Origin of the sequence: Burkholderia anthinoferrum (assembly GCF_002925705.1) — a bacterium.
GTDB classification, from domain to species: Bacteria; Pseudomonadota; Gammaproteobacteria; order Burkholderiales; family Burkholderiaceae; genus Burkholderia; species Burkholderia semiarida.
On the sequence record NZ_LFZP01000074.1, the window covers coordinates 1 to 42,827 of the forward strand.

Sequence of the window (42,827 nt, forward strand, 5' to 3'; positions counted from 1 at the left end):
GAACAGGACCGTGAAACGACTCTACGCCGATGATAGTGCGGATTCCCGTGTGAAAGTAGGTAATCGTCAGGCTCCCTCAAGCCAGAAACCCCCGCCCGACAAGGCGGGGGTTTTTGCATTTCGGCATCCCGAGAAGCTTGATGCAGCGAGCCATCTTGCTGCCATCCGTTCATCCATCAGACCGTGATCCGCAAGATCGGAAAAAATCGGCCCGGGATCGCTCTCGATTCTTTTTCGCCGATCTTTTCAGCTCCCAGCGCCAGATAGAACGACGCGGCATTCGGATCCGCTTCGATCACAAAGCTTTGGATGCCTCTCGCAGCGGCTTCGGCCCGAACCGCTTCCCACAGCGCACGGGCGACGCCTCGCCCCATGTAATCAGGATGGACGAACAGCCATCCGGGCGTTGGTCGATCCGATTCCGATGATGCTCGGACCCAGAACCCGATGATTGTCTCGCCCGATTGCGCGAGATAACCGATCGACCCTTCGATCGTCTCCGGCGAAATCGTGAGATCGCTTTGCCACAAGTCGAGCCATTTCTTCGGGTAGCCCCAGTGCGCCTTCGACAGGCGCGCCAGTTGCGTGAGCTTGTCCGAATCCGCGCCACGCGCAGCACGCACGGTAAATAGCATATGCATTTCGTCTCTCGTCATTGCCGGCTGCCGGCATCCCCTCGCGCAGCGCTTTTATCGGTGCATCGTCCGGATCGCAGTGTCTCACCGCTCAACCGACAGCCTGCTCGCTCGCCGCAGTATTGCGCGACACGCGTCAAACGCGTGCGCCGGCGCAGCTACACGACCTGCGAAGCATGTCCGGCGACGACGCGCCAGTTGGCGCCCGATCGACGCCAGAGGCGCGTATAGGCAAACTTGCCGGAGAATGCCGTGCCATCGAAATGGCCGGCGAGGGTCGCTCGCGTCGTGGTCAGGATCATCTCGTCGATCGCGCATGCACGCATGTCGAGGACGTCGAGCGTGTCGAGACGCAGAAGCCTCGCGCGATGTGCGGCCAGGTCGTCCGTTTTCGAGATGATCTGGCCGCTCGGGACCGTGAACACCAGATCATCGTCCAGCAGCGCATCGAGCGCTTCGACATCATTGGCCAACATCGCCGCACGGAGCGCGGCTTCGGCGGGTTCGATGACGGTACGGATTGCATCCATGTCGGGCCTCGCATCGTTTCGGAAGGGAAGCGGCACGGCGGCGACAGACGCAGCCTACCGCGCGTTCGAGAACGACTGACGCCGGACCAGCATCACCATGCAGATACCGGTCGACGCAATGAGGTTGACGGCCGGATAGAACGCGACCGCGGCGCTCCAGGTGCTCAGCGCCAGCAACGCCAGCGTGTACTTGAGCACGCACAGCGCAAAGTAGGCGAGGCTCTCGCTCCACGGATCGCGGATCGCCTTGCGCACGGTCGGGCCGAGGCCGGCGAGTTCGATCAGCGTAACGAGACAGATCGACACCGTCGGATCGTCGGTCAGTAGCCACAGCGGAATGGCCGACAGGGCCGCGCACAGGAACAACCAGTCGAGGCCCGTCCAGCCGCGCTCGCCGCGAAACAGACTGGCGATCAGCGTCAAAAAGCACGTGACGGCAATCGCTGCCGTGCACCATGCGGACGGCCCGGCGTCCGCGACGAACTGGCCAGCGGCCGCGATCGCCGTGACGATCGACCACACGAGCCACGTGAACAGATGCGGGCGAACGATGCGCCGGTAGATCGCGAGCGCGTAAGGAATGGCGGCCAGCAACGACACGGCCGTCCCGATCGCGCCAAAGATCGAAGCGGCTCCCTGATCGACGCTCACCATCGACGCAACCTTGTTCGGATCGGCCGATCAGTATGTGCCGTGACGGATCGGAGTGCAACGTCATGCGTGCGCTGCGGTGCAGTGAGCGTCATGCGGATTCGCACCGGAACGCGGAAGCAACCCGGCCCAAACAAACGGCACGGGAACGCGATGCCGCCGGAAAACCCACCGCGCGTCGATGCCTGGGTGGCGTCAGTACTCGAACGTCCGCAGGCGCGCTGCGTGTGCTTCGAGCCCGTCGAGCCCGAGATAGTGGCTGAGCTTGCCGGCGCGAACCTTGCTAATGTCGTCCTTCAGCTTGTCCAGCAGTTTCCCGCTCGCCGCGCGATAGGCTGTTGCTGCATCGGCGCCATGGGCCGACAGGGCCGCGCCGATCAGCCGAGCGCTATCGGCGCCGCCGCCCGCGACGCAACGCGCCATCGCGTCGGCATCCGGCTGCACGCCGGCGTCGAGCAGCGCACGCATCAATGCGACCGGCACGTCGCCGGACACGGACGCGAGCGAATCGGGTGCAACCGGTGCGCCCGATTCGAGCAACGCGGCGGCTGCGGAAAACTTTCGGCACCGCAGTGCGTAATCCGTCGGGATCGAACTGCCGGCGAGTGCCATGCCGAGATCGGCGACCAGCGGCGCCAGTCGCGCGATGAGTGCCGCATCGTCGTGATCGATCGCATGACGTAATGCGTGACGCGCAAGCACCGGCTGCGAGCCGAGCGTGCCGTCGGCGAGCGGCGTGCGCCAGTCGATCACCGCTTGCCGATAGAACGCGATCAGCTTGTCGGCCAGCGATGCGGACAGGCCATGATCGTCGCGGCGTTCATCGACGTATTCGAGCAGCGTGACGCCGGTGCCGGGTTCGCCGCCGGGCTCCATTGGATCCGCATGAAGCTGCAGCGCGCCGAATGCCGTGTACAGATCGGGGGCGACCGTCGCGAGGCCGTCCTCGTGCATCGCCCCGCGCCACGCAGGCGGCAACCCTTGTTTCCAGGCGAGCACATGACCATAGTCCCGGGCGCCCGGCTCCGTAACGACGTAGATGCGATCGCAATATTCGAAGCCGCCGAACGGCAGCGCGCCGATTTTGCCGTTCCACGTGCGGGCGTTCTCCTCCGCGGCTTCTTCGGCCAGTTCGAGTTCGTGGTCGATCCAGCCTTGCAGGTCGCGATAACCGTCGCTGCCGTTGTAGAACAGTTCGCTCCAGCCGATCGCTTCGACATTGCCGTTCATCTCCAGCGTCAGGTCGTAGTCGAGGCTGCCGCCGGCCGTGATACGCCACAGCTCGAGCAACGGGAGCGGAATGTCGCCGTGACAGCAGGCCTGTACGGCTGCGATCTGGTCGGCCGGCATCGGCGGTTGCGCATCGAAGATCACGCGGCCGGCAAACAGTACGATGCCGTGCGCGCGCAGATCAGCCAGTTCGGTATCGGAAAAGAAGGTGGATTGCATCGAGCGTCAGCGGTAAGGGTTGATCGGATGTGTGCCGCGATTCATCGGCGATGGACGCCCCGCGGATGGTCGCATCGTATCGGCGGCACCTGACGAGACGCTTCGAATCCACCGGTCATTCAAGACTCCGCCTCCGCCGCATGGACGTCGCGCCGAAACGCGCCGGGGCTCGTGCCGGTCCATTTCCGGAACGCGCGATGAAACGCGCTCGGCTCGGTGAAGCCGAGCTCGGCCGCGATCTCCGCGACGCCGAGCGCATGCCCGCGCAACAGCGACTGCGCCAGCGCGCCGCGCAACTCGTCCTTGATCGCGGCGAAGCTTTGCCCTTCGCTGCGCAAACGCCGCCGCAGCGTCGCGGGCGTCGTATCGAGCCGCACGGCCAGCGTGTCGAAGTCGGGCCACTCGGCGGCCGGCAGCGCCTTCAGGTGTGCGCGTGTCTTCGCGACCCAGCCCGTGTCGTGCCGGTAGCGCACGAGCAGGTTACCGGGCGCACCGCGCAGGAAGGTCTTCAGCGCCTGTTCCGAACGGATCGTCGGTAGCGCGAGGTACGCGGCGTTGAATGCGAGCCGGCTGTCGGGCCGGTCGAAATGCACGGGGACGCCGAAGAACTGGTGATAGTCGCTGCGCTGGCCGGGGCTCGGGCACGCGAAGTCGATGCGCTGCAGCGGGATGCGCCGGCCAATCAGCCAGCACGCGACGCCGAGCAGGATCAGCCAGAACGTCCGGTACGCGAATGCCGGGTACGGCGCGCCCGATTGCGTCAGCACGATCTGCGCCTGCCCGTCGGCCACGACGAGTTCGCCGTGCGGCTCGTCGAGCACCACCCGCAGGAACTTCAGCGCGCGCCGCAGCGCCTTGTCGAGCGTGCCGGCATGCAGCACCGCGTGGCACAGCAGCGTGAAGCTGCCGCGCCGCATCGGACGCGCGGCGAGCCCGAAGAATTCGTCGTCGAGCGCGCCGGCGATCGCGAGCCACAGCCGGCCGTACTGCTGCGGCGTGACGGGCTCGCGCACGGCGGCCGGCAACCCGGCGGCGCGCAGCACGGGCGCGGTCGGCAGGTCGCGCCGGCGCAGGCACGCGAGCGCATCGTCGACGAAATCCGGCGAAATCATCTGCGGCCCCATTTTCCTGCGTCCTCCGACATGGCAAAAGCGATCACGATTCTAGATTCGGTTTGTCATTGATTGCAATGTAGCGGCTGTCTACTATCGATGTATCCCCGTCGCGCCCTGGCTCGCCGGCGGCCATAACGTACAGGAGACACGCATGCCTGAAGGAGCTATCGCCCGGGCGGTGCCGGCCTACGCCGACGCCGTGGCCCGGTTCAGTATCGAGACCGCCGCCGCGCAATTGGCCGGCGACCTGGAGCGTGGCCTGAACGCGTGCGTCGAGTGCTGCGACCGGCACGCGAAGGCCGACGCGATCGCGCTCGACTGGATCGATGTCGGCGGCCGGCACCACAGCTTCACGTTCGCGCAGATGCAGGCGCTCTCGGCCCGGGTCGCGAACCTGCTCGTCGCGCAGGGCGTGAAGCCGGGCGACGTGGTGGCCGGGCTGCTTCCGCGTACGCCCGAGCTCGTCGCGACGATCCTCGGCACGTGGCGTGCAGGCGCCGTGTACCAGCCGCTGTTCACCGCATTCGGCCCGAAGGCGATCGAGCACCGGCTGCGCATGAGCGACGCGCGGCTCGTCGTGACGAACGTCGCGAATCGCGCGAAGCTCGACGAAATCGCCGATTGTCCGCCGGTGGCGACGGTGCGCGAAGCAGGCGAGACGCTGTCGGCGCACGACATCGATTTCCGCGCGGCGCTCGACGCGCAGTCCGATACGTTCGAGCCCGTGCTGCGCAAGGGGTGGGACCTGTTCATGATGATGTCGACGTCGGGCACGACGGGCTTGCCGAAGGGGGTGCCGGTGCCGCTGTACGCGCTGCTCGCGTTCGGCGCATACATGCGCGAGGCAGTCGACCTGCGCGAAGGCGACCGGTTCTGGAACATCGCCGATCCGGGTTGGGCGTACGGGCTCTATTACGCGATCACCGGCCCGCTGCTGCTCGGCCATGCGACGACGCTGTACGAGGGCGGCTTCACGGTCGACAGCACGTATGACGTGATCGAACGGCTCGGCATCACGAGCCTCGCCGGCTCGCCGACCGCGTTCCGGATGCTGATGGCGGCCGGGCCGGAAGCGGCCGCGCGCGCGAAGGGCCGGCTGCGCGTGGTAAGCAGCGCGGGCGAACCGCTGAACCCGGAAGTGGTGCGCTGGTTCCACGCGGCGCTCGGCGCGCCGATCCACGATCACTACGGCCAGACCGAACTCGGGATGGTCGTGAACAACCATCACGGCCTCGCGCACGTGGTGCACATCGGTTCCGCCGGCTTCGCGATGCCGGGCTACCGTGTCGCGGTGCTCGACGAAGCGGGCCGCGAGCTCGGCCCCGGCGAGCCCGGCAACCTCGCGATCGACATCGCGCGCTCGCCGCTGCTGTGGTTCCGCGGCTACTGGCAGCAGGACACGCCGGCGATCGCAGGCGGCTATTACCGGACCGGCGACAACGTCGAGCTGGAGCCGGACGGCGCCGTGAGCTTCATCGGCCGCGCGGACGACGTGATCACGTCGTCCGGCTACCGGATCGGCCCGTTCGACGTGGAGAGCGCGCTGATCGAGCATCCGGCCGTCAGCGAGGCCGCCGTGATCGGCGTGCCCGATCCGGAGCGCACGGAGATCGTGAAGGCGTTCGTCGTGTTGTCGAAAGGGTTCGACGGCACACCGGAACTGGCCGAGGAATTGAGTCTGCACGTGAAGCGGCGGCTGTCCGCTCACGCCTATCCGCGCGCGATCGATTTCGTCGACGCGCTGCCGAAAACCCCGAGCGGCAAGATCCAGCGCTTCGTGTTGCGCAAGATGGAAGCCGAGAAGGCCGTTCAACCCTGAATATGGACTGCGAATGAATATCGAGGATCGCGTTTTTCTGATTACGGGCGCAGGTTCCGGCCTGGGTGCCGCGGTGGCGCGCATGGTCGTCGCGCAAGGCGGCAAGGCCGTGCTGCTGGACGTCAACGAGGAGGCGGGTGCGAGTCTCGCCAACGAACTCGGCGCGGCCGCGCGCTTCGTGAAGACCGACGTGACGAGCGAGGCCGACGGCCAGGCGGCCGTCGCCGCCGCGCGCGATGCGTTCGGTCGCGTCGACGCGCTCGTGAACTGCGCGGGCGTCGCGCCGGGCGAGAAGGTCGTCGGCCGCGACGGCCCGCATTCGCTCGACCGCTTCGCGCGCGCGGTGTCGATCAACCTCGTCGGCACGTTCAACATGATCCGGCTGGCCGCCGAAGCGATGTCGAAGCAGGACGCGAACGCGGAAGGCGAGCGCGGCGTGATCGTCAACACCGCGTCGGTCGCGGCGTTCGACGGGCAGATCGGCCAGGCCGCGTATGCGGCGTCGAAAAGCGGCGTGGTGGGCATGACGCTGCCGATCGCGCGCGAGCTCGCGCGCTTCGGCATTCGCGTCGTGACGGTCGCGCCCGGCATCTTCGCGACGCCGATGATGGCCGGCATGCCGCAGGACGTGCAGGACGCGCTCGGCAAGAGCGTGCCGTTCCCGCCGCGGCTCGGCCGCCCGGAAGAATTTGCGGCGCTGGTGCGCCACATCGCCGAGAACACGATGCTGAACGGCGAAGTCATCCGTCTCGATGGCGCGTTGCGCATGGCACCGCGCTGACACTGGAGGAAGCGAATCATGACGACTCAGGATCCGATCGTAATCGTGGGTGCGGCCCGTACGCCGATGGGCGGTTTTCAGGGAGACCTGGCGGCGGCCAGCGCGAGCGACCTTGGCGCGGTGGCGATTCGTGCGGCGCTCGAGCGCGCGAACGTGCCGGCCGAACGTATCGACGAAATCGTGTTCGGCTGCGTGCTGCCGGCCGGCCAGGGGCAGGCGCCCGCGCGGCAGGCCGCGCTGAAGGCCGGGCTGCCGCTCGCGGCGGGCGCGACCACGGTCAACAAGATGTGCGGTTCGGGGATGAAGGCGGCGATGTTCGCGCACGACCTGCTGCTGGCGGGGTCCGCGGGCGTGGCCGTCGCGGGCGGGATGGAGAGCATGACGAATGCGCCGTACCTGCTGCCGAAGGCGCGCGCGGGCATGCGCATGGGGCACGGGCAGGTGCTCGACCACATGTTCCTCGACGGGCTCGAGGACGCATATGAAAAAGGCCGCCTGATGGGCACGTTCGCGGAGGATTGCGCGCAGGCCTACCAGTTCACGCGCGAAGCGCAGGATGCGTTCGCGATTGCGTCGCTGACGCGGGCGCAGCGCGCGATCGCGGATGGGCGTTTCGCATCGGAGATCGCGCCGGTGACCGTGAAGGCCGGCAAGACGGAAAGCGTCGTGTCGATCGACGAGCAGCCGGGCAAGGCGAAACTCGACAAGATTCCGACGCTGAAGCCGGCGTTTCGCGACGGCGGCACGGTGACGGCTGCGAACGCATCGTCGATCTCGGACGGCGCGGCCGCGCTCGTGATGATGCGCCGCTCGGAAGCCGAGCGCCTCGGCGTCACGCCGAAGGCCGTGATCGTCGGGCATTCGACTTATGCGGACAAGCCCGGCCTGTTCGCGACCGCGCCGATCGGCGCACTGCGCAAGCTGTCGGAGAAAACCGGCTGGAACCTGCGCGACGTCGACCTGTTCGAGATCAACGAAGCGTTCGCGGTGGTGCCGATGGCCGCGATGCGCGACCTCGACCTGCCGCACGAGAAGGTGAACGTGCACGGCGGCGCGTGCGCACTCGGGCATCCGATCGGCGCATCGGGTGCGCGCGTGATGGTGACGCTGCTGGCCGCGCTCGAGACGTACGGGTTGACGCGCGGTATCGCCTCGCTGTGCATCGGCGGCGGCGAAGCGACGGCGGTTGCAATCGAGCGGATCGCTTGACACGACGCATGACGCGTCGCGTCGTACCCGCGCACGCAAGTGGCAACACGGGCGGCGCGTATCGCACGGGACATGCCCGGGTGATGCGCGCCGCCCGTTTTTTATTCGGCGGCTCGCCGTGTCGTGCTACGGCTTCGCGTTCGGCGACACCGCGCCGCACGCACGAATCACGAGCTGCACGACCTGCTCGGTCTTTTCGTCGAACGCCTTCTTCGTGAACGCGCGCTTGCCGCTCAGCGCACGAATCTGCGCATCGAAATCCGCATAGTGTTGCGTGGTCGACCAGATCAGGTACATCAGCGCATGCGGGTCGATCGGCGCGAGCAGCCCGCGCGCGATCCATCCTTCGATCACTTCGACGCGCGTGTCGAACCACGGCTTCACACGTTGCGACAGGATGTCCTGCATGTGCTCCGCGCCGTGGATGATCTCGTTGGCCCAGACCTTCGAGCCGAGCGGGCGCCGCCGCGACAGCGCCATCTTCGCGCGCACGTAGCTGCCGATCGCGTCCACCGGATCGTCGCCGGCCTCGAACGAACCGGCCGCGCGATGCCAATCTTCGAACAGGTCGTCGAGCACGCGTCGGTACAACGCGAGCTTGGTCGGGAAGTAGTAGTGCACGTTCGCCTTCGGCAGGCCGGCGCGCTCCGCGATCATCGCGGTGCTGGCGCCGGCGAGCCCGCGTTCCGCGAATACGGCTTCCGCGCACGCGAGCAGATGTGCTTCGTTGGACTCGCGTATGTGCGCCTTGCGTCGCCGCAAAGGCGCCGGCGTTTCGTCCCGGTCGGTGGCTTCGATCGTCGCCTCGTCATGTCTCATCGTTACCCTCGCGCGGCGGTCATGCCGCGTTGGGCTTCATTCTAGCCGCTGATTCGCGTCGCACGCACAGACAGGAATGTCGTGATGCCACGGCGATGCTGCGTTGCGGTGGCACGGTTCTCGCTCTGCCGCGTCACGCAAGAAAGACGTTGCGCTGGTCATTTTGATCGTCTAAAACCTGTCCAATCGGACAGGATTTGACGTGTTTCGCGAACCGGCGGGCACCTGCACCGCATCCGTGCGGCGTGCCCCGAAAGAGGTCTCGCACGCACCGGCACAGGCCGGGCCGACGACATCACCGACCCCACAGGAGCGATACGAATGAACGCGGTATCGGAAACAGTGAAGCGGGCAGCTTTCGACACGTCGATCAAGGTCGACGGCAAGCGGTTGTGGGACAGCCTGATGGAAGTCGCGAAAATCGGCGCGACGCCGAAAGGCGGCGTGTGTCGGCTCGCGCTGACCGATCTCGACAAGGCCGGCCGCGACCTGATCGTCGGCTGGGCGAAGGCCGCCGGCTGTACGGTGACGGTCGATACGATGGGCAACGTGTTCATGCGCCGTGCGGGCCGCGTGGCCGACGCGGCGCCGGTCGTCACCGGCTCGCATGCGGATTCGCAGCCCACCGGCGGGCGCTTCGACGGCATCTACGGCGTGCTCGGCGGTCTCGAAGTGATTCGCAGTCTGAACGATCACGGCATCGAGACCGAGCATCCGGTCGAGGTCGTGATCTGGACCAACGAGGAGGGCTCGCGCTTCGCGCCGGCGATGGTCGCGTCGGGCGTATTCGCGGGCGTGTTCACGCTCGACTACGGGCTGTCGCGCAAGGATGTGGACGGCAAGACGATCGGCGAGGAACTCGCGCGCATCGGCTACGCGGGCGACGTACCGTGCGGCGGGCGCAAGCTGCACGCGGCGTTCGAACTGCATATCGAGCAGGGGCCGATTCTCGAAGCGGAATGCAAGACGATCGGCGTCGTGACCGACGCGCAGGGGCAGCGCTGGTACGAGATCACGTTCACCGGCCAGGAAGCGCACGCGGGGCCGACGCCGATGCCGCGCCGCCGCGACGCGCTGCTCGGCGCGGCGCGCGTGGTCGATCTCGTCAACCGGATCGGCCTCGATCATGCGCCGTTCGGCTGCGCGACGGTGGGCATGATGCAGGTCCACCCGAACTCGCGCAACGTGATTCCCGGCCGCGTGTTCTTTACCGTCGATTTCCGTCATCCGGACGACGCCGTGCTCGCGAAGATGGACGCGGCGCTGCGCGACGGCGTCGCGCGCATCGCGGCCGACATCGGGCTCGATACCGAACTCGAGCAGATTTTCTATTACAAGCCGGTCGCGTTCGACCCGGCATGCGTGGCGGCCGTGCGCGACGCGGCCGATCGCTTCGGCTACTCGCATCGCGACATCGTGTCGGGCGCGGGCCACGATGCGTGCTATCTGGCGCAGGTCGCGCCGACGTCGATGGTGTTCGTGCCCTGCGTCGACGGCATCAGCCACAACGAGATCGAGGACGCGACGCCCGCATGGATCGAGGCCGGCGCGAACGTATTGCTGCACGCGATGCTGTCGCGTGCGTGCGAGCCGGCTTCATGACCGACCGGACATAGCGCGACAGGCAGGCCGCGCACCGTTGACCGTAGCATGCCTAAGCATGACCGCCCCGACTGAGCATTCGCAGCCGGCGGGGACGGCTTTGTCTCCACCCAGTCGAAGGAACGCGTATGACCACTCAGCCAACCGGCGATATCGCCGCGCATCGCCTGTCGTCCACGCAACTCTCGTGCGAATTCGCCGATATCGCGCCGCTGCTCGATCCGACCGCGGCGGCCGCCGCCGCAAGTCGCTGCCACTACTGCTACGACGCGCCGTGCGTGCACGCGTGTCCGACGCAGATCGACATCCCGAGCTTCATCCGCAAGATCGGCAACGGCAACCTGAAAGGCGCCGCGACCGACATCCTGTCCGCGAATCCGCTCGGCGGGATGTGCGCACGCGTGTGCCCGACCGAGATCCTGTGCGAAGGCGCGTGCGTGCGCAACCATCAGGATGCGCAACCGGTCGCGATCGGCGCGCTGCAGCGGCATGCAACCGACTGGGCGATGCAGACCGGTGCGGTGCAGTTCCGGCGCGCGCCCGACACGGGCCGCCATGTCGCGGTGGTGGGCGCGGGGCCGGCCGGGCTCGCATGCGCGCACCGGCTCGCGCTCGCGGGGCATCGCGTCACGCTGTTCGACGCGCGCCCGAAGGCCGGCGGCCTCAACGAATACGGGATCGCCGCGTACAAGACCGTCGACGATTTCGCGCAGCGTGAAGTCGAGTGGCTGCTGTCGGTGGGCGGCATCACGCTGGAAACGGGCGTGGCGCTCGGGCGCGACGTGACGCTCGACGCATTGCGCGAGCAGCACGACGCGGTATTTCTCGCGATGGGGCTCGGCGGCGTGCGTGCGCTCGAGATCGACGGCGAGCAACTGGGCGGCGTGATGAATGCAGTCGACTTCATCGAGCAGGTGCGGCAGGCAGACACACTGGAGAACGTGCCGGTCGGGCGGCGCGTGATCGTGATCGGCGGCGGCAATACGGCGATCGATGCGGCCGTGCAGAGCCGCAAGCTCGGCGCCGAGCGCGTGACGATGGTGTACCGGCGCGGCGTGGACGCGATGAGCGCGACGTGGGCCGAGCGCGAGTTCGCGCAGAAGTGCGGCGTCGCGCTCGTCACGCACGCGACGCCGGTGCGCATCGCGGGCGTGAACGGGCAGGCGACGGGCGTCGAATTCGAGGCCGCATCGGGTGAGCGCTTCATCGTCGATGCGGACATGGTGCTGAAGGCGATCGGCCAGACGCTCGTGCCTGACGGCGTCGCGGCCGAATTGCTGACCGCGGACGGCACGCGTATCGCGGTGGATGCGGACGGGCGGACGGCGCTGCCCGACGTATGGGCCGGCGGCGACTGCGCGGCGACCGACGGCATCGACCTCACGGTGCAGGCCGTGCAGGACGGCAAGCGCGCGGCCGCGTCGATCGACGCGACGCTCGCCGCGCGCGACGCGAAGGCGGCCTGAACGCGCGTCGCATCGTCAGCACACCGAACACGACCCTTCTCACGGAGCCGAACATGGCCGATCTTCGCTGCACCATCGCAGGCATCACCTCGCCGAATCCGTTCTGGCTGGCGTCCGCGCCGCCCACCGACAAGGCCTACAACGTCAATCGCGCGTTCGAGGCAGGCTGGGGCGGCGTCGTCTGGAAGACGCTCGGGCTCGATCCGCACGTCGTCAACGTCAGTTCGCGCTACGGCGCGGTGCAGTGGAACGGCCAGCGCATCGCGGGGCTGAACAACATCGAGCTGATCACCGACCGCCCGCTCGACGTGAACCTGACAGAGATCGCGCAGGTGAAGCGCGACTGGCCGGACCGCGCGCTGATCGTGTCGCTGATGGTGCCGTGCAACGAGCGAGACTGGAAATGGATTCTCCCGCTCGTCGAGGATACCGGCGCCGATGCGGTCGAACTCAACTTCGGCTGTCCGCACGGGATGAGCGAGCGCGGGATGGGCGCGGCGGTCGGGCAGGTGCCCGAATACGTCGAGATGGTCACGCGCTGGGTGAAGGAAGGCACGAAGCTGCCGTGCCTCGTGAAGCTCACGCCGAACATCAGCGACATCCGGATGGGGTCGCGCGCCGCGTACAAGGGCGGTGCGGACGGCGTGTCGCTGATCAACACGATCAACTCGATCGTCGCGGTCGATCTCGATCAGATGGCGCCGATGCCGACCGTCGACGGCAAGGGCACGCACGGCGGCTATTGCGGGCCGGCGGTCAAGCCGATCGCGCTGAACATGGTCGCGGAGATCGCACGGGATCCGGAAACGCCGAACCTGCCGATTTCGGGCATCGGCGGCATCTCGTCGTGGCGCGACGCGGCCGAATTCATGGTGCTCGGCGCCGGCAGCGTGCAGGTGTGCACCGCCGCGATGCATTACGGATTCCGGATCGTGTCGGATCTCGCCGACGGGCTGTCGAACTGGATGGACGAGAAGGGCTACGCGACGCTCGACGACATCCGCGGCCGCGCGGTGCCGAACGTGACCGACTGGAAGTACCTGAACCTGAAATACGACATCAAGGCGCGCATCGACCAGGACCGCTGCATCCAGTGCGGGCTGTGCCACATCGCGTGCGAGGATACGTCGCATCAGGCGATCACGGCGACGAAGGACGGCGTGCGGCATTTCGAAGTGATCGATTCGGAATGCGTCGGGTGCAATCTTTGCATGCATGTGTGTCCGGTCGAGCAATGCATCACGATGGAGCGCGTCGATTCGGGCGGCTACGCGAACTGGACCACGCATCCGAACAATCCGGCGAGCGCGGATGCCGGTGCGAGCGGCGGCCCGGCCGCCGCGCCCGAGAAGCACGCGAAGGCGGCCTGACCGGCGTCCGGCGGCGCGGCAGACGTTGCGCCGCCGCTTTTCGTTTCACCGGGCCGGCATCATACGATGCCGGCGCCGACGTTTTCGTGGAGCGCGTTCAATGAAACCAGCAGCGATTCCCGCCGATGCCGACAGCGCCGCGGCGCACGGCGGCAGCCTGTACAACGACGACCTCGCGCCGACGACGCCGGCGCAGCGCACGTGGAAGTGGTACCACTTCGCGGCGCTGTGGGTCGGGATGGTGATGAACATCGCGTCGTACATGCTTGCGGCCGGGCTGATCCAGGAAGGCATGTCGCCGTGGCAGGCGGTGATGACTGTGCTGCTCGGCAACCTGATCGTGCTCGTGCCGATGCTGCTGATCGGCCATGCGGGCGCGAAGCACGGGATTCCGTACGCGGTGCTGGTGCGCGCGTCGTTCGGCACGCAGGGCGCGAAGCTGCCGGCGCTGCTGCGCGCGATCGTCGCGTGCGGCTGGTACGGCATCCAGACCTGGCTCGGCGGCAGCGCGATCTACACGCTGCTGAACATCCTGACCGGCAACGCGCTGCACGGCGCGGCGCTGCCGCTCGTCGGCATCTCGTTCGGGCAGCTCGCGTGCTTTCTCGTGTTCTGGGCGCTGCAGCTGTACTTCATCCTGCACGGCACCGATTCGATCCGCTGGCTCGAAAGCTGGTCCGCGCCGATCAAGGTCGTGATGTGCGTGGCGCTCGTGTGGTGGGCGACGTCGCGGGCGGGCGGTGTCGGCTCGATGCTGTCGGCGCCGTCGCAGTTCGTCGCGGGCGGCAAGAAGGCGGGGCTCTTCTGGGCGACGTTCTGGCCGGGCCTGACCGCGATGGTCGGCTTCTGGGCGACGCTCGCGCTGAACATTCCCGACTTCACGCGCTTCGCGCATTCGCAGCGCGACCAGATGATCGGCCAGTCGATCGGGCTGCCGCTGCCGATGGCGCTGCTGTCGGTGGTGTCGGTCGTCGTGACGTCGGCGACCGTCGTGATCTACGGCAACGCGATCTGGGATCCGATCGACCTGACAAGCCGGATGACGGGCATCGGCGTGGGCATCGCGCTCGTGATCCTCACGCTCGACACGATGTGCTGCAACCTCGCCGCGAATCTCGTCGGGCCTGCCTACGATTTTTCGAGCCTTTGGCCGAAGGCGATCTCGTACCGGGCGGGCGGGATGATCACCGCGACGATCGCGATCGTGATGATGCCGTGGAAGATCCTCGCGACGACGGACGGCTATATCTTCACCTGGCTCGTCGGCTATTCGGCGCTGCTCGGGCCCGTCGCGGGCATCCTGATGGTCGACTATTTCCTGATTCGCGGCACGCGGCTCGACACGCGCGCGCTGTTCGACGAGCGCGGCGGCTTCAGCTACGCGCGCGGCTGGAACCCGGCCGCGCTGGCCGCGCTCGCGATCGGCGTGCTGCCGAACCTGCCGGGCTTCCTGCATACGGCGTTTCCGGCGTCGTTCCCGAACGTGCCGGCGTTCTTCAACACGCTTTACACGTACGCGTGGTTCGTCGGCCTCGTGCTGGCGTCCGGCGTGTACGGCACCTGGATGAAGTGGCGCGCCGGACAGCGCGCGCAGATCGCGAGCGCATGACGCGCGAGCCGGATGCGACCCGCGCGGCATGCGGCACCCGACAGTCAACGAGGAGGCAACGAAATGGCAATCCTGATTCGTGGCGGCACCGTGGTCGATGCGGACCGCTCCTATCGCGCGGACGTGCTCTGCGCGGACCCGCAGGACGGCGGCACGATCCTGCAGATCGCGGAGCAGATCGACGCGCCGGCCGGCGCAACCGTTGTCGATGCGCACGACCAGTACGTGATGCCGGGCGGGATCGACCCGCATACGCACATGGAACTGCCGTTCATGGGCACGACCGCGAGCGACGATTTCTACTCGGGCACCGCTGCCGGGCTGTCGGGCGGCACGACGAGCATCATCGATTTCGTGATTCCGAGCCCGAAGCAGCCGCTGATGGATGCGTTCCGGGAATGGCGCGGCTGGGCCGAGAAGTCGGCTTCCGACTACGGCTTCCACGTGGCCGTGACGTGGTGGGACGACAGCGTGCACCGCGACATGGGCACGCTCGTGCGCGAGCATGGCGTGTCGAGCTTCAAGCATTTCATGGCGTACAAGAACGCGATCATGGCCGACGACGAGATTCTCGTGAACAGCTTCACGCGTTCGCTCGAGCTCGGCGCGCTGCCGACCGTGCACGCGGAGAACGGCGAACTCGTGTTCCAGCTGCAAAAGGCGCTGCTCGCGCGCGGGATTACGGGGCCGGAGGCGCATCCGCTGTCGCGGCCGCCGGAAGTGGAGGGGGAGGCCGCGAACCGCGCGATCCGCATCGCGCAGGTGCTCGGCGTGCCCGTGTATATCGTGCACGTGTCGGCGAAGGACGCGGTGGACGTGATCACGCGCGCGCGCAGCGAGGGGCTGCGCGTGTTCGGCGAAGTGTTGCCGGGCCATCTCGTGATCGACGAGGCCGTCTATCGCGATCCCGACTGGACGCGCGCGGCGGCCCACGTGATGAGCCCGCCGTTCCGCTCGGCCGAGCATCGCGAGGCGCTGTGGCGCGGGCTGCAGTCGGGGCAGTTGCATACGACGGCGACCGATCACTGCGTATTCTGCGCATCGCAGAAGGCGATGGGCCGCGACGATTTCACGAAGATCCCGAACGGCTGCGGCGGCGTCGAGGACCGCATGTCGGTGCTGTGGCATCACGGCGTGAATCATGGCCGCATCACGCCGAACGAGTTCGTGCGGATCACGTCGACGAACGCCGCGCAGATCTTCAACCTGTATCCGCGCAAGGGCGCCGTGCAGGTCGGCGCCGATGCCGACCTCGTCGTGTGGGACCCGGCCGCGACGAAGACGATCTCGGTGAAGACGCATTACCAGCAGGTCGACTTCAACGTGTTCGAGGGGATGACGGTGCAGGGTGTCGCGACGCATACGCTCACGCGCGGCGCACTCGCGTGGGCCGACGGCGAGTTGCGCGCGGTGCGCGGCGCGGGCCGCTACCTGAAGCGCCCGCCGGCGGCCGGCTACTACGAGGCCGCGCGGATCGCGAACCGGCTGCGCGAGCCGCATCCGGTCGAACGCGCGGGTTGAACGGCGCGTGTCAGGCGGGGCGTGTCCGTTCGAGCGGCGCGCCCCGCGCGTGTTTTCGAAGAGTAGGTAGAACGACTGATCAAGCCGGCGAAGGGCAAAAGAGAAACGATCGATGGCATTGATCGCGGCGATTTTGGCGACGTTGCCTGCGCGCATGTCGACCGAGTAACATCCACCCACCCGATCACGCGGGTCGCGGGCACGGGCCGCCCGCCGGACAGTTCAAATAGTGAGAAAGGAGCACAAGGTGGATATTCTGCGCAGTCTCCTCGGTATGCTGTTTCTGTTGCTGGTCGCGTATCTGCTGTCGAACAACCGCCGCGCGGTCAGCGGCCGGACCATGATCGCCGCGCTCTTCACGCAGTTCGCGATCGGCGCGCTGGTGCTGTTCGTGCCGTCGGGCCGCGCAGCGCTGGCCGCGGCCGCGAACGGCGTCAATCGCGTGCTCGACATGGGCAACCACGGCATCGCGTTCGTGTTCGGCGGGCTCGTCGATGCACGCATGTTCCAGTTGTTCGGCGACGGCGGGTTCGTGTTCGGCCTGCGCGTGCTGCCAATGATCATCTTCGTCACCGCGCTGATCTCGGTGCTGTACTACATCGGCGTGATGAAATGGATCGTCGCGATCCTCGGCGCGGGATTGGCGAAAGTGCTCGGCGTGAGCCGCATCGAGGCGTGCTCGGCCGTCGCGACGATCTTCCTCGGGCAGAGCGAGATGCCCGCGCTCGTGAAGCCGTTCGTGCGCAACATGACGAGCGCCGAGATCTTCACGGTGATGGCGAGCGGCATGGCGTCGGTCGCGGGCTCGGTGCTGGTCGGCTATGCCGGCCTCGGCGTGAAGATGGAGTACTTGCTCGCCGCGTCGTTCATGGCGGTGCCGGGCGGGCTGCTGTTCGGCAAGCTGCTGTTTCCGACCGTCGAGCCGAGCCGCGTGGTGGTCGACGGGCTCGACTTCGACGACAAGCGCGCCGCCAACGTGATCGAGGCGGCCGCGTCCGGCGCGTCGGTCGGGCTGCGCATCGCGATCAACGTCGGCGCGATGCTGATCGCGTTCGTCGGGCTCATCGCGCTGATGAACCTGATCGTCGGCGGCGCGGCCGCGTTCGCGGGCTTTCCGCAGGTCACGCTGGTCGGCATCATCGGCCATCTGTTCGCGCCGCTCGCGTGGATCATCGGCGTGCCGTGGCACGATGCGACGCTGGCCGGCAACTTCATCGGCGAGAAGCTGATCTTCAACGAATTCGTCGCCTACGGCGACCTGTCGCCGTACCTGAAAGGCGGCGCGCACGCGGCGGCGGCCGGCCTGCAGGTGCTCGACCCGAAGACGCTCGCGATCGTGTCGTTCGCGCTGTGCGGCTTCGCGAACTTCTCGTCGATCGCGATTCTCGCGGGCGGCTTCAGCGCGGTCGCGCCCGAGCGCCGCTCGGACGTCGCGCGGCTCGGCTTGCGCGCGCTGACGGCCGCGACGCTGTCGAACCTGATGAGCGCGGCGATTGCCGGCCTGTTCTTTTCGCTGCATTGAACCGTGCAGCAGACTCCGACCGATCGAAGCGAGGCAACGATGTTTCTACCGCAGGAATTCATTCGCAGGAAGCGCGACGGGCAGCCGCTCGATCGCGACGGGATGGCCGCGTTCGTGCGCGGCGTGACCGACGGCAGCGTGACCGAAGGCCAGGTGGCCGCGTTCGCGATGGCCGTGTATTTCAACGACCTGAGCACGGACGAGCGCGTCGCGCTGACGCTCGCGCAGCGCGATTCCGGCGACGTGCTCGACTGGCGCGCGCTCGATCTCGGCGGGCCGGTGATCGACAAGCATTCGACGGGCGGCGTCGGCGATGTCGTGTCGCTGATGCTCGGGCCGATGGTGGCCGCGTGCGGCGGCTACGTGCCGATGATCTCGGGGCGCGGGCTCGGCCATACCGGCGGCACGCTCGACAAGTTGAGCGCGATTCCCGGTTACGACGTGATGCCCGAGACGGACGCGTTTCGCCGCACGGTGCGCGAGGTCGGCGTCGCGATCATCGGGCAGACCGCGCGGCTCGCGCCGGCCGACAAGCGCATCTACGCGATCCGCGACGTGACGGCGACCGTCGAATCGGTCGCGATGATCACCGCGTCGATCCTGTCGAAGAAGCTCGCGGCGGGGCTCGACGGGCTCGTGATGGACGTCAAGGTCGGCTCCGGCGCGTTCATGCCGACGGCGGAGAAATCGGCGGAGCTGGCTCGCAGCATCGTCGACGTCGGCAACGGCGCCGGCATGAAGACGACCGCGATCCTCACCGACATGAACCAGTCGCTCGCGCCATGCGCGGGCAATGCGCTCGAGGTCGCATGCGCGATCGACTATCTGACGGGCAAGTCGCGTCCCGCGCGGTTGCATGACGTGACGATGGCGCTGTCGGCTGAACTGCTCGTGACCGGCGGGTTGGCGCGCGATGCCGCCCATGCGCGCGAGAAGTTGCAGCACGCGCTCGATTCCGGCACGGCGGCCGAGCGTTTCGCACGGATGGTCGTCGCGCTCGGCGGTCCCGCCGACCTGCTCGACGCGCCCGCGCGGCATCTGGCGCGGGCGGCGGTGATCGTGCCGGTTCCGGCGCCTGCGAGCGGCGTGGTGCGGCGCGTCGATTGCCGCGCGCTCGGGCTGGCGGTGGTCGCGCTCGGCGGCGGCCGCACCCGCGCGGAGGACGCGATCGACGTCAGCGTCGGCCTGACGGCGCTCGCGGAGATCGGGCAGCGCATCGAGGCCGGCGAGCCGCTCGGCTTCGTGCACGCCCGCGACGAAGCAACGGCGGCCCATGCGGCGGACGCGATTCGCCGCAGCTATGTGCTCGGCGAGACCGGCGAAGCGCCGCCGACCCTTTACCAGCAGATCGGCTGACCTCTGCTCCGGGAGACATCACACGATGGAACGAGACGAACTGATCGAACAGGCGAAGGCGGCGCGCGAACGTGCGTATGCGCCGTATTCGCGCTTCAAGGTCGGCGCGGCGCTGCTGGCGCAAGACGGAACGGTTTTCCACGGCTGCAACGTCGAGAACGCGTCGTACGGCCTGTGCAATTGCGCGGAACGCACGGCGATGTTCGCCGCGATCGCCGCCGGCTATCGGCCGGGGGATTTCGCGCGGCTCGCGGTCGTCGGCGACACCGACGGCCCGATCGCGCCGTGCGGCGCATGCCGTCAGGTAATCGTCGAGATCGGCAAGCCCGACATCGAGGTGATCCTCGCCAACCTGAGAGGCGCCGTCGAGATCACGACGGCCCGCGCGTTGCTGCCGGGCGCGTTCACGCTTTAACGGTGCGCGCGCCGCGGCGAGACCATGCGTCGCCTCACGCGCCGTCGCGCGCGTCGCGGATCGGGATCACGGTGCGCGCGCCGCACTGGCGCAGCAGGTCGCGCAGCTCGTTGATGACCGGAAACACCTCGTGGTTCCAGTCGGCGCCTTGGGCGTCGTGCGCTTCCTGCTCGCGCTCGACGATCCAGCGATCCTCGCGGAAGATGCGTTCGGTGAACCACACGAGCAGCGGCCACGCGAGATCGAGCGCGAACGGGATACCGGGCTTGTGGATCGACAGCAGCCCGAACGTGCGGTTGGTGCGCTGCTCGGCGTCGAGCGGCACGTAGACGATCCAGAGGTCCATCACGAGCGTGCCTTCGCTCGAGCGGATCTGCAGCGTCTGGTACGGATACTCGGTGCGCACCGTCATCACGCTCTTGTTGGCCTGGTCGCCGGGCTTCTTGCTCGAACCGAACACGAGCGCCTCGCCGACCGGCTGCTTGCCTTCCATCCGCGCGAACGTGTAATCGACCTCGACCCAGTCGTCGCCGCGGCGGCGGCCCACCGAGCGCGCGCGCATCTGGCCCATCTGCTTGCGATGCAGGAACTGATGGTTCATGTCCATCAGGTTCTCGTGCATGAACGAGTAGTGACACTTGACCTCGCGGCCGAAGCGGCGCGTCTTGTACGCGGGGTGGTCCGCCGATTCGAGCGCGGGGAACGGGCGTTCGTCGGCGAGCGTGGCGTCGCCCGGGAACACGAAGATCAGCCCGTGCGCCTCGCGGCACGGATACGCGCGCACGCCGTTGGGCAAGCGCTCGCGGCCGAGGTAGGGCACGTCGACGCAGCGGCCGCTGTCGCACGCGTAGGTCCAGCCGTGATAGCAGCAGCGCAGCGTTTCGCCGCTCACGACGCCCGCGTGCAGCGGCACCTGGCGGTGCGCGCAACGATCTTCGAGCGCATACACGGCGCCCGATTCGGTGCGCACGAGCACGATCGGATCGCCGGCGAAGCGCACGCCGAGCGTCTTGCCGCGCTTGAGCTCGCGCGACCACGCGAGCGGGTACCAGTGATCCGGATGAATGGGCACGCGGCGCAGATCGCGCACGAGCGCGCCGGTGGACGGTTCTTCGAGGGTATTGCTGTCAGGCAAAGGCACTGCGCGCATGCGTGACGCCTCCTGGCTGGGCGGTTGGTCCGGATGCCGCATCATGCGGCGAGGATCAGGAGAAGTCTACGCGAAGTTGCCGGCCGCCGCGGACGCGATGCGGGTTTGCCCCGGCATCGGGCTCGCCGATTCGTTGACGTGGCGCAAGGCAGCCGCCGCCGATGCATGGCGGCCGGGGCGCCGCCGTGCGGCGGGCGGCGCCGCGTCACACGCAGCCGCGCGGGTCGGCAAGCGGCTCACGAGTGGCTCACAAGCGGCTCACGAGCGCGCTTCGCGCCACAGCACCGCGTCGGTACGGTACAGCGCCGGGAAGCGCTGCTTCAGCCCGGCGACCTTCGGCAGGTCGTTGAATGCGATATACGGCGCATCAGGATGCAGTTCGAGGTAGTTCTGGTGATAGGCCTCGGCCGGATAGAACCCCTTGTAGGCTTCGACACGCGTGACCACGGGCGCCGGAAACACATGCGCGCTGCCGAGCTGCGCGATGTACGCGGTCGCGACCGCGCGTTGCTGCGCGGTGGTCGGGAAGATCGCGGACCGGTACTGCGACCCTTCGTCGGGGCCCTGGCGGTTCAACTCGGTCGGGTCGTGCGCGACCGAGAAGAACACCTGCAGCAGCCGGCCGTAGGTGATCTGCGTCGGATCGTAGACGATGCGCACCGATTCCGCGTGCCCCGTCAGCCCCGAGCCGACGAGCGCGTAGTGCGCGGTTTCGGACGCGCCGCCCGCATAGCCGGCGGTGACCTGCTTCACGCCTTTCACGTGCTCGAACACGCCCTGCACGCCCCAGAAGCAGCCGCCGGCGAGCACGGCCGTCTCGTCGTGCGACGCGCCGGGCGTTTCGTCGAGCGTGGGGGCAGGCGCGGTGCGCATCGGTTCGGCGGAATTGACGATGCGCTGGTAGCCGAACACGGCAGCCGCCGCGACGGCGACGGCGCCGATGCGGCGCAGCAAGGTCGCGCGCCGTCGCGCCGCGGCTTCGCGGGTGGAGATCGGGTTCATCTTTTGCTCCTGTTCAATGGGTGAGAAAACACGGCGGCCGAATGGGGGCGGCGCGCGCGATCAACCGAAAGTGAATGCATACGCATCGACGCCCGGATCGAGAAACTCGATCGAGAACGTGCGGTCGGCGATCGCGCCGGGCTGCCGGACGAGCTGGTACAGGCGCTGGCCGGTGACGGTGCCGTAGCCCTGCGCGTCGACGTCGGCGCCATGCGCGGCACCGGGCGCCGCGCCGTCGAGCGTCACGCGAAAGCGCACGGGCCGGCCGTTCGCGCCCGGGCCGAGCACGAGGTGCAGATCGCGCGCATGGAAGCGGTAGACGATTCGGCCGTCCGGCGCGGCGAGCGACGCGCGCTCGGCGCCGACGTTCCACGTGCCCGCGAGGCCCCAGTCGTTGAGATCCGGGCGGGCCGGTGCGTCGTAACGGTGGGCCGCATCGCGCACGGCGCCGCCCGGCGACGCGAAGCTCTCCGCGCGTGCATAGCCGACATAGGTTTCGGGCGAACGGACGTCCGCGCTGTCGGCCGCCGCGAGCGCGCCGTTCGCGGGCGCGCCGGCGAGCCCGAGCGGCACGTTCAGCGCGTCCGGATGGCCGGCTTCGGCCAACAGCGACTGGATCGCGCGTTCGGATTGCGCGTATTCGCCTTCGCCGAAGTGGTGATGGCGGATCCGCCCTTGCGCATCGATGAAGTAGTGCGCGGGCCAGTATTGGTTGTCGAAGGCGCGCCAGATCGAATAGCCGTTGTCGATCGCGACCGGGTAGTCGATGCCGAGACCGTGCACGGCCTTCTTGACGTTGCCGATGTCGCGCTCGAACGCGAACTCCGGCGCGTGCACGCCGATCACGACGAGCCCGTACGGCGCGTACTTGCGTGCCCAGGCGGTCGTGTACGGCAGCGTGCGCAGGCAGTTGATGCACGAATACGTCCAGAAATCGACCAGCACGACCTTGCCGCGCAGCCCGGCCGCCGTCAGCGGCGGCGAGTTCAGCCACTGCACCGCGCCGTCGAGCGACGGCAACGTGCCTTCGACCGGCAGTGCGGCCGCGGTGGCGCCGGCCGTCCGCATCATCGCGCCGCCGGCCAGCGCACCGCCGCCGGTCTGCGCGCCATTGGCTGCCGCGGCCATCATCGCGCCGCCCGCCGTGATGTCGGTGGTGTCGGCGGCGCCGGTCGCGGCCGCTGCTGTCGCCGTTGCCGTTGCAGCCGGCGCGCCGTTCGCGCGCCCGGCGAGACGGTCGACGAGCTTCGTTTCGAGCCCGCCCGTGGTGACGGTCGACAACTGCGCGAGGGCGCCCGTGTCGAGGCCGAGCGCGATCGCGCCGACGCCGGCCAGGAGCGTCGCGCCGATCCCGCGCCGGATCCATTCGCCGGCGCCGAGCGAGCGCTTCATCGCGGCGAACACCTTGCCGCCGATCACGAGCGCGACGCCGAGCGAGGTCGCCGCGCCGGCCGCATACGCGACGAGCAGCAGCGTCGTGCCGACGCTCGCGCCGCGCAGCGCCGCGCCGGTCAGCACGAGGCCGAGGATCGGGCCGGCGCACGGCGCCCACAGCAGGCCCGTCGCGACGCCGAGCAGCAGCGACGACGCCGGGCCGGCCGGGCGGCCGTCGCGTTGTGCGAACCCGGTGAGCCGGTTGCCGGCTGCGACGAGCGGGCGCGTCAGGTGTTCCGCGAAACGCGGCATCAGCAGCGTCAGGCCGAACACCGCGAGCAGCACGATCGCGATCCAGCGGCCGGCCTGGTTGGCTTGCGCGACCCAGCCGCCGCCGACGGCGGCGAGCGTCGCGACGACGGCGAACGTGAGCGCCATGCCGGCGAGCAGCGGCAGGCCGGTGCGCACGAACGGCTGGTCGGCGCGCGCGAACACGAACGGCAGCACGGGCAGGATGCACGGGCTCAGGATCGTGAGCACGCCGCCGAGATAGGCAAGGACGATGAGCAGCATGATGCGTTCTCCAGTCGGACGGAATGGGGCCGGATCAGGCGGCGGCCGGGTGGAAGACGAGCGCAACGCCGTTCATGCAGTAGCGCAGCCCGGTGGGCGCCGGGCCGTCGTCGAACACGTGGCCGAGATGGCCGCCGCAGCGGCGGCAGTGCACTTCGGTGCGGACCATCCCGAACGACGCGTCGGTGTCGGTGCCGACCGCGTGGTCGAGCGGTTTCCAGAAGCTCGGCCAGCCCGTATGGCTGTCGAACTTGGTGGCCGACGAGAACAGCGCGAGGCCGCAGCCGGCGCACGCGAACGTGCCGTGCCGGTGCTCGTCGTTCAGCGGGCTGGTGAATGGCCGCTCGGTGCCGGCCTCGCGCAGGACCGTGTATTGGGCCGGTGTGAGGCGGCGATGCCATTCGGCGTCGCTGTGCGTGATCTCGAACGGGGCGGCCTTCGGCGAGCCGACCGGCGACGCGGCGAACGCGCGGCCGACCAGCGCGCGGCGGCCGGCGGACGACAGCGCCGCGAGCGCGGCGAGGCCGGTGGCGCCGGCGAACAGCAGATGTCTGCGGGTGGGCATGATGGGCTCCTGGAAGCAGGTCCTGAAAACATGCGCCCATCGTAGGCGGCGGCCGGTGTCGAAGTCCTCACGGAAAGTTAAATGAATCGTGATGATTTTCCGGGTGATCCGGCTAGGTCCGTTGAGGTCCGTCAAAGCCACGTCTGGCAAGGGTTTGCGGGGAATTAATGGTCCGCCAAGTTCCGTGGAAATCTCCCACGAGCCGCAACTTTTTAGTGTTTTTTTAGTGTTTGCGATGTGGCGTAGGCTCTGCTTAGAGATGCGCGGGCCGACCTTATTGCGATATCAAAGGAGGGCGATCATGGGTGCTCTGACGGTTAGACAAATCGAAACCGCAAAGGCGATCGGGAAACTATATTTCCTCTCGGATGGGCGCGGGCTGTTCCTGCGCATTGGCCCGGATGGCTCGAAAACCTGGCTCGTTCGTGTCAGCATTAATGGCAAGCAATGCGACAAGCCGCTCGGCAAGGCGTGGGGGCGCACCATGACTGACGGACAGCTGTCGCTAGAGGATGCACGCGCAGTTGCTGCGACGATTCGTTCACAAGCGCGCGACGGTGTGGATTATCTCGAAGCGAAGAAACGTGAACGCCAGGCCAAGGTTGACAAAGCGGCGACAGCGGAGCTCACGTTCGGCGATTTATTCGATACGTGGTTCGCGACCGTCAACAAGAAGCGTGGTAAGAAAGGCCGAAAGGATGGCGGAAAGATGCTTCGAGGTGCGATGGAAAAGCATGTGTTGCCGGCACTCCGTACACACAAGATTGCAGGCGTGTTTGCCTCGAACGTTCTGCCGTTGCTTACCGCGATTTCCGACGCGGGACACAACCGGCGCGCAGTCGAGGTGTTGGCGGCCGTCCAGCAAATGATTCGATGGGGCGAGCGCAACCAGCCCTGGAAACGCTTGTTGATCGATTGTGATGTGCTCGCGCTCGCAAAAGAGGATGTCGTTGCAGGTGATTACGACCCGGTACGTGACAACGAACGCCATCGCACGCTGTCGGACGACGAAATTCGCTCGCTCGGTGAACTTATGCCGGCTGCACGGCTTCCGCGTTCCATTGAGTCAGCGGTATGGGTGATGCTTGCTTGCGGAACGCGTGTCGGTGAAACACTCGTGACTCGATGGGGTGATCTTGACTTCAAGGCGCGGACATGGACGATTCCAAAGGAACGCACGAAGTCAAGCGCGGCGATTACGATTCATCTTTCCGATTTCGTCCTTGCGCAATTTGCGGCACAGCAGATTGTGCGCGCTGAATTGCCTGAGGGCGACGCGCGTCGCGATTACGTATTTCCGTCGCAACAGGGCAAGATTCCACACGTCACCATCCATACAACCTGCAAGGCGATCCGCGATCGGCAACGCGGGAAGGGTGCGTCGACCGAAAATCGCACGACAGCAACGGATACGCTTATTGTCTCGGGCGGTCAATGGAAATGCCATGACCTGCGTCGCACATGCGCAACAATGATGCAGTCGCTCGGTATTCCGGAAAGCACCGTGCATCGATGCCTGAATCACGCGCGCAACGATCCGCTTGATCGAATCTATCTGCAGTTCGACTACGACGAGCAGATGCGCGATGCATGGCGACGATGGGGCGACCGGTTGTCGGAATTACTGGGCGAAGATACGAGAAACGTACGCTTCCTGTTCAAATCATAATCCGCAGCCTCAATCAAACCAGGCATTCATATCCGGCCGACTGGCAGTTTATCGGCCAGTATCTATCTAATGCCGAACCGGATTTGCTTTATCCACAGGTCGCTTGCCGTCGGTGGGGTGTCCGCGGTGACGGATACGAATCTTAGCCTAGGCTCACACGATGAATACCCCGAAGACTGCGACCGATAGGGAGGTCAGGCGGCGGATCGTCGTGTACGAGCAGGGTTGCGGAAGGCCTGCTTATGGTGAAGTCGTGATTGGCGGGGTGGGTGCTGGCTTGCTGGAGGGATTTGATTGGAGGGTTGGTTGGCGAGATATCACGCAGATGTTCGCGCTCGACTTGATTGGCCAGTCGACCGGATTGTGCTGATGCTGACTGCACAATCCACGTCCGGACCCACGATCGCGAGAGACCTGGAGCGCGCAGAGCGCGGTGAACCGTGGACCTTGACCGACGCTGAGCGGACTGCACTCGAAGCGTTGCTTCTCGTCCATGATGAAGCTACTTGCTGCAGTGCCAGTCCACCGCTACCTTGAAGCGTTGGACCAGGTGCAGCATATCCGTACAATGGCCTTTGGCTTGCCGATCGACTGAGACACCAGCCATATCTGACTGCGGTAGCGAATCCCGCCGAACCTCTGATGTGCCTTGATGGACGGATGAGCTTGCAAGGTAGTGCGATCTACGCGTGGTGGGTGTGTCGACGCCGAAGTCTGACAGTTTCTACGTAGAAACACTTTAGGAAGCGAGTTCGGATGTGCATCGTTGTCAGTGAAAAGGGCACCGCGATGCGCTCCGCCGGAGTGAAGGGTAACATAGTAAGGGCTATGTTACCCTTCATTTCTGGACATCGGGCGAACGCCTCAGGCTTCGTGGGGCTCACACGACTAAGTTGAGTCTAGGCCCGGCTGCCGGTGGCGGGCAGGAGACGCGGCACGACGCCGTAGTCCGCGAAGGTCGGCCGGGCAGATTCGGCTGGAGAAGCAGTCAGGTTGGGTGACACCGGAAACCGGACCACGTAGGCAGCGCGAGTGATGACACCCGCACCGGCGCGCTGGTTGTGTGAACGCTGGCCGGGCGGAAAACGTTCGCGATTGCTCTTGGCGAGCGTGGCTGCGACAGGTGTAAGCCGGAGTTCATTGGTGGGCTGCCCGCCGCAGGCAGTGGTGGGGCGAAGGCCAGCGATTTGCGTGTGTGCAGCGGGATGAGGTAGGGTGCAGCTTTGACTTTGTTGCCGAGGCTGTTCATGAACAGGCAGGAACTCATTGACGCGGTCGCAGGGGGCGCAGGCGTCAGCAAAACCGACGCGAGCAAAACCGTCCAGGCGGTCCTGGACGCGATCACGGACGCGGTGAGTCGCGGCGAATCGGTACAGCTGATCGGTTTCGGCGCGTTTTCGCAGGGGCAGCGCGCTGTCCGCACGGGACGTAATCCGACGACGGGCGCGGAGATTGCCATCCCGGCCGCGAATACTGTGAAGTTCACCGCCGGCAAGGCGTTCAAGGACGTGGTGAACGCACCGTGACGCAGCGTGATGTCGGGCAGGCCGCTTATGCGGGACTGCACCGTGAAATTGCCGATGTAGTCGCGTCGGCGCGCGATGCGACGGCTCGCACGGTGAACGCCCTGATGACGGCGACCTATTGGGAGATCGGGCGACGAATCGTTGAGTTCGAGCAGGGCGGGGAGGGACGGGCCGCTTATGGCGAGGCGGTGATCCGCCGTTTGGGCGCCGATCTGTCAGAGCGATTCGGTCGCGGCTTCGGATGGCGCAATCTCGCACAGATGCGCGCCTTTTACTTGATGTGGCCTGCGGATCGGATTGTGCAGACACTGTCTGCACAATCCACGCCCGCCCGGATTGTCCCGACAGCGTCTGCAAAATCAACCAAGGCGGCGGTGAAGGCGCCGCCGGGCGGGGCGTTTGAGCTGAATGCTATCGCTCAGGCTTTTCCGTTGCCCTGGTCCGCCTACGTTCGCCTCCTCGCGGTGAAAGCGCAAGCTGCTCGCGATTTTTACGAGGCTGAAGCGTTGCGTGAGGGCTGGTCTGTGCGACAGCTTGACCGTCAGATAAGCAGTCAGCTCTATGAGCGGCTGGTGCTGTCACGCAACAAGGCGTCTTTGCTAGGAAAGGCGGCTGAAGCGCAACCCGGCGATCTTCTATCGCCTGAGGAAGCGATCCGCGATCCGTTTGTCCTCGAATTTCTTGACATGAAGGACGAATATTCGGAGTCGGATCTCGAAGCGGCTTTGATCCAGCACTTGGCGGATTTTCTCCTCGAGCTCGGCGATGACTTTGCGTTCATAGGTCGGCAGCGGCGTCTACGGATCGATGACGCTTGGTTTCGAGTCGATCTCGTGTTTTTTTCACCGGCGCCTGCGATGCCTGCTCATTATCGATTTGAAGGTCGGGCGCTTCAGCTATGCGGACGCGGGGCAGATGCATCTCTACCTCAACTACGCGCGTGAACATTGGATGAAGCCCGGCGAAAACCCCCCGGTTGGCTTGATTCTGTGTGCTGAAAAAGGCGCGGCCGAGGCGCATTATGCACTCGACAACCTACCGAACAAGATACTCGCAGCGGAGTATCAGATGGTCCTGCCGGATGAGGCCACGTTTGCTCGAGAATTGGAGCGAACTACGATCGAACTGGAGCGCCGTGGCCGCAAGGCGTGACTTCCCGTCCGAGGTTCCGAGGTGCTTAGGCACGCGCGTATCGGCGAATACGATGAAGCGGTCGCCCGGTAAAAATTGATGTTGTTGGCACGGCAATCAAGCTATGCGAAAACACTCTACCTCGCGCCGATGGCCACTGACGAAGGCGCAGCGAAGGGCTGTTTGTCTATGCCCCGCGGCTGCTGACAATCGGCGAGTTGAGGTAGGGTAACTGAACGCTGGCGAGAAGAGAAAACAATGGCCAACACTTCTCCCGGCGATGTCGGCGACGATCGCACCTGCGTTAACTGCATTGGTGACGACTACGCGTGGACGCGTCCAGTGCCATCTCCTTTGGTGAGTTGACGGACCGTCGGCGCCAGTGGCGCCTTATTACCCGCGGGCGAGCGCGTTCAGGCCAGTTGTTGGAGCGTTTGGTCGCCCTTCATGCGTCGCACTTCGATGACATAGCGCGCGATGTCCGGTATTTGACCATCCACCACGATCTCGACGACTGGCTTGGCGGGACCTCCGCGGGCATTGACCGGATAATCCTGGATTCGCTTGAACACATCGATCCCCCTGGCATGAGGCATCGGAAAGGTGTTCCCGGAATTCATGTGGCACAACCAGAGGTTCGAAGCGTATGCATGGATGAATGGGCCGCTGTCAATGGTCAACACATCATGTTCGAGATGTCGGTAATCCCGCGCCCCGAGCAGGCCATGCAAGCGATGTTCTTCAGCCCAGAAGAAGACCTTGCCATTAATGAGCCTGTACCAGGCTTCGGGCGTGGTTCCGTCTATCAGTGCCCGTGCCAAGCGTTCGGGAGGCATCGGCTTTTGATCTCGCAATACGATCTCGCCCGGCGCTTGAGGAAGCACAGCCATCTTGCTGGTCCGTTGAGCGGTCTCATATTGGCTGCGAGCCCGGCCGGTGACTCCGAAGTGGTCCAGTACAGCCGAGGCCGACATCAGGCCGCGGTCTCGGATGCTGGGCCACGTATCGGCTTCTGCCATATGAAAGATTCTTGGATAAGCGTCAATCAGTTTTTCGATTTCCACGAGGTATCCGACGTGTTGAGCGGGCGGTCCAGTTCCGACGGTCGATGACGGAGCGAAGATCGTTCGTTCCGTCAGGCTCTCGCGGGAACCGGGTGTTGATGAGCGAAACCGGAGCTTGTGCCACGCGCTCCAGTTCTTCCACGAACTTGATGGTGTCTTGAGTGAGCTGCTCGAAGCGGCGGGCCTTGCTGTTGCTCGCGTCGATGTAGTCCGCGAAAGTGAGGACGATGTCGGTGGGCGCATTGAGTGCACAAGCCTTGCGGAACTGGTCCCATTCGAACCAGCCCACACGCCGTTTGCGCTTGGTGGTGGAGGTCTTCTCCGCCTTATTCAGAGCTTCACGGTCCAAGCCCGCTTTTTCAGCAATAGCATCAAAGGTTGTGCCGTGCTTGAGCGGCCCCGATGTGTGCCCCTGATCCCCATCGGGATCACCCACGCGGATAGGCATGGGGCGAATGACCACCAGGATCTTCCGCACCCGACTCGGTGAGATGCCTGCCTCGGCCAAGCAGCCCGCTACATTGGTGTCGCGCGAGGTTACGAACGGGTAGGTGCCGTGGAACAAACTGAGGCCGCTGCCTTGCGTTCCCTCAAGCAAGATAGATTGTCCGTTGCGGTAGGCCTCTTCGAGGCGATCGGCTGTGCAGCCATGGTAGTGACCCTCTGTTCCCACATAGGGTCGAAGCTCAGGGATGTCGCGTGCCAGACGAACGCTGGGCTTACCGCGCTCCAGAATCCGCCTCGCGGTTGCCGCTCCGCTGCCGCTACCCGTCGAAGCAATTGTGCCTACCAGATGTTTGCCTTCAGCTTCTCGGTCGGCCGGTTCGATGATGGTGGCGTGAGGGTCGATGAATAAACGATCTGCCGTGAGCCCGCAATCGGCGATCTCCTTGAGCAATCCAGGCAGCCAGATGGTCATCCCCGGTCCGAGTAGGAGCTTCGCTTTGACGTCACGGGCGCCGGACGGGATGTGGTGGTAAGTATAGGCGCCATCAGCACTGGCGACGGTATGGCCGGCATTGGGGCCACCGACCCGCACCATGACATCGTACTCACGAGCTAGATAGGAAACGACGTTGCCTTTGCCTTCGCTTCCATATTGACCACCCACGATGACGTCGACACAGCGCACGTCGGGCGGGGTGTAGAGGTGTAGACGGGCCGCAACGCGTACCAGCGTATCTTGAGCGTCAGTGCGGGTTGTTGAAATTCGCACGTCCGCGTCATTCCTCAGCGCAAGGATGTCCGATTGCTCTTTGAGATGGTCAATTGCCTCATAGGGCGGCGCGCCTAACTGTTGTCCGTCGGTCGATGCGTAGCGGGAGAGCAGTGTCTCCTGGCTCGCATATAGGTGCACATGAACGAGACTCGGCCCGAAGTGCTTGCGAAACTCCGCAACCTGGTTCGGATCGATGACATGGTCGACGACGACTGGCTGGTCGGAGGGAATCCCCTCAAGGCCAGCAAGGACGCCCAAGACGACCCACCGGGAGTGGGTGTCGACATTTTGCTTCAAACCTTGCTCAATGAGGTGCTGTCGGTCGGCGGACGAGGGGGCGAGTTCTAGCTGGGCCGCTAAGAGGTCCCGGGTGCGAACCACAAAGAAACCGAACTCCTTCTCCAGCAAGGTCGCGAGACCAGTTTTGCCGCTGCAGGTTTTGCCACTGATAATGACGATCTGGCGGTCACTCATGCTTCGACTCCCCAAGCTTCCATAATGCGCTGGGCGATGTCTGCTGGTGATAGTGCAGAGGTATCAAAGGTGTGGTCGGCAACGCTGCCGAGGGATCTCGCAGTGATCTCGTTTGAGTGAGCGATCACCTCTGCGTACGGTGTATCTCCCGGCTTGGCGCGTTCGTAGTAGCGCTGCTCAAGCACTGCCTCGGGCGCGGTGAGGTGGATATGTCGGATATGTGGGCCGAAGCGGTGCCGGAAATGCAGCACCTGTCGAGGTTTGCGAACAGCGTCGAGAAGCCAGTTCGATTGCTCGGGAGCACGATCGACCGTTGGAGCGGCGACTTCGTCGACGATCCAAGTGAAGTCGGTTTCGTCGTCCAGCCTGTCCCCTAACTCCTGCAGCTGATGCTTTTCTCCTTCGGCTGAGAGCGATTGCCCGTAAGCCCGGAGGTAGCCGCTGCTGCTAATGCGGCGAAATTGAAAGCTGTCTTCCAATTCTTTGGCGATAGACGATTTTCCGGCGCCCGAGGCGCCGCTCAACAAAAGCAGTTTTTCCATCGCACCGCCCCCCGAGGCTGTAGCCGCTGGCATTGCTGTTTTTTGTGTCAGCAAGATGGCTCGGATGAATATCCGAGGAAAGCATTATTTGCTAATAATTTGTAGGGCTTTCCAAACAAAATACATTGGGGTTTTTGCTAGTCGTGCCGGATACTCGGCTTGCCTATTTTGGTCCGCGCAATCGGCGCGAATTTGGAGCGCTGGCCGTCGGGCGCTCGCCGGCCAGAAGCGGTAGTTCGCGCAGTTCCGATCAATGCTCGGCCGAAGCGGCCAATTGCTGCGATCGGATGAGTACCGACCATATCTTCTAATGCCGCTCGAGATCCGGTGCCGGCTTCCAATATGGCAGGTCCGACATACCCGGGTCGTCGAGTACGATTGCGACGCTCTGCTGTGCCCGCGTGACCGCGACGTAGAAGCTCGAAGCAGCGATGGCGTCCATACTCACACCGCCTCGAATAAAGTTCGTGATGGTGGACGTCGGGACAATCAGTACGCGGGGAAACGTCGCGCCTTTGGAAACCTTGAAGTTCATGAAATCCAGGGCCAGTTTCTTCGCCGAAGCAACTGAGTGACGCAAACACTGGGGACCATATTGGGCCACGTAGGCATGGACGTGCTCGCTACGGACGAGAAATACGCCGTCATGTCCAGTCATGTGGTCATTTCTAGAGACGGTGCTAGGAAAGGCCCAGGACGGGTCAAAGATAGAGTCCGAGAACGCCGCGATCTTCGGGTGGCACCGCCAAGTGACCACGCTCTCCTCGAGCGCCAAGAGCCCCCTCTTTTCGCGACTTCTGAACCAGTTGATTGCCTCGGCGTAGGCGTACTTCTTGTTCTTAGTGCTGCGCGCATTGGTGGAGAGCACCGCTTGGCGGATATCGCCAACCATCCAGAGGTCGACAGCCGAGCCTAGAAGGGAATCGACGATGTCCCAATCGTAGGCGCTAAGGTCCTGCACCTCGTCAATCAGGATCTCTTCGTAGATGCCTTCCAGTCTGCGGATCAGCGCACCCTGGCTCGCCGCGATCAGTTCGAACGCCAGACGTCCAAGTTCGCTCCTGTAAACTGCGCCGTTCTTGTCCACAAAGCGAGCCTTGCCGGTTGCCATTCGGAATGGCATTCCTTCAAAGTTGAAGCCCAGCACACGCTCGCCGGGAAACTTCAACGGCAAGAAGGGCTTCGCGAAGTGCCGCAAGAGGAACGTGAACCAGCCGAGCACTTCGACGTTCAGATGGTCGCCTGCGTAGCGAGCAAGGCGTTCCTGAAGCTCGGCCTGGTTCTTTTGTGTGTAGGTCACGGCAAGGACGCGCCGCTCACGCGGCAATCCTGCGCAATGCTCGACGATGCCTTGAGTCTTGCGAGAGCCGGCGACCGCCAGGGTCACCCGCTTAGTCATGGATGAACTGCGCAGCGTTGAGCATGTATGCCGGAGGCGTGAACTGCTCGGACGAACTCGCGATGCGCAGGGCGGCCTCGGTCTTCTCGCGCGACATCCACGTCTCGACGTCCGCTTTGTCCGTGATTCCGAGGAGGGTCCGCAGGTGGGCCTCGCCGCAGTGGTGAATAATCTGCGGCTCGAGCGTCCTGCCATGAGCCACTTCGCCAATGAAGACTTCGCGGGAACCAGGCATGAGCCACTGCACGAGCGGTTTTCGAAGCTCGTTCGGTTCGACGCCGTCGTTGTCGCGAAGTGCTGCGACCTTCTTGCCCAAGCGCCAGCACAGCTCGAGCCCCCGGGCCAGTGACAGGCCCCGCATGCTCAGAACATCGATCCCACACGCCATGGGCCTCTTTCCATAAACGTCCGTGAACACCCGCTCAAAGACGATTTCATCGGAGGGGCCCTCAACGAGCACAATTCTGTCGGCCAGAACGATGCGCAGGGTGTCGAATCCCGCTAGCTTCTTGAAGTAGCTCACTGTCTCTGGATCCAACTCGTCGAGTTTCACGGGAGCAGTGGGGCCGAGGAGCTGCAGGGCTTCAAGTCCGAGCCTATTCAGCACGCTAGAACTGTGCGTGGTGATGAAGAGTTGCTGGTCGTCGCTGGCCAGCGCTTCCATCCTGTGCAGGAGCCTGGTCAGGCTGGTGTGGCTCAGGTGATTCTCGGGCTCCTCGATCATGACAAACTTGGCTCGGCCCGCATGCTTGTTCATCGCCAGTGCGATCTTGATCGCAGACTGCTGCCCTTGCCCAGCCATCGTGAACGGAACCCCATCGACGTGTGGGGTAACCGACTCCTCCCAGGACGTGCGCGCGGTCTGATCCATCGCCAGGGCAATCGGCTGCTCATGCAGTGCCGCATGAAGCTTGGCGATTCGCTCATTCACGCTCTTGAACGCAGAATCTGATAAAGCTGCCTTGGATTCGCGGTATTGGCGGGAAATGTTGGCTCGCTCCTGGGGTTCGAGCTGACTACCCAAGATCTGGCGCAGGTGATAGTCAACGCCACTAGTGCTTCGAACGGTGCGCGCGTCAATGACCGCGGTCGCCAGCACCCGTGGGCGCATAGTCAACCGGGCATCAGCGAACGTGGTCCACTCCACGCAGTAATACTCGACTGGCAAGAGCGGCGAGGGCGCCTTCGCCCACGCTTGCAGCTCGGCGGAATAGTCGGGGTTGGGAATACAACGAATCCGAACGCCTGGACACGCGTTGGTGGGCGTGTCCGAGTTATGGGCCCCGCACAGTTCCTGAAATTCCGGGACGTCTTCGAGGAACACTTCGATGTCGATTTCCGGCAACCGTTGGGGTTCGCCACGCGCCCTCGTTGTGATGAAGTCGGCCACCACGCCCGCGTTGAACCAGTGGGGATTGAGCTCTTCGGCGGCGCTTCGCCCGTTGATACGTCCCGTCAGCGCGAGAACGATGGCCTCCAAGAGCGTCGACTTACCAGACTCGTTAGTGCCGACGATAAGGTTGAGCTTGCGGTTTGGGTAGATCGTCAAGTCGCGATGGATGCGGTATCCGCGGACACGAATCTTCTTTATCACGAGGTCTCCAGTGCACTCAGATGTGGTGCAACCGGCATTCTGCTGCAGAGCAGCGAATCCGGTCGAAGATGTTCTGGCGACATTGCCGGGTAGCACACGTCGACGCTCGTGGAGCACCGACTCTCCATAAAGCCTACTGAGTATATCGCCGAAAATTCGGCCTTTACTGTCAGTCGTTTCTATTCGGAAGGGCGCGGCCAGTCAGGCAGGCGATGACTGCCTTCGATTGCAAAGAGCCATTCGGGCGGCTCCAGAACGATCACTTGCTCGCGCGTGGCTATTTGCAGAGTACCAGTTATCAAAACGCGGCAATTCTCTGCGCGTAATGTACGAAGCTGTTCGCTGGGGCGAGCGCGGAGCACGCGTCAATACCATCAGTCCGGGGATCATCATCACACCGCTTGCGAAGGACGAGCTATCCGGGCCGCGCGGCGAGGGCTACCGACGCATGATCGACGGCTGCCCGGCGAAGCGTGCCGGCACACCGGACGAAGTGGCGAATGTCGCGGCGGTGCTGATTGGGGGCCGATGAAGCCTTCATCAATTCGTTGCATCGACGGGTTGAATCCGCAGTCATTTCAGAGTCGTTCGCGTCGCCCCAGAACCGCCATTCGCGGTCGTGTGCTACCGCTGACGCCGGGATGAACGTGCCCGCAAGATAGGATAATTTATCACTACGGCACGATCACGGCCTGAAACTCACGATCAGGGCAACACGTGACCACGACCGCGCTCGCGGAAGCAGGACGATGCGGAGTTGACAACTGGCTTCCCGACGCCGCGGTCAGTGACAATTTTAATTCGCGACGAGCAACGTTATGAATTTACGACGGTTTTGGTGCTTACCGTCGGTGCGGGGCGTCGAAGTGACACTTTTGCTTCGCAAACGGTGACACTTTTATTTTGTACTACGGTTCCGACGACTCGCGCCCGATCCTTCTCTGCGCGTTGCCTTTGCTGCCGGCGGCGGAACTCACCGGCGACGCCGATGCCGATCGGGCGCTGCTGCCACACCACCGCGACCTGGTGCGGCACGTCGCTGACGTCAACACGCATGTCGACCAGACCGCCGCACAAAACAACGTCGAGGATTCATTTCGCACGCTCGAGGACCGCGCCGATGAAGCTGCGGTGCGCGCGTGGCGGCTGGCCGATGACTACCGTAAGCGCTTCGGCCTGCCCGCGCCACAGCTCGGCGGCCGCGAAGCGCGGATACGCGCGGCGGCGCTCGATCGCGCCGCGGCGTAACGATGGCCGGACCGGTCATGTATGGGGGCGGACACCGCTCGGGCGTAGTACGGGTTTACACATAGCAAAAAGTTGCGAAAAGCAATAAAAAACGAGCCGCGCGTTGCTTATACCCAAGGCAGGCCGTTGCGACGCCTGCTCCGAGAAACGGGCCGGCGGGCGGCACGGAAGGGCGCAGCGAAGGAACACTCGCGATGCTCAAGTTGGTGCGTCGGTGGCTTATCCGGGTGACGGTGAGGTCTGGCTTCGACTGTCCCAATGACTGCGGCGCAATTATCGAGATGGGGCGAAGCAAGTAGCTTATAGTCCATAGCCTCAAGATTCTCAGCTTTCAGAAGGGGGAAATTACGTCCGACGTTGACACCGACCGAGAAGTTGCCGGTCATGCACGACGCGCAACTGGCGGCCGTGCCAACGTTTCGCTATCCCGAGGCGTGGGAATGGGCGCAACGGGCTACCTAGCCGGGCGGTCTCTCGCCGCTGGCGGTTGAACCATAAATAACTACCTTAGACCATGAATACGGGAAATTTCTTTCTGCAACAGGCGATGAAAATCGTCACCAGGAAACCTGCACCGGACCGTATCCCGCTCTCGACACCGAGGATCTATCAGCGCGACTATTTTTCAGCGACGATTCGCGATTTGCACGGGGGAGTCGATGTTCTGGTGCGCGGCGCCGGAAAGGACGCGATTCATGCGGACGCGTGGGAAGGCGGGCCGCAACGCTACCAACGACCGGTCCTTATCGACTACGACGAAGCGAGCCTAGGAAAGGTCGAATTGATCTATTACCTGCGGCAGTACGAGTTTCGATCGAGCAAGCCGCGCTGCTTTGTTATTGGTGTCTGGCTTGGCGGTTACCGCCTTAAGGCGTGGTGGGACGACTTTCGGCAAGGCCGCTATAACCGTCGAACGATCGAGCGGCGTCGGCGCATGGAGGTACTCCGCACCTTGCTCGAGCACTCGATCGATGCGCCGACTCAGCCGCTGACACCTTGGAGGCTGCTGACACAACAGCTTGGTGAAGGGTGGATTTTCCATCCTACGAAGGATGTGTTGCTGAACCAGATCCAGTTTACGTTGCGAGCGTTTGCTGAAGAAGGGCTCGCGCGCGTCGGAAATAACCCGGGCGAGTATCACGCGGCGGCCCGCGCCATGACGGTCGTGGACGAGTACGACACTGACGAGCGCCGCCATCTCGACAACCGCAAGATTCAGCGGATCCTGGCGTTTTTCGGTCTCCTTGCGTTGGTTGCTGCAGGCGTCCAGGCCGTCGCGAGCGTCAAGCAGGCGTGGTATGCCGAGCCGACTACCGTCGTCATCAAGAAGTAAGCGACACGCCGTCGAAAACATGGGGTTGGTTGAATTCAACGCCGAACGCTCGGTTTCGTTCCGCACGGAAACATCTTCGAGCCGGACCTCGACGCGGCTAGCGTCGCGGAGGGGCAGGACTGAATCCCTGCAATCATTGACCTGTGCAGGGCTACCTGCACGTGCACAGGCAGCCCTGCACTCAACGGCGTATGGGCATCAATCTGGCAATACCTTGCGAGAGGTACCGTTGGCTGTGTCTTTCTTCCAATGAATGGTTTTCGGTTCGCCTTTTTCGATCCAACACACTCCCTCTGATCGACGCCATGCTGCGTCGATGTTTGAGCCACCTGGCCAAACGTTTCGTTCCGCAACGAATAGCCAGAGGCACTGCAGGTCCTTCTCGGCGAGGAAGCTGTTTAACGTGGATTCTTGGACGAGAGCTGACGTAGGGCCATTCTGCGCCTCATACCCAATGAAGGCAGTTCTCGACTGCCTGTCTCGATAGAGTGACGCGTCCTGATTGTCCGTCATGATGTGCAGAGCTTTGGAAAGCCATGGAGCCGGCAGCAGGGCGTCAGCGCCCGCAGGCAGGGAGGCATCAAGATGGCGTTCCCATTGGTAGCGATAGACTGGCCACCCGATCTTGATGTTCCTCTCGACCGGCGAATCGTCGGTCAGATATTGACTCTGCGGCCAAGTATCCCGCCACGTGATCTCTCGCAAGAACGGACCGTCCGTGAATTCGCGAGGACCCCAACGAATGACATCAAGGTCCTTTTGTTTGATGATCTCATTCACGACCTGCCGAACGTGATCTTTGGGGACGATGACGCACATGATGAAATGGAACTGTTGCTGACGGAGCCCATGCTCCATCGCTTCCTCTTTCTTCTCGTATCGGTTTTGCTCTGATTGATGCTCGTATAGAACAAGCCATGTCGTGCCTTCGGGGTCGGTTTTCCAGATGTGGCGAGCGATCTCTGCGCCAGGTTCGGCAGAAAACGGCCAGTCACTGAGCGCAGACTCCTCGACATCATCTAGCACGATGTCGGTCCGGTTGAGCCACGGCTCTCGCTGACCTTGGGTGCTGAGGAACGCGTCAGAGACGGGCAGGACCGTGGGATCTATGTCGCGCAGGAAACCGAGATCGAGCGGGCTACTGTAGCGCTTGGCATCGTCGCCAAAGCTGCCCTTGATCCAGTAATTATCAGACAGTCGACACAGAAGTTCCCCCAGCGCAATCCATTGATACTTCTTCCCAATGCGCTCGACGATGGGTCTATCTCTCGAATAGTCGCCGTGCGAAGCCGTATCTTCGGGGAACCGGCGTTTGGTCCATCCGAGCGAGTAAGCGCGTTTGGCGACCCATCGGCGCGCTTTCCCTATATCGATACCGGGTGAATCAGGAGGGACTTGATTCATGCCGTTGCCCAATCGCCACGCTGCCTCTTTGTAGTACCTGCGCTTCTCATCCGGCTTGAGCAGCGTCAAGAATTCAGCTTCAAGAGCATCGAGGTTCTCATGCTTCTCCGCGGTGTCGTCGTCCAACGCTTCGCTCAAGAAGATGAAGTGCGACGCGCGGGCGCGTTGCAACTTATCTCTTGCCGCGATGCGGTCGGGATCGATCTGGATCACCTCTTTCTCGAACCGATCAAATTGTGCTTCACGTGAGCTCGGTGGAGACTTCTTCAGAGAAATCGAGGAGAAATGCCCCACGGCCGGCGCAATCTCGTAGATGCCGAAGTCGCCGAGCGCACCATTGCACGACCGTTGAATAGCCTTGTCGCCCGCTTTGTCGGCTACTTGATCCAAAGTAGTTTCCGTGACGTTGAACCGAGGGGCAGCCGCGCCGTAGGGTGGCTGGCACTTGGCGATGTCGATGTCGTTGGGAAGGTGGCCGGCGGCCAAGCCGCATTCCACGATGCCTCTGGCATAGTCGCGTAGAAGCAGGGAAAGCGGAATGTCCTTGCGGTTGAAGATCGCGTTGTACGTTGTTGTTGCATAGGACGACAAGCGTGACGCGGAGAGATCGGCGCAAACCGCGGCAAACCCGGCAGCAAAGAGTCGCTCAAGCACGTAGACATCGTCCACGTCCGCGAAACGCGTGACTAACTCTGGGAAGAGGTCCGATCGATGGATAAACAATGATGCGAGCGCTTTGGTCGCACCATCGCGAATGCGTCGGTTTGAGCTCGAGAAGAACCAACAGAGTGCCGTCGCACTAAGGAGTTGGACGGTACGCTCTACATCCGTTGTTTGACCAACGAGACACCAGTCGATGAGACGTCCAACAGGTTGGGTAGCCTCAGCCGATAGTGTGTTGAGCTCTGTTGTCCAGAATGCATCTCGGTCCGCGAGCTTGCGCTGGATGAGATTGGTGTGCAGGAGGTCGGCATTCCACGGGTGATCGGGCGACGCAGTCAGCTCGATCAGGAGAGCCAGTTGGTTTGTGCGCCAGCCGTCGTGCTGGTTGAATAGAGCAAGTGTGCGGTCCGTGAAGGATGTTTTGCTTCGCCATCGGATGCTCTCCACGAAGGCGTCCTGCATTGACCATGTCTGCCACCACTGAACAAAGCCTCCGGGCAATACGTCGACGAACTCCTTCCCAAACCGTTCGGGGATTTGAATCGACAGAGCTTCGATGAGCCCTTGCCACTCCCATTGTAAATGCTCTCCATCGTGAACGAAGTTTAGGATGCCGCCCGTCGCCAAAGCGGAGAGAATATCCGATACGTTCTCGAGAAGCGCTTCGGCCATCAGGTGATCTTGAAGACGCTGGAAACTGAAGCGCACAACCGTTTCCGTCGCCCTAAACGGGTCGTCCGGCGATGCAGTCGGGTCGGGATCGACCCGGACGAGCCCGTTGCGCTGGATGACATCGAGCCACGTTTGATTCGAGGGGGCAGGGAATGCGCTGAAATGCTTCGCAGCGATTGCAACCGCATCGCCATGCGACACGTAATCGCGTTGGGCGCCCGCCATCTGTAGAGCGATTTCTCTCAACGTGCGCATGCTTGGCGCTATCAACTCATCGCCCCCATCCCTGCCTGTTCCAAGGTTGCGAGCAACACTGTGGATATAGAACGAGAAGATCGCTTTCGTGCCATGCAGACCCTTGGGAAATTCCGTCTTGCGTTCCCGGCTCAACGCGAGGCACGTGCTCCGAAGAAACAGCGGATTGACAAACTCGGGGGCCAGCCACGGCGCACTGGGGCGCGAAATACCACGCTTATCCAGATAGACCCGAGCTGCGTTGATTTGCTCACCTGGTGTCTCAAATCCGCGGACCTCAATTCTCGGGATCGTGCGTAGCAATTCCTCCGGGAACACATACGGCACGTACTCGCTTCGACAACTGACTACGCACGCCAGATGTGGGTATCGCTGTATCCGTCGGAAGAACTCGACAGCCTCTCCTCGCCAGAGGCGCGCGCCAGGTCCTTCGTTGATCGCATCGACAAGAATCAGGCCTCGCGTTTGTTCGGCTTCCGCAGCGGCGTCAAGTGCTTGAAGAAGTGTGTCGGGCGGCTGACTTGTTAGTCCAAGACGCTGGCCGATCTGATTCCAGAGCGACTGCTCCCCTAATTGATGACCGAGTAGGAGAATGACGGGCTTTCCTGACGCAACTCTTGATTCTGCAACGTGTCCTAGGAGATGAGATTTACCGCTACCCGCTCGTCCCTCGATGATGGCCACCCGGCATTCCTCGGCAGCCATGAATCGGCTGTTTAGCACGCGCAGAAGGTTCGCGGTTGCATCATCGAGCTTGCTTAGATGGCTCCGGATATAGCCCATATCCTGCTTGAGGTCTTCGCTGGTGTTTGGCGAAAACTGACGCGTATACGCCCAGCTTTTCACTGGTTTGATTGCAGCCTGCAGCTTACGTGTGAGATCGACCCAGCCAGTGCTATGCCATGTCTGCCACGGCGGGGCAACGAATGCTGTCTCTATGGAAAGTAACGCTTGGTATGCCGCCGCCAAGTCATTGAGTGCCGGTGTGAGATCTTGATGTTCATGCCTTTTTAGCGTCGCAGTGTTGATGGCGACCTTGCGGATAGAGGCGAGAAGGCTCGCAAGCTCCGAAATCGCTTCGGGGTCGCGAGCAATAAAGCGAAACAGGGTTTCAGTTGTGACATCGACATGGTCTTCAGGGTGGTAGCGTTCATCCAAGGAGTCGGCGGCTAGCTGAATGTGTTCGTTGAACCATGCGGCAGAGAATTCGCTTTCGGAGAACCAGTACTGCCTCAGTCCTTCGGACGCCGGCGTTGTGAGCTTGTTGAGAAGTTCCGATTCTGTCCACGCGACAAACTCGACGTGACGGCCGGTAGGGGCAAGCCATTTGGCTGTCCATGACGCACAGTGTTCATCCCACAGTTCCCAGCCGGTTTTTCCGCGCCTGGTGCTACGGCGGTCGGTAAGATTGCAGGGCAGGGCGATGACATATGTTGTAAGCGTTGGATGTACCTGTAATGCCCGCTCTACCGAGTCGTCTATCTGCGTCCAGTCGATATCGCGCGTGCGGGGAAAAAATTTGGCTTGGTAGCCGATCTTAGCGTCGTCCGCCAATAGCCAATACGCTTCGACACCTCCGTCCCCACCTGCGCCTTCAATCCTGCGGAACACGGCTCCGCTCGGTTGAGGCTCGCGGCGTGCAAGCTGACATACCAACTCCTCGAAGGCTTCTCGCTGCCCACCGCGAAAAGCCCTGATGTAGGTGAAGTCGATCATTGTTCGTGATTATCAATTGGATGCTTCGATACTGACGATCCAAGCCGCTTGTATCGCCCCTTTGATAGCGCGGCAAGCCCCAGCCCATGCGCCTCGACGATTCTTGCCAGCGGGGCCAGGGCTTATGATTTTGCCACTACTTTGGTTGTGGAGCGGTAGATACTCGCCGCAACACTACGCCCGATCGACGCGGCCGTCAGCGAAGACGCTGCAAGGTAGGCGTTACAGGACTTCGCTGATGGCCCTTGGGGCGAGAAATACCGGACCATCGTGCAATTGAGCACGTACATCTGGACCGACGAGGGCTGGCTGTACCTGGCCGTGGTACTCGACCTGTTCAACCGGGAGGTGGTGGGCTGGTCCATCAAGTCGCGTATGACGGCGG

General features: G+C 64.1%; 33 protein-coding genes and 2 pseudogenes. 19 read left to right on the top strand and 16 right to left on the bottom strand.

Going from position 1 to position 42,827, the window contains the following annotated elements; translation table 11 throughout:
• A partial coding sequence (locus C5F75_RS37055; RefSeq protein WP_219817259.1) for a hypothetical protein occupies window positions 1-187 on the top strand: 187 nt, incomplete at its 5' end.
• Here C5F75_RS37055 and C5F75_RS35470 read toward each other — a convergent pair.
• From C5F75_RS35470 to C5F75_RS35490, 5 genes are all read right to left on the bottom strand, one after another.
• Window positions 177-641 carry a GNAT family N-acetyltransferase gene (locus C5F75_RS35470; protein ID WP_181035517.1) on the bottom strand — a complete coding sequence of 155 codons (465 nt, stop codon included), beginning with the start codon at window positions 639-641 and terminating at the stop codon, window positions 177-179. The genes C5F75_RS37055 and C5F75_RS35470 overlap by 11 nt on opposite strands.
• 152 nt (window positions 642-793) lie before the next feature.
• Complete coding sequence (locus tag C5F75_RS35475; RefSeq protein ID WP_059578898.1) at window positions 794-1,165, bottom strand: nuclear transport factor 2 family protein; 372 nt, start codon at window positions 1,163-1,165, stop codon at window positions 794-796.
• Window positions 1,166-1,219: 54 nt separating this feature from the next.
• On the bottom strand, window positions 1,220-1,819 hold the full coding sequence (locus tag C5F75_RS35480) for a hypothetical protein (protein ID WP_104013490.1): 600 nt from the start codon (window positions 1,817-1,819) through the stop codon (window positions 1,220-1,222).
• A gap of 192 nt (window positions 1,820-2,011) precedes the next feature.
• Window positions 2,012-3,265 carry an SMI1/KNR4 family protein gene (locus C5F75_RS35485; RefSeq protein ID WP_104013491.1) on the bottom strand — a complete coding sequence of 418 codons (1,254 nt, stop codon included), beginning with the start codon at window positions 3,263-3,265 and terminating at the stop codon, window positions 2,012-2,014.
• Window positions 3,266-3,384: 119 nt separating this feature from the next.
• A complete protein-coding gene (locus C5F75_RS35490) occupies window positions 3,385-4,389 on the bottom strand; it encodes an AraC family transcriptional regulator (RefSeq protein WP_059578890.1) in 1,005 nt (334 codons plus the stop codon).
• Window positions 4,390-4,531: 142 nt separating this feature from the next.
• Here C5F75_RS35490 and C5F75_RS35500 point away from each other — a divergent pair, with 142 nt between their 5' ends.
• From C5F75_RS35500 to C5F75_RS35510, 3 genes are read left to right on the top strand one after another with little or no spacing between them, the layout of a single operon-like run.
• Window positions 4,532-6,199 carry an acyl-CoA synthetase gene (locus C5F75_RS35500; protein WP_059609113.1) on the top strand — a complete coding sequence of 556 codons (1,668 nt, stop codon included), beginning with the start codon at window positions 4,532-4,534 and terminating at the stop codon, window positions 6,197-6,199.
• 13 nt (window positions 6,200-6,212) lie between these two features.
• Entirely contained in the window at window positions 6,213-6,980 is a 768-nt protein-coding gene (locus C5F75_RS35505; protein ID WP_059578885.1) for a 3-hydroxyacyl-CoA dehydrogenase, read from the top strand.
• Window positions 6,981-6,998: 18 nt separating this feature from the next.
• Window positions 6,999-8,189, top strand: a complete 1,191-nt coding sequence (locus C5F75_RS35510) for an acetyl-CoA C-acetyltransferase (RefSeq protein WP_104013492.1) — start codon at window positions 6,999-7,001, stop codon at window positions 8,187-8,189.
• Window positions 8,190-8,315: 126 nt separating this feature from the next.
• Here C5F75_RS35510 and C5F75_RS35515 read toward each other — a convergent pair whose 3' ends face one another.
• Entirely contained in the window at window positions 8,316-9,008 is a 693-nt protein-coding gene (locus tag C5F75_RS35515; protein WP_059644942.1) for a TetR/AcrR family transcriptional regulator, read from the bottom strand.
• Window positions 9,009-9,329: 321 nt separating this feature from the next.
• Between C5F75_RS35515 and C5F75_RS35520 the strand changes: the two genes are divergently transcribed.
• The 8 genes from C5F75_RS35520 (at window position 9,330) to C5F75_RS35555 (ending at window position 19,869) form a co-directional block, all read left to right on the top strand.
• Window positions 9,330-10,610, top strand: coding sequence for a Zn-dependent hydrolase (locus tag C5F75_RS35520; protein ID WP_059578877.1), 1,281 nt, complete (start codon window positions 9,330-9,332; stop codon window positions 10,608-10,610).
• A gap of 128 nt (window positions 10,611-10,738) precedes the next feature.
• Window positions 10,739-12,076, top strand: a complete 1,338-nt coding sequence (locus tag C5F75_RS35525) for an NAD(P)-dependent oxidoreductase (RefSeq protein ID WP_059578874.1) — start codon at window positions 10,739-10,741, stop codon at window positions 12,074-12,076.
• Between the two features lie 53 nt (window positions 12,077-12,129).
• Entirely contained in the window at window positions 12,130-13,446 is a 1,317-nt protein-coding gene (gene preA, locus C5F75_RS35530; protein WP_059578870.1) for an NAD-dependent dihydropyrimidine dehydrogenase subunit PreA, read from the top strand.
• 100 nt (window positions 13,447-13,546) lie between these two features.
• Entirely contained in the window at window positions 13,547-15,055 is a 1,509-nt protein-coding gene (locus C5F75_RS35535; RefSeq protein ID WP_059578868.1) for an NCS1 family nucleobase:cation symporter-1, read from the top strand.
• 63 nt (window positions 15,056-15,118) lie between these two features.
• Entirely contained in the window at window positions 15,119-16,576 is a 1,458-nt protein-coding gene (hydA, locus tag C5F75_RS35540) for a dihydropyrimidinase (protein ID WP_099318338.1), read from the top strand.
• A 247-nt stretch (window positions 16,577-16,823) separates the two neighbouring features.
• Complete coding sequence (locus tag C5F75_RS35545) at window positions 16,824-18,098, top strand: NupC/NupG family nucleoside CNT transporter (protein WP_059578863.1); 1,275 nt, start codon at window positions 16,824-16,826, stop codon at window positions 18,096-18,098.
• Window positions 18,099-18,137: 39 nt separating this feature from the next.
• Window positions 18,138-19,454, top strand: coding sequence for a thymidine phosphorylase (gene deoA / locus C5F75_RS35550; protein WP_089466041.1), 1,317 nt, complete (start codon window positions 18,138-18,140; stop codon window positions 19,452-19,454).
• A 25-nt stretch (window positions 19,455-19,479) separates the two neighbouring features.
• Complete coding sequence (locus C5F75_RS35555) at window positions 19,480-19,869, top strand: cytidine deaminase (protein WP_060011396.1); 390 nt, start codon at window positions 19,480-19,482, stop codon at window positions 19,867-19,869.
• 34 nt (window positions 19,870-19,903) lie between these two features.
• Here C5F75_RS35555 and C5F75_RS35560 read toward each other — a convergent pair whose 3' ends face one another.
• The 4 genes from C5F75_RS35560 to msrB form a co-directional block, all read right to left on the bottom strand.
• Window positions 19,904-21,019 carry an aromatic ring-hydroxylating oxygenase subunit alpha gene (locus tag C5F75_RS35560; protein ID WP_089466233.1) on the bottom strand — a complete coding sequence of 372 codons (1,116 nt, stop codon included), beginning with the start codon at window positions 21,017-21,019 and terminating at the stop codon, window positions 19,904-19,906.
• A 258-nt stretch (window positions 21,020-21,277) separates the two neighbouring features.
• A complete protein-coding gene (gene msrA, locus C5F75_RS35565; RefSeq protein WP_099318340.1) occupies window positions 21,278-22,021 on the bottom strand; it encodes a peptide-methionine (S)-S-oxide reductase MsrA in 744 nt (247 codons plus the stop codon).
• Window positions 22,022-22,081: 60 nt separating this feature from the next.
• The gene (locus tag C5F75_RS35570) at window positions 22,082-23,968 is read right to left on the bottom strand and encodes a cytochrome c biogenesis protein DipZ (protein ID WP_104013493.1); all 1,887 of its coding nucleotides are present in this window, start codon (window positions 23,966-23,968) and stop codon (window positions 22,082-22,084) included.
• Between the two features lie 34 nt (window positions 23,969-24,002).
• Window positions 24,003-24,533 (bottom strand): peptide-methionine (R)-S-oxide reductase MsrB, encoded by a 531-nt coding sequence (msrB, locus tag C5F75_RS35575; protein ID WP_099318342.1) that lies wholly within the window; start codon window positions 24,531-24,533, stop codon window positions 24,003-24,005.
• Between the two features lie 301 nt (window positions 24,534-24,834).
• Here msrB and C5F75_RS35580 point away from each other — a divergent pair, with 301 nt between their 5' ends.
• From C5F75_RS35580 to C5F75_RS35595, 4 genes and pseudogenes are all read left to right on the top strand, one after another.
• A complete protein-coding gene (locus C5F75_RS35580) occupies window positions 24,835-26,202 on the top strand; it encodes a tyrosine-type recombinase/integrase (RefSeq protein ID WP_181035518.1) in 1,368 nt (455 codons plus the stop codon).
• 160 nt (window positions 26,203-26,362) lie between these two features.
• On the top strand, window positions 26,363-26,572 hold the full coding sequence (locus C5F75_RS35585; protein ID WP_104013495.1) for a ubiquitin family protein: 210 nt from the start codon (window positions 26,363-26,365) through the stop codon (window positions 26,570-26,572).
• Between the two features lie 877 nt (window positions 26,573-27,449).
• Window positions 27,450-27,728 carry an HU family DNA-binding protein gene (locus C5F75_RS35590; RefSeq protein WP_104013496.1) on the top strand — a complete coding sequence of 93 codons (279 nt, stop codon included), beginning with the start codon at window positions 27,450-27,452 and terminating at the stop codon, window positions 27,726-27,728.
• A pseudogene (locus C5F75_RS35595) lies at window positions 27,725-28,880 on the top strand (PDDEXK nuclease domain-containing protein). Before C5F75_RS35590 ends, C5F75_RS35595 begins: the two are co-directional and overlap by 4 nt.
• 392 nt (window positions 28,881-29,272) lie before the next feature.
• Here the strand turns inward: C5F75_RS35595 and C5F75_RS35600 are convergent.
• The 5 genes from C5F75_RS35600 to C5F75_RS35620 form a co-directional block, all read right to left on the bottom strand.
• Complete coding sequence (locus C5F75_RS35600) at window positions 29,273-29,923, bottom strand: DUF7002 family protein (RefSeq protein ID WP_258048636.1); 651 nt, start codon at window positions 29,921-29,923, stop codon at window positions 29,273-29,275.
• Complete coding sequence (locus tag C5F75_RS35605) at window positions 29,901-31,616, bottom strand: adenylosuccinate synthetase (protein ID WP_104013498.1); 1,716 nt, start codon at window positions 31,614-31,616, stop codon at window positions 29,901-29,903. Before C5F75_RS35605 ends, C5F75_RS35600 begins: the two co-directional genes overlap by 23 nt.
• Window positions 31,613-32,158, bottom strand: coding sequence for an AAA family ATPase (locus C5F75_RS35610; protein ID WP_181035519.1), 546 nt, complete (start codon window positions 32,156-32,158; stop codon window positions 31,613-31,615). Before C5F75_RS35610 ends, C5F75_RS35605 begins: the two co-directional genes overlap by 4 nt.
• Before the next feature lie 307 nt (window positions 32,159-32,465).
• Window positions 32,466-33,557 carry a UvrD-helicase domain-containing protein gene (locus tag C5F75_RS35615; RefSeq protein ID WP_104013500.1) on the bottom strand — a complete coding sequence of 364 codons (1,092 nt, stop codon included), beginning with the start codon at window positions 33,555-33,557 and terminating at the stop codon, window positions 32,466-32,468.
• Complete coding sequence (locus C5F75_RS35620; RefSeq protein ID WP_104013501.1) at window positions 33,550-35,151, bottom strand: ATP-dependent nuclease; 1,602 nt, start codon at window positions 35,149-35,151, stop codon at window positions 33,550-33,552. Before C5F75_RS35620 ends, C5F75_RS35615 begins: the two co-directional genes overlap by 8 nt.
• Before the next feature lie 289 nt (window positions 35,152-35,440).
• Here C5F75_RS35620 and C5F75_RS35625 point away from each other — a divergent pair.
• From C5F75_RS35625 to C5F75_RS35635, 3 genes and pseudogenes are all read left to right on the top strand, one after another.
• Window positions 35,441-35,674 (top strand): annotated as a pseudogene (locus tag C5F75_RS35625) (SDR family oxidoreductase); the annotation flags it as partial.
• A gap of 380 nt (window positions 35,675-36,054) precedes the next feature.
• Window positions 36,055-36,399 (top strand): hypothetical protein, encoded by a 345-nt coding sequence (locus C5F75_RS35630; RefSeq protein WP_104013502.1) that lies wholly within the window; start codon window positions 36,055-36,057, stop codon window positions 36,397-36,399.
• Window positions 36,400-36,946: 547 nt separating this feature from the next.
• Window positions 36,947-37,732 carry a hypothetical protein gene (locus C5F75_RS35635; protein ID WP_104013503.1) on the top strand — a complete coding sequence of 262 codons (786 nt, stop codon included), beginning with the start codon at window positions 36,947-36,949 and terminating at the stop codon, window positions 37,730-37,732.
• 198 nt (window positions 37,733-37,930) lie between these two features.
• On the opposite strand, the gene C5F75_RS36615 is transcribed toward C5F75_RS35635, so the two are convergent.
• Window positions 37,931-42,442: an NACHT domain-containing protein gene (locus tag C5F75_RS36615; protein WP_146075242.1), complete on the bottom strand. Its 4,512-nt coding sequence runs from the start codon at window positions 42,440-42,442 to the stop codon at window positions 37,931-37,933.
• Between the last annotated feature and the right edge of the window lie 385 nt (window positions 42,443-42,827).

Excerpts from the sequence above, each read along its gene's own strand:
- C5F75_RS35605 (WP_104013498.1), bottom strand. The coding sequence starts at position 31,616 with ATGAGTGACCGCCAGATCGTCATTATCAGTGGCAAAACCTGCAGCGGC.
- deoA (WP_089466041.1), top strand. The coding sequence starts at position 18,138 with ATGTTTCTACCGCAGGAATTCATTCGCAGGAAGCGCGACGGGCAGCCG.
- C5F75_RS36615 (WP_146075242.1), bottom strand. The coding sequence starts at position 42,442 with ATGATCGACTTCACCTACATCAGGGCTTTTCGCGGTGGGCAGCGAGAA.
- hydA (WP_099318338.1), top strand. The coding sequence starts at position 15,119 with ATGGCAATCCTGATTCGTGGCGGCACCGTGGTCGATGCGGACCGCTCC.
- C5F75_RS35535 (WP_059578868.1), top strand. The coding sequence starts at position 13,547 with ATGAAACCAGCAGCGATTCCCGCCGATGCCGACAGCGCCGCGGCGCAC.
- C5F75_RS35510 (WP_104013492.1), top strand. The coding sequence starts at position 6,999 with ATGACGACTCAGGATCCGATCGTAATCGTGGGTGCGGCCCGTACGCCG.
- C5F75_RS35505 (WP_059578885.1), top strand. The coding sequence starts at position 6,213 with ATGAATATCGAGGATCGCGTTTTTCTGATTACGGGCGCAGGTTCCGGC.
- C5F75_RS35525 (WP_059578874.1), top strand. The coding sequence starts at position 10,739 with ATGACCACTCAGCCAACCGGCGATATCGCCGCGCATCGCCTGTCGTCC.
- C5F75_RS35635 (WP_104013503.1), top strand. The coding sequence starts at position 36,947 with ATGAAAATCGTCACCAGGAAACCTGCACCGGACCGTATCCCGCTCTCG.
- C5F75_RS35485 (WP_104013491.1), bottom strand. The coding sequence starts at position 3,265 with ATGCAATCCACCTTCTTTTCCGATACCGAACTGGCTGATCTGCGCGCG.
- C5F75_RS35520 (WP_059578877.1), top strand. The coding sequence starts at position 9,330 with ATGAACGCGGTATCGGAAACAGTGAAGCGGGCAGCTTTCGACACGTCG.
- msrA (WP_099318340.1), bottom strand. The coding sequence starts at position 22,021 with ATGAACCCGATCTCCACCCGCGAAGCCGCGGCGCGACGGCGCGCGACC.
- C5F75_RS35580 (WP_181035518.1), top strand. The coding sequence starts at position 24,835 with ATGGGTGCTCTGACGGTTAGACAAATCGAAACCGCAAAGGCGATCGGG.
- preA (WP_059578870.1), top strand. The coding sequence starts at position 12,130 with ATGGCCGATCTTCGCTGCACCATCGCAGGCATCACCTCGCCGAATCCG.
- C5F75_RS35470 (WP_181035517.1), bottom strand. The coding sequence starts at position 641 with ATGCATATGCTATTTACCGTGCGTGCTGCGCGTGGCGCGGATTCGGAC.
- C5F75_RS35590 (WP_104013496.1), top strand. The coding sequence starts at position 27,450 with ATGAACAGGCAGGAACTCATTGACGCGGTCGCAGGGGGCGCAGGCGTC.
- C5F75_RS35615 (WP_104013500.1), bottom strand. The coding sequence starts at position 33,557 with ATGACTAAGCGGGTGACCCTGGCGGTCGCCGGCTCTCGCAAGACTCAA.
- C5F75_RS35555 (WP_060011396.1), top strand. The coding sequence starts at position 19,480 with ATGGAACGAGACGAACTGATCGAACAGGCGAAGGCGGCGCGCGAACGT.
- C5F75_RS35610 (WP_181035519.1), bottom strand. The coding sequence starts at position 32,158 with ATGGAAAAACTGCTTTTGTTGAGCGGCGCCTCGGGCGCCGGAAAATCG.
- C5F75_RS35480 (WP_104013490.1), bottom strand. The coding sequence starts at position 1,819 with ATGGTGAGCGTCGATCAGGGAGCCGCTTCGATCTTTGGCGCGATCGGG.
- C5F75_RS35570 (WP_104013493.1), bottom strand. The coding sequence starts at position 23,968 with ATGCTGCTCATCGTCCTTGCCTATCTCGGCGGCGTGCTCACGATCCTG.
- C5F75_RS35490 (WP_059578890.1), bottom strand. The coding sequence starts at position 4,389 with ATGGGGCCGCAGATGATTTCGCCGGATTTCGTCGACGATGCGCTCGCG.
- C5F75_RS35585 (WP_104013495.1), top strand. The coding sequence starts at position 26,363 with ATGAATACCCCGAAGACTGCGACCGATAGGGAGGTCAGGCGGCGGATC.
- C5F75_RS35515 (WP_059644942.1), bottom strand. The coding sequence starts at position 9,008 with ATGAGACATGACGAGGCGACGATCGAAGCCACCGACCGGGACGAAACG.
- msrB (WP_099318342.1), bottom strand. The coding sequence starts at position 24,533 with ATGCCCACCCGCAGACATCTGCTGTTCGCCGGCGCCACCGGCCTCGCC.
- C5F75_RS35500 (WP_059609113.1), top strand. The coding sequence starts at position 4,532 with ATGCCTGAAGGAGCTATCGCCCGGGCGGTGCCGGCCTACGCCGACGCC.
- C5F75_RS35560 (WP_089466233.1), bottom strand. The coding sequence starts at position 21,019 with ATGCGCGCAGTGCCTTTGCCTGACAGCAATACCCTCGAAGAACCGTCC.
- C5F75_RS35475 (WP_059578898.1), bottom strand. The coding sequence starts at position 1,165 with ATGGATGCAATCCGTACCGTCATCGAACCCGCCGAAGCCGCGCTCCGT.